Here is a 57,671-nt window from a genome sequence, read left to right on the forward strand (position 1 = left end):
CAGAGGCAGGCGGTACGCGAACAATATCTGCCCAAGCCCGATGTTCCGGTATTCCGGCCTCGGTTTTTTTGTGGCTTCTGCCATGCTAGACCCCTACTATGTAGTAACACTAATTCGCAATTTTAGCGCCTTTTTATATCGCGCTGCAGCGAAATCCACGACGGGGACGGCTGGTGCACGCGCAAGCAAAGGCACATGGGGAAGGACGCCGCGTCGTTCGCGCGGCCGCCCGTCAACTCAAATCATTCTGATAGTAGTACCCGGTTGTGACATACCATCCACGACGCACTTCGACGGGCCGGTCTCCATAGGTATAGGACACGCGCTCGACGGATAGCAATGGAAAACCTGCGGGCACCTTGAGAAGATCGGCCACCGTGGGCTCGGCGGCCACGGCGCGGATCTTCTCGGTCGCGCGGATCATGCGCGTGCCGAACTCCGTCTCGAACATCGCGTAGAGCGGACCCTTGTACTCGGCAAGGCGCTCGCTCGTAAGGCCGCGGAAAATGCCGCCGGGCAGCCAGATCTCGTCGAGCACGGTGCTCTCGCCGTCGAACTGAAGCAGACGCCGGATCAACACCACCGGGTCGGAGGGCTTCAGGTCGAGCTGGCGCGCGATCTCGGCCGAGGCGCGCAGGCGGCGGCATTCGAGCAGCCGGCTCACGTGCGGGTGTTCAGCGCCGTCATCGGCGAGTAATCTCAGAAAGCGAAACTGGGCGCGCTCTTCGTTGTGCGTTGCAACAAAAGTGCCCTTACCCTGGCGGCGCACCAGCAGGTTGTCGGCAGCCAGTTCGTCGATCGCCTTGCGTACGGTCCCCTGGCTCACCTTGTAACGGGCGGCCAGTTCGACTTCGCTGGGGATGATTTCACCGGGCTTCCATTCGCCGGACTCGAGGCTCTGCGTAATGAGCCCCTTGATCTGCTGGTACAGCGGACTGAATGTCGGGGATGGCGGAACCGCGGGCGCAGACGCCTGAACGCCGCTCTCGGGAGCGGGAGGATTCGCGTTACTGGCCGGGTTTGCACTCATGGCGCGCATTTCAACATAAAGCCCCCCACGCATCAAGCATTTTGGCTGTAATAGATATGTCTTATATAAGACATAAGATACTGTTGACTTTGACCCTGACGGCTCCTACACTCCCGTTCGAGCAAGGGTTTGCGGGCGGGTTGCCGGCCGGTTTCAGGACTTGAAACCGGCGCGATGCAGGGGCTTCGCCGGTTGCCGGCGGTTGCATCCACCCCGTGGCGCACGCGTCGCAGTCCGCCTTGCGCCATGCTGTTCCCTTACGCAGTAAACGCAGTAGTGGTTTCGATCCGCCCGGCCAGCGCGCCAGATGCAGCCTGACTGCATGCCATGCGCGCCGCGCATCTGTGGACCAGCCCGAGCGAGCTGTTGCAGGAGTCGGCACACGCGAAGCGGCCAGCGTCAGGCGCCCCTCGAAGGGCGACCCGTTCACCTCTTGCCTTGTTGCACAGGTTACCGGCACGGCGGTCCGCGCCGGCGGCTCGCATCACCGCCCGGCAGTCCATGATGTCCGGGCAAGGCGCGCACGCCAGCAAGAAGGATCGCCTGTTTCACCTACGCTTCGTGTATCGCGCATATAGAATGGCGTTTTACCCTGGCGTCTAACGCATCTTCCTGGAGATTTTCAATGGCTAAGCCCGCAAAGCGCGTTGCCGTCACCGGCGCCGCAGGTCAGATCGCTTACTCCCTGCTGTTCCGCATTGCGAACGGCGACCTGCTCGGCAAGGATCAGCCCGTCATCCTGCAACTGCTCGACCTGCCGCAAGCGCAAGCCGCCGTCAAAGGCGTCGTGATGGAACTGGACGACTGCGCATTCCCGCTGCTCGCGGGCGTGGTCATCACCGACGACCCGAAGGTCGCGTTCAAGGACGCCGACGTCGCCCTGCTGGTTGGCGCACGTCCGCGCTCGAAGGGCATGGAGCGTAAGGACCTGCTCTCGGCAAACGCCGAAATCTTCACGGTTCAGGGCAAGGCGCTGAACGACGTCGCCAGCCGCGACGTGAAGGTGCTGGTCGTCGGCAACCCGGCCAACACGAACGCTTACATCGCCATGAAGTCGGCTCCGGACCTGCCGAAGAAGAACTTCACGGCCATGCTGCGTCTGGACCACAACCGCGCGCTCTCGCAACTGGCCGCCAAGTCGGGCAAGCCGGTTGCTTCGATCGAGAAGCTGGCCGTGTGGGGCAACCACTCGCCGACGATGTACCCCGACTTCCGCGTCGCAACGGCCGAAGGCCAGTCGCTGACCGCGCTGATCAACGACGACGAATGGAACCGCAACACGTTCATCCCGACCGTGGGCAAGCGCGGCGCAGCGATCATCGAAGCGCGCGGCCTCTCGTCGGCGGCATCGGCGGCCAACGCGGCAATCGACCACGTGCGTGACTGGGTCCTCGGCACGAACGGCAAGTGGGTCACGATGGGCATTCCGTCGGACGGCTCGTACGGCATCCCCGAAGACATCATCTACGGCGTGCCGGTGACCTGCGAAAACGGCGAATACAAGCGCGTTGAAGGCCTCGAAATCGACGCTTTCTCGCGTGAGAAGATGGACGGCACGCTGAACGAACTGCTCGAAGAGCGCGAAGGCGTGGCTCACCTGCTCGGCAAGTAAGCGGGCAGTACGAACGGAACGCGCTTCATGCGCGTGCGGCCCCGCCAGCGGGGCCGCGCCACGGGCCGCCAGGCGAAACTCGCCCAGCGCGGCCCGATCCGCATGCGCCTTGCCAGACGCCTTCCGGCGGCAGGACGCATTCGAATCCGGTTTCCCCTCCAACACTCGACCGACCGCCGACGCCGAAGATGCGCGCCATCACACCCGCCGAAGTGCTGTTTGACGGCGAAGCGCCGCCCGCCATCCTGCCCGCATGCGATCACTACGCGGGCAGCGAGAAGCTGATGCTGAAGTCGCTTGCGCTCCAGCAACAGCTCGGTCCGGTATTCGACATCACCCTCGACTGCGAAGACGGCGCCCAGGTGGGCCGCGAGGCCGAGCACGCCGAACTCGCGGCGTCGTTCATCGGCGGCGAGCACGACCGCTTCGGTCGCGTGGGCGTGCGCGTCCACGACTTCCATCACCCGCACTGGCGCGACGACGTGCGCCTGATCCTGCGCGCCGCAAAGCGCGCGCCGGCCTTCATCATGCTGCCGAAGATCCGCGCCGTGGGCGACGCCGCCGAAATGACGGCGTTCATCGAAGCCACGCGCGTCGAACTCGGCATCGAGAAGCCCATTCCCGTGCAGCTACTGGTCGAAACGCATGGCGCGCTCGCGCGCGTGTTCGACCTCGCCGCGCTGCGCGGCGTGGAGTCGCTGAGCTTCGGCCTGATGGACTTCGTTTCCGCGCACGACGGCGCGATTCCCGACACGGCAATGCGCTCGCCGGGCCAGTTCGATCACCCGCTCGTGCGCCGCGCGAAGCTCGAAATCGCGGCGGCTTGCCACGCGTTCGGCCGCGTGCCCTCGCACAACGTGAGCACGGAAGTGCGCGACATGGACGTGGTGGCGAACGACGCGCGCCGCGCGCGCAATGAGTTCGGCTACACGCGCATGTGGAGCATCCACCCCGCGCAGATTCCCGCGATCGTGGCCGCATTCGCCCCGCGCGACGAAGAGATCACCCTCGCCACCGACATCCTGCTGGCCGCGCAGCATGCGCAATGGGGTCCGACGCGCCATGGCGACACGCTGCACGACCGCGCGAGCTACCGCTACTACTGGTCGGTGCTGCGCCGCGCCCGCTCGACGGGCCGCGCCGTGCCGGCCGAGGCGGCGCCGCTGTTCGGCGCGGGCGGCGACACGGCGGGCGCGCCGGTGAGGGAGCGGGCCTGATGCGCATGCGGCGCGTGGCCGCGGAAAACGTTTTCAACGTACTCCGCGACGACCGCAAAACGGGCCTCGCGCCGCGTCGCGCAGCAATGACGGACAAGGGGTGTTACAGGCAGTTACTTGCGAACCATGGCGCAAACAACACCGGGCCGGAGAAATTGCGGTCCGTGGCGATAAATAGGTGAAAATAGCGTCCGCTGCGTGCTTTCGGGGCGCGCGCAGTGCAACCGGCGGCCGCAATCCGCAGCCGCGCACTGATCAACCGATTTAGAGAGATAAAGGTTTGACTTCCATGAAGAAACTGCTGATCGCCGCTGTTATCGGCACCCTGTCCTCGACGATGATGCTGGCCGCTACCGACGCCGCCGCGCAAGGCACGACGACCACGGCCAAGAAGCCGGCTCCGAAGCACAAGATCATCAAGCGCAAGGCCAACCCGGCCAAGGAAGCGAAGGTCGATCCGGTCCCGGCGGGCTCGGAGCACTGGAGCTGTGCCGAAGGCATGCAATTCGACCTGAAGGGCGACATGGCGCGTGACCAGATCGTCACCGTTCACTGGGCGAACAAGAACTACAACCTGCCGCGCCAGACCACGACCACGGGCGCCGACCGCTTCCACGACGCCGCGACCGGTCTTGACCTCGTCGTGATCCCGACCAAGGCCATGCTGTTCTCCGACAAGGACAGCTCGCGTCTCGCCGACGAGTGCAAGACGGTTGCCATGCAGCAAGGCGCAATGGCGCCGACGCAGGCAAACGCCCTGAACCCGGCCAACCGCGCGGCTGAAGGCGCAAGCGGCGCAGCGGGTCAGTAAGGACCACGGGAACGCCCCGATGTCCGCTCCGATCTCCAACGTCAGGCCGCAGCCGGATCAGGTACTGGTCGATATCGTCGACTACGTGCTGAACGGGGTTGGCAGCGCGCTCGCGCTGACCACGGCCCGGCATTGCCTGATCGATACCCTCGGCTGCGGACTCGAGGCGCTCTCCTACCCCGCCTGCACCAAGCTGCTCGGACCGATCGTGCCGGGCACGATCGTCCCGCACGGCGCGAAGGTGCCGGGCACCCAGTTTCAGCTCGACCCGGTTCAGGCTGCGTTCAACATTGGCGCGATGATCCGCTGGCTCGACTTCAACGACACGTGGCTCGCCGCCGAATGGGGCCATCCGTCGGACAACCTGGGCGGCATTCTCGCGACCGCCGACTGGCTCTCGCGCACCGCCGTCGCCCAGGGCAAGCCGCCGCTCACCATGAAGCATGTGCTTGAAGGCATGGTGAAGGCGCACGAGATCCAGGGCTGCATTGCGCTGGAAAACTCGTTCAACAAGGTCGGTCTCGACCATGTACTGCTCGTGAAGCTCGCCTCGACCGCCGTGGTCGGGCAAATGCTCGGGCTCACGCGCGACGAACTCATCAACGCCGTGTCGCTCGCGATGGTCGACGGCCAGTCGCTGCGCACCTACCGGCACGCGCCCAATACCGGCTCGCGCAAGTCGTGGGCCGCCGGCGACGCCACCTCGCGCGCCGTGCGCCTCGCGCTCATGGCGAAAACGGGCGAAATGGGCTATCCCTCGGCGCTCACGGCGAAAACTTGGGGCTTTTACGACGTCTCGTTCAAAGGACAGCCGTTCCGGTTCCAGCGCCCCTACGGCACGTACGTGATGGAAAACGTGCTGTTCAAGATTTCGTTCCCCGCCGAATTCCACGCGCAGACCGCGGCCGAAGCCGCGATGACGCTGCACGGCGTGCTCGCGCAACGCGGCTTGACGGACGGGGACATCAAACGCATCACCATCCGCACGCACGAAGCGGCAATCCGTATCATCGACAAAAGCGGACCGCTCGCGAACCCGGCCGACCGCGACCACTGCATCCAGTATATGGTCGCCGTGCCGCTGATCTTCGGGCGCCTGACGGCCGCCGATTACGAGGACGACGTGGCGCATGACCCGCGCATCGACGCGCTGCGTGCGAAAACAGTGTGCGTGGAAGACCCGCAGTTCACGAAGGATTATCACGACCCCGCGAAGCGCTCGATCGCAAACGCGTTGACCGTCGAACTGAACGACGGCACGATGCTTGACGAGGTCGTAGTGGAGTACCCGATCGGCCACAAGCGACGCCGCGATGAAGGCATCCCGCTGTTGATCGAGAAGTTCCGCACCAACCTCGCGCGCCGCTTCCCCGCGAAGCAGCAGCAGGCGATTCTCGATGTCTCGCTGGACGAGGCGCGGCTGTGCGCCTTGCCCGTCAACGAGTACGTCGACTTGTACGTCATCTGAGCAGCAAACAGACAGGTATCAGTCACAGCAGCAACCGTGCAGTAAGCGTTATTTCCGCGATTAAACGAAGGAAAACACCATGGCCCACAACCTCCACAAAACGCTAAAGGAATTCGACAGCGGCTCCGGCAAAGGCAAGTTCTACTCGCTGCCGCAACTCGGCAAGCAGCTCGGCGTGAAGATCAATCGCCTGCCGGTCTCGATCCGTCTCGTGCTCGAGTCTGTGCTGCGTAACTACGACGGCAAGAAGATCGCGGAAGAGCACATCGAGCAACTCGCGAACTGGAAGCCGAGCGCCACGCGCGTCGACGAAATCCCGTTCGTCGTCGCCCGCGTCGTGCTGCAAGACTTCACCGGCGTGCCGCTGCTCGCCGACATCGCCGCCATGCGCGGCGTGGCCAAGCAGGTCGGCAAGGACCCGAAGGTCATCGAGCCGCTCGTGCCGGTGGACCTGGTGGTCGACCACTCGGTGCAGATCGACTACTTCCGCCAGAAGGACGCGCTCGACCTGAACATGAAACTGGAATTCCAGCGCAACAACGAGCGCTATCAGTTCATGAAGTGGGGCATGCAGGCGTTCGACACGTTCAAGGTCGTGCCGCCGGGCATCGGCATCGTCCACCAGGTGAACCTGGAATACCTCGCGCGCGGCGTGCACAAGAAGGCTGAAGGCGGCGACACCGTCTACTACCCGGACACGCTCGTGGGCACCGACTCGCACACCACGATGATCAACGGCATCGGCGTGGTGGGCTGGGGCGTGGGCGGCATCGAAGCTGAAGCCGGCATGCTCGGCCAGCCGGTGTACTTCCTCACGCCGGACGTGGTGGGCGTCGAGCTCAAGGGCAAGCTGCGCGAAGGCTGCACGGCAACCGACCTCGTGCTGACCATCACCGAAATGCTGCGCAAGGAGAAGGTCGTCGGCAAGTTCGTCGAGTTCTTCGGCGAAGGCACGGCGTCGATCGGCGTGCCCGACCGCGCGACCATCGGCAACATGGCGCCGGAATACGGCGCAACGATGGGCTTCTTCCCGGTCGACGAAAAGACGATCGACTACTTCAAGGGCACGGGCCGCACGCAAGCCGAGATCGACGCCTTCGCGAACTACTTCAAGGCGCAGGAACTCTTCGGCGTGCCGAAGGCCGGCGATATCGACTACACCAAGACGCTCACGCTCGACCTCAGCACGGTTGCGCCGTCGCTGGCCGGTCCGAAACGCCCGCAAGACCGCATCGAAATCGGCAACGTGAAGTCGACCTTCACGGACCTGTTCTCGAAGCCGGTCGCGGAAAACGGCTTCAACAAGAAGGCCGCCGACCTCTCCGCCGAGTACACCGCGGGCGAAAAGGTCAAGCTGCACAACGGCGACGTGCTGATCGCCGCGATCACGTCGTGCACGAACACGTCGAACCCGAGCGTGCTGCTGGCCGCCGGTCTGCTCGCGAAGAAGGCCGTGGAAGCCGGCCTGACGGTCGCGCCGCACATCAAGACGTCGCTCGCTCCGGGCTCGCGTATCGTCACGGAATACCTGACGAAAACGGGCCTGCTGCCGTACCTCTCGAAGCTCGGCTTCGAACTCGCGGCCTATGGCTGCACGACCTGTATCGGCAACGCGGGCGACCTCACGCCGGAACTGAACGATTCGATCGTCAAGAACGACGTCGTCGCGGCTGCGGTGCTCTCGGGCAACCGTAACTTCGAAGCGCGTATTCACCCGAACATCCGCGCGAACTTCCTGGCCTCGCCGCCGCTGGTCGTCGCTTACGCGATCGCGGGCAACATCACGCGCGACCTGATGACGGAACCGGTCGGCAAGGGCCGTGGCGGCCGCGACATCTACCTCGGCGACATCTGGCCGACGAGCGACGAAGTCAACGCGCTGCTCAAGTACGCGCTCGACCCGGACGCGTTCCAGAAGAACTACAGCCAGCTCACGAAGAAGGGCGACCTGTGGAGCAAGATCGAAGGCGAGGAAGGTCAGGTCTACGACTGGCCGAAGTCGACCTACATCGCCGAGCCGCCGTTCTTCGGCAGCCACTTCTCGATGACGCCGTCGTCGGAAGTCGCCGAGGTCAAGGGCGCGCGCGCACTGGGCATCTTCGGTGACTCGGTCACGACCGACCACATCAGCCCGGCAGGCTCGATCAAGGAAGACTCGCCCGCAGGCCGTTGGCTGAAGGAAAACGGCGTGCAGAAGGCCGACTTCAACAGCTACGGCTCGCGTCGCGGCAACCACGACGTGATGATGCGCGGCACCTTCGCGAACGTGCGGATCAAGAACCTGATGATCCCGGCGAAGGCCGACGGCACGCGCGTGGAAGGCGGCCTGACGATTCACCAGCCGAGCGGCGAACAACTGTCGATTTACGACGCCGCCATGAAGTACATCGACGCCGGCACGCCGACCATGGTGTTCGCGGGTGAAGAGTACGGCACGGGTTCGTCGCGCGACTGGGCAGCCAAGGGCACGCAACTGTTGGGCGTGAAGGCCGTGGTCGCACGCAGCTTCGAGCGTATCCACCGCTCGAACCTGGTCGGCATGGGCGTTCTGCCGTTGCAGTTCAAGGGCTCGGACAGCGTTCAGTCGCTCGGCCTGACCGGCGAGGAAACGTTCGACATCGAAGGCCTGACGGACGACTTCAAGCCGCAACAGGACCTGACGCTGGTGATCCGCCGCAAGGATGGCAAGGAAGAGCGCGTCCAGGTGCTGTTGCGTATCGACACGCCGATCGAAGTCGACTACTACAAGCACGGCGGTATTCTGCCGTTCGTGCTGCGTTCGCTGCTGGCTGCTTAACTGGCAGCGCAAGCAGACAGTTTTTGCAGGTGCCGCGCCCGGCAACGGGTGCGGTCACACTTGGAGCCCGACGAAAGTCGGGCTTTTTTTTCGCCTGTGCCTGGGATCGGGTTACTCGATCAGCTTGTTCAATGTCGCGAACTCGATCAGCGCGGCGAGCGACGACACGCCGAGCTTGTCGAGCACGCGGGTCTTGTATGTGCTGACAGTTTTATCTGAAAGCCCGAGTCGCGCCGCGATGCCCTTGTTGCTCATGCCACGCGCCAGGTACTGCAACACTTCGACTTCGCGCGGCGAGAGCCCGTTGAGCGCCACGTCGCGGCCGCCACCGCAACTGCCCACCGGAAAGCAGTCGTAACCGAGCAGCACCGCCTTGACGACGCCGCACAGCTCCTCGACACCGCGGTTCTTGTTCACATAGCCGTTCGCGCCCGCCACGCGCGTGTGATTGGCCATGACCAGCTCGGGCTTGGCCGAGAGCACGAGAATGCGCGCGTCGGGCTGCTTCGCGCGGATCCCGCGGATGACGGAAAGGCCGTCGAGCCGGGGCAGTTCGAGGTCGAGAATCACGAGGTCGGGTTGCAACTCCTGCACGAGGCGCAGGCCCTCTTCGCCGTCGCCGCACTCGCCCACCAGTTCGTACTCCGTGTTCAGCACGTTGGCGAGCATCTTCAGAACGATCGGATGGTCATCGATTACAACGATGCGTTTCATTTTTTGTTCCATGGCGGAGTTTGGATGTTTGACCCTTCAGCGGGAATCTCACAGCCTGAATGACACGCCATCGTTTTTGTATAGGAAAGTTCTGAAACGACCCCGCTAAGACTCTGCTCAGACCCCGTCAGTACCGCTTCAGGGTTAACCCAAAGCTCGCGCCGTTTGAATTTAACTAACGCGTGAATTAAAGTTGAGCCATGGTCACGCGCCCCTCCCCACCCTCCGCTCCTGTCGCTTCCTCTCCCCGCCCGCGCGGACGACGCCGCGCCGACGCCGACCTCGACATGCGCGAGCGGTTGCTTGCCTGCGCCACCCAACTGTTCGGCGAACAGGGCATCGCAGCCACCACCATGGCGCAGATCGCCGCGGCTGCGGGTGTGACGTCGGCGATGGTCCACTACTACTTCACGAATCGCGAAAAGCTGCTGGACGCCGTGGTCGAAGAGCGCATCGCCCGCTCGATCGCCTTCGTGTGGGAAAGCGTGGAGGGCGACGCCGCGCACGACCCGCATGCGCTCGTAGAAGAACTCGTCACGCGTCTGTTCGACGTCACCGCGCGCATGCCCTGGTTGCCGCCGCTCTGGCTGCGCGAAATCGTCAACGAAGGTGGCCTGCTGCGCGAGCGCATGATCAAGCGTTTGCCCATCGAACAACTGCAACGCTTTGCAGCACGCATCGGCGAGGCGCAGCACGACGGCCGCGTCAACGCCGAACTCGAAGCGCCGCTGCTCTTCATCTCGATCCTCGCGCTCGTCATGCTGCCGCTCGCGACTTCGAAGCTCTGGCAAAGCGCGCGCGGCTTTCCGAGGATCGAACGCGAAGCGCTGCACCGCCACGTGAGCGCACTGTTGCGCGCGGCATTGCGGCCCGCTGCGCAGGAAAAGCGCGGGCGCCGCGCGACGACCGCCAAAGGGGAAACGTCATGAAACGCCGGACGATGCGGGCGTACGCCTTCGTGTTCGCGCTCGCGTTCGTGCTCACCGCGTGTTCGCGCAACGAAAACGCGCGCTGGCAAGGCTATGCCGAAGGCGAGTATGTGTATCTCGCGTCGTCGCAGTCGGGCACGCTCACGGACCTCGCGGTCAAGCGCGGCCAAACCGTGGCCGCCAATGTGCCCGTCTTCGGACTCGACGCGGTCGAGGAAACGGCCGCGCGCGACGAAGCACAGCATCGCGTCACGGCCGCGCAGCAACAGCTCGCCGACCTGGAAACCGGCAAGCGCCCGCCCGAAGTGCGCGTGACCGAGGCACAACTCGCGCAGGCCGAGGCCAACGCGCGCAAGGCCTCCCTTCAGCTCACGCGCGACGAGGCGCAACTGCGCGCGGGCGGCATCGCGCAGGCGCAGCTCGACGACTCGCGCGCCCAGGCCGCCTCCACCGCCGCGCAGGTACGCGAGTTGCAAAACCAGGTGCGCGTGGCGAACCTGCCGGGCCGCACCGCACAAATCGCCGCGCAAGCCGCCGAGGCCGAAGCCGCGCGCGCCTCGCTCGCGCAGGCGCAATGGCGGCTCGACCAGAAGCGCGTGAGTGCGCCGAGCGGCGGCCTTGTCTACGACACGCTGTTTCGCGTGGGCGAGTGGGTGCAGGCGGGCAGCCCCGTCGTGCAGATGCTGCCGCCGCAAAACGTGAAAGTGCGCTTCTTCGTGCCCGAGACGATAGTCGGCTCGCTCGCCCCCGGCCGCAAGGTGAACGTGCGTTGCGACGGCTGCGCCGCCGACGTGCCCGCCACGATCACGTGGATTTCGAACGCCGCCGAATACACCCCGCCCGTCATCTACAGCAACGAGAATCGCGCGAAGCTGATTTTCATGATCGAGGCGCGGCCCTCGGAACAAGACGCCGTGAAACTGCATCCGGGCCAACCGGTCGAGGTGACGCTGCAATGAGTGCACCTGGCGCGGGCAACGGCGACTACGCCATCGACGTACGCAATCTCAACAAGCGTTTCGGCAGCAAGCACGTCGTGAACGATGTCACGCTGCGCGTGGCGCGCGGCGAGATATTCGGCTTTCTCGGGCCGAACGGCAGCGGCAAGACCACGTCGATCCGCCTCATGTGCGGCCTGCTCACGCCCGACTCGGGATCGGGCACCTGCCTCGGCTACGACATCCTGCGCGAGAGCGCGCAGATCAAACGTCATGTCGGCTATATGACGCAGCGCTTCTCGTACTGGGAAGACCTGACGATCCGCGAGAATCTCGACTTCGTCGCGCGCATCTACCAGATGCCGAACCGCCGCGAAGCCGTCGATCACGCGCTCGAATCACTCGGCCTCGCGAGCCGCGCAAACCAGCTCACGGGCGCGCTTTCGGGTGGCTGGAAGCAGCGGCTCGCGCTCGCGGCCTGCATGCTGCACGAGCCCGAGCTTCTGCTGCTCGACGAACCGACCGCGGGCGTCGACCCCACCGCGCGGCGCGACTTCTGGGAAGAGTTGCACCGGCTCGCCGCGCGCGGCATCTCGGTGCTCGTGAGCACGCACTACATGGATGAGGCCGAGCGCTGCCACAAGCTCGCGTATATCGCCTACGGCAAGCTGCTCACACAGGGCACGGCCTCCGAGGTCATTGCCGAGCAGAATCTCAATACCTGGGCGATCCATGGCGAGCGGCTTTCGGCGCTCGCGGCGCAATTGCGCGAAGCGCCCGGCGTCGAGCAAACCGTCGTGTTCGGCTCCGCGCTGCACGCGAGCGGGCGCGACCATGCGGCGCTCGCCGCAGCGATCGCACGCGCCGTCGAAGGTCAGCCGCTGCGCGCCGAACGCATCGACACCGGCCTGGAAGATGTCTTCATCTATCTGATGAGCCATGTTCAGGATAACTATGCAGACAAAAGCGGAGTGACGCCGTGAAGCTGTCATTCCCGTTTTCCATGGCGCGCTGGTGGAGCATCGTGCTCAAGGAGTTCTTGCAGCTCAAGCGCGACCGCATCACGTTTGCGATGATCGTGGGCCTGCCCATCATCCAGCTCACGCTGTTCGGCTACGCCATCAACACCGACCCGAAGCATCTGCCCACGGCCATCGTCGTGGGCGAAGACAGCGTATTCGCGCGCAGCTTCGTTGCGGGCATGCGTAATTCGGCCTATTTCGACGTGGTCGAAACGATGCCTGACGAAGCCACGGCGCGCCAGGCGCTCGCACGCGGCACGGTGCAGTTCGTGCTGAGCATTCCCACCGACTTTTCGCGGCGCCTCTTGCGCGGCGAGCGGCCTTCGCTGCTCGTCGAGGCCGACGCGAGCGACCCCACCGCCATCACCACCGCGCTCGCCGCGCTGCCCGGCCTCGTCGGCCCCGTGGCGGCGAAAGACCTGACCGGGCCGCTTGCGCACCTGAACGGCGCGCCAGCCGCCTTCGACGTGCAGGTGCACCGGCTCTACAACCCCGAAGGCATCACGCAGTACAACGTGGTGCCGGGCCTGATGGGCGTGATCCTCACGATGACGATGGTGATGATGACGGGCCTCGCCATCACGCGCGAACGCGAACGCGGCACGATGGAGAATCTGCTCGCCACGCCCGTGCTGCCCATCGAGGTGATGACGGGCAAGATCGTCCCCTATGTGGCGATCGGGCTGATCCAGGCGACCATCATCGTGCTCGCCGCGCGCTACGTCTTCCATGTGCCGTTCGCGGGCAGTCTCATCGCGCTCTACCTCTCGGCGCTGCTTTTCATCGCGGCCAACCTCACCGTGGGCATCACGCTCTCGTCGCTCGCGCAAAACCAGTTGCAGGCGATGCAGTTGACGATGTTCTACTTCCTGCCGAGCCTGCTGCTCTCGGGCTTCATGTTTCCGTTCGGCGGCATGCCGCGCTGGGCGCAGTGGATCGGCAACCTGCTGCCGCTCACGTACTTCAACCGGCTCGTGCGCGGCATTCTGCTCAAGGGCAACGGCTGGATCGACCTGTGGCCCGCAGTGTGGCCGCTCGCCGTATTCACGGTAGCGGTGATGGCGATTGCCTTGCGCTTCTACCGGCGCACGCTCGACTAGCGCGAGATCCTCCACCATGAAGCGCTACGCACCCACCCCCTTCGTGCTGCTAATGATGCTCGCAGGCTGCACCATGGGCCCCGACTTCCACACGCCCGCCGCGCCCGACGCCACCGGCTGGACGCGCGAAGGCGTGCCGCCGGCAACCGCCGCCGCGCCCGGTCCCGGCGGCGGCGCGCAGACCTTTGCCGCCGCGGAACACGCGCCGCACGCATGGTGGACGCAGTTCGGCAGCGCCGCGCTCGACGATCTCGTCGATCAGGCCTTGCGCGCGAGCCCCACGCTCGACGCCGCGCGCGCGAAGCTCGTGGAAGCGCGCGAGAACTACAACGCCCAGGCGGGCGCGACGAATTTCCCCTCGGTCGACTTGAAGCTCTCGGGCACGCGCCAGAAGGTCGATCTCGCCGCGTTCGGCATCACCCAGGTGCCGAACCCGCCGCCGTTCACGCTCTACAACGCCTCGGTCAGCGTGTCGTATGTGTTCGACGTGTTCGGCGCGAACCGCCGCGCACTCGAAGCCACGCTGGCCCAGGTCGATTATCAGGCGTACGAACTGGAAGCCGCGCGTCTTTCGGTGGCCGCCAACGTGGTGTCCACGGCGATACGCTACGCGTCGCTGCAACAGCAGATCGCGCTCACGCGGCAACTGGCCGACACGCAGGCGCGCCAGCTCGCCATCATGCAAGCGCGTCTCGCCGCCGGCGGCGTGGCGCAAATCGACGTGCGCAGCCAGCGCACGCTGCTCGCGCAAACGCGCGCCTCGCTGCCGCCGCTCGAAACGCAGCACGACGCCGCGGACCACCAGCTCGCGATCCTGCTGGGCGTGGCGCCGTCGAACACGCAGTTCGCGGCGCCGCTCACCGCGCTTTCGCTCGACACGCTGCATCTGCCCGACACGGTCTCGCTCACCGTGCCCTCCACGCTGGCACGCGAGCGGCCCGACATACGCGCGAGCGAAGCGCTGCTGCATCAGGCCGGCGCGAACGTCGGCGTGGCGACCGCGAACCTCTTTCCGCAGATATCGATCTCGGCCGGCATAGGCTCGGAGCGCACGCATATCGAAGACATCGTGAGCGGGCTGAACATCTGGAACGTGGGTCTCGGCCTCACGCAACCGCTCTTTCACGGCGGCGAGTTGCGCGCGAAGAAACGTGCGGCGCAGGCCGCTTATGAGGCGGCTTTCGCCGACTATCGGCAAACCGTGCTGCAAGCGTTGCAGCAGGTCGCCGACTCGCTTCAGGCGCTGCAAAACGATGCCGTCGAATTGCAGGCGCGCGACGACGCCGCGCGCGAGGCGCAGGCCAATGCGGCGATTGCGCAGTCGCGCTACCAGGCCGGAGGCGTGAGCGAATTCTCGCTGATCGACACACAACGCCAGGCACTCCAGACGATGCTGGACCGCACGCGCGCCCACGCCGACCGACTCACCGACACGGCCGCGCTCTATCAGTCCCTGGGCGGCGCCACGCTGCCCGGCGAGGCGGACCGGATGGACGGACCAGACCAGAGGAACTAGAGGAACCAGGGAAACCAGGCGGCAACCAGCGCACCCCGGCGGCAACCGCTCGTTTCCTTTCGCTTGCGGCGCGGCTGGGCGACAATGATCCTCCCCCCTGCTCCATCCGCAAACAAGAGACACGTATGAATCAGGCATCGCCGTCCCCCGCCCGCCCGTCGCCCAACGATCTCGTGATGGCCGACGCACTCCAGCTTTCGGATTGGATACGCCTGCGCAAGGTGTCCTGCCGCGAAGTGATGAGCGCGTTTCTCGACCATATCGAGCGCGTGAACACCCCCGCCAACGCCATCGTCTCGCTACGCGAACGCGCCACGCTGCTGGCCGAGGCCGACGAACGCGACGCCCAGCTCGCGCGCGGCGAGTATCTCGGCTGGATGCACGGCATGCCGCAAGCGCCGAAGGATCTCGTCGCGGCGGCCGGTATCCCCTACACGCAAGGCTCGCCGTTGTTCCGCAACGAGGTGCCGAAGGAAGACTCACTGGTCGCCGCGCGCATGCGTGCGCAAGGCGCGATCTTCATCGGCAAAACCAACACGCCGGAATTCGGCCTTGGCTCCCACACCTACAACACGGTGTTCGGCACGACGCTCAATGCGTACGACTCCACGCGCAGCGCGGGCGGCAGCAGCGGCGGCACGGCCGTGGCGCTCGCGCTGCGCATGTTGCCCGTGGCCGACGGCAGCGACATGATGGGGTCGCTGCGCAACCCCGCGGGCTGGAACAACGTGTTCGGCTTTCGTCCGTCGCAAGGGCGTGTGCCCTCGGTGCCCGCGCATGACCTGTTCTTCAGCCAGCTTGGCTACGCAGGACCGATGGGCCGCAGCGTGCGCGACCTGGCCATGCTGCTTTCCACCCAGGCGGGCTACGACGCGCGTGCGCCGCTCTCCATCGCCGAAGACCCGGCGCAGTTCGCGGGCTCGCTGGAACGCGACTTCGGCGGCGCGCGCATCGGCTGGCTCGGCGACTACGACGGCTATCTGCCGATGGAAGACGGCGTGCTCGCGCTCTGCGAAACCGCGCTCAACGACTTCGGGTCGATTGGTTGCAAGGTCGAAGCCACGCGCCCCGACTTCGCGATGGAAAACCTGTGGCAGACCTGGCTCACGCTGCGTCACTTCTCGTGCGCGGGCACGCTCGGCGCGCTCTACCGCGACCCGGAAAAGCGCGCGCTGCTCAAGCCCGAGGCGCAATGGGAGGTGGAAGGCGGCCTGAAGCTTTCGGGCGAAGATGTCTGGAACGCCACGCTCACGCGCAGCCAGTGGTACAACGCGCTGCTCGCGCTCTTCGAGCACTACGACTACCTCGTGCTGCCCAGCGCGCAGATCTTCCCGTTCGACGCGCGCGAGCCTTGGCCGAAGTCGATCGCGGGCCGCACGATGGACACCTATCATCGCTGGATGGAGGTCGTGATCGGCGGCAGTCTCGCGGGCCTGCCCGTGGCGTGCGTGCCTGCGGGCTTCAATGCGCAAGGGCTGCCCATGGGGCTACAGGTAATCGGCAAGCCGAACGCGGATCTTTCGGTGCTGCAACTCGCCCACGCCTACGATCAGGCGACACAGTGGGTCACGCGCCGCCTGCCGACGCTCCTCGAAGCGTAACGCGCAAAAGCAGAAAGGCAGCGCCGCGGCGCTGCCTTTTTTCACATCACGCCTTCACGGCGCGCGCCGCATTCCTGCCGCGCAGCCATTCGAGCGCCAGCAGCAGGCAGGTGGAGAACACAATCAGGATCGTTGCGAGCGCAGCGATTGTCGGGCTGATGTTCTCGCGTATGCCCGTGAACATCTGGCGCGGCAAGGTGGTCTGGTCGGCGCCCGCGAGGAACAGCGTCACGACCACTTCGTCGAACGACGTCGCGAACGCGAACAGCGCGCCCGAAATCACGCCCGGCGCAATCACGGGCAGCGTGATGCGGAAAAACGTCGTGACCGGATTCGCGCCGAGCGAAAGACTCGCACGTACGAGATTGTGGTTGAAGCCCTGAAGCGTGGCCGCCACCGTGGTCACGACGAACGGCACGCCAAGCGACGCGTGGGCGAGAATCAGGCCCAGGTAGGTATTGGCGAGACCGAGCGGTGCGAAGAACAGGTACATGCCCACGCCCACCACGACCACGGGTACGATCATCGGCGAGATGAGCACCGCCATGAGCACGGCCTTGCCGCGAAAGTCGGCCTTGGTGATGCCGATGGCCGCGAGCGTGCCGAGCACGGTTGCCACGAGCGTCGCGGCCGGCCCCACGATAAAGCTGTTTTTCGCGGCCATGCGCCATTCGTCGGACATGACGAGATTCTCATACCAGCGCAGCGACCAGCCCGGAATCGGATAAACGAGGAACGTGCTCGACGAAAACGAGAGCGGCACGATCGCGAGCACCGGCAGGATCAGATACAGCAACGTGAGCACGACGAGCGCGCGCAGCGTGAAGTACCAAACGCGTTCGACGGCCGAGGTATGCGGTGCAAAAAGAGGCTTGGCGAATTTCATGGTCGTGCCTCCCTTAGCCGAGGCTCAGTTGCGTGCGCGTGAGGCGCCCGTAGACGAAATACAGTACCGTGGTCGCGGCCAGCAGGAGCGCGCCGAGCGAACAGGCCATGCCCCAGTTGATCGATACGTTGGTGAAGTACGCCACGTAGTAGCTGACCATCTGGTCGGCCGGGCCGCCGAGCAGCGCCGGCGTGATGTAGTAGCCGATCGAGAGGATGAACACGAGCAGCACGCCCGCGCCCACGCCGGGATAGGTCTGCGGCACGTACACGCGCCAGAAGGCCGCGAACGGATGACTGCCGAGCGACACCGCCGCGCGCTGGTAGGTGGGCGGAATCGACTTCATCACGCTGTACAGCGGCAGCACCATGAAGGGCAGCAGGATGTGCGTCATCGAGATATACACGCCCACGCGGTTGAACAGCAGCGAGAGCGGATGCGAAATGAGGCCCGTGCCCATGAGCGCCTTGTTGACGAGACCCTCGCCCTGGAGTATGACGATCCACGCGGCCACGCGCACGAGAATCGACGTCCAGAACGGAATCAGCACGAGGATCATCACGAGATTCGCGCGGCGCTCGGAGAGCGTCGAGATCCAGTAGGCAAGCGGATAACCGAGCAGCAGCGCGAACACCGTGACGAACACGCTGATGACGAACGTACGGGCGAACACGTCGAGGTAGATCTGCTGTTCGGGGTCGGCGGCCACGATGCGGCCGAACGCGTCCTGGCGATGATCGAGCGAGGCGAGCAGATAGAACGGTGAGTAGCGCGAACTATTCTTCGCAATGGCCTGCCAGTAGGCAACGTCGCTCCAGCGGTCGTCGAGATCGACGATCTTCGCGCGCGTTTGCGCGGGCGTAAGCGTGAGCGGCTTGCCGTCGTCGTCCGCAAGCGGCATGGCGCGCGCGGTCTTGGCCACCAGCGAGCGAAAGCCCGCGATTTCCACGTTCAGGCGGCGCGCCAGCGCGCCCATTGCGTCGCCGTCCTGCACCACGGTGAGGTCCTGGGCGAGTGCGGCGTAGGCCACGTCGGGCGGCGCGCTCTTGCGGTCCCAGTCGCGCAGCGCCGCGATGGTATGCGGCAGCGCCGTCGCCACTTCGGGGTTCTGCACCGCGCGCGTGAGCAGCGCCGCAATCGGCACCACGAAAATCAGCAGCAAAAATATCGCGAGCGGCGCGATCAGCATGAGCGCCATCGTGCGCTTCTTCGCTTGCGCCACGCGCAGTTCGCGCTTCAGGCGCGCGGCTTCTTCGCGTGCCGCGCCGGCTACGTTGGTCACGGTCGTCATCGTGGTCACACCTGGTCTCCTGCCTCCAGGCCGCGTGTTGCGGCCAACCGCTCCGGCGCCTGCGCGCCGGAGCGTCTACATCACACTTACTTCGCGGCCCACGAAGCGAAACGCTGCTCCAGCTCGTCGCCGTGGTCGGTCCAGAACGTCAGGTTCTGCTGCACCGCGTTCTTGCCGTTGGCAGGCGAATTCGGCAGATTGGACAGCGTCTTCGCGTCGAGCGACTTGATCGCGTTCGAGTTCACCGGGCCGTAGGCGATATGCTGCGCGTAAGCCTGCTGCGGCTTCGGCGAGAGCGTATAGGCGATGTACTGCTCGGCCAGCGCCTTGTTCGGCGCGCCCTTCGGAATCGCCCAGTAGTCGAGGTCGTAGATGCTGCCGTTCCACACGACCTTGAGGTTCTTGCCCTCGCGCTGCGCGGCGTCGATACGGCCGTTGAACGCCGTGGACATCACCACGTCGCCCGCCACGAGGAACTGCGGCGGCTGCGCGCCCGCTTCCCACCACTGGATATAGGGCTTCAGTTCGTCGAGCTTCTTGAACGCGCGGTCCTGGCCGGCCTTGGTCGACAGCACCTTGTAGACGTCTTGCGGCGCCACGCCGTCGGCCATCAACGCGAATTCCATGTTGTACTGCGCGCCCTTGCGCATGCCGCGCTTGCCCGGGAATTTCTTCACGTCCCAGAAGTCGGCCCAGCTCGTGGGCGCGGTCTTGAGCTTGTCGGCGTTATAGGCAAGCGCCGTGGACCACACGAAGAAGCCCGCGCCGCAGGGCTGCTGCGCGGCCTTCATGAAATCGCCCTTGTTGCCGAGCTTGGCCCAGTCGAGCTTTTCATAGAGACCTTCGTCGCAGCCGCGCGCGATGTCGCCGGTTTCGACTTCGACCACGTCCCAGTCAACGTGCTTCGCGTCGACCATGGCCTTCACCTTCGCCTGCTCGCCGTTGTACTCGACCGCGGTGATCTTGTTGCCCGTTTGCGTCTGGAACGGCTCGTTGAACGCCGCTTTCTGCGCGTTGCCATTGGCGCCGCCGAAGTTCACGACGGTCAGCTCCGCGGCATGCGCCGCGCCGAACGAGAGTGCGAGCGCGGCCGCGACCGCTGCAACGCGCATGTTGCCGATCTGCTTCATGGTGTAGTCCCTTCTCCTTGGTGGTTTGTCTTGCCGGGCCCTTCGACACGAGAGACGTGGCCCGATCGTCGAGACGCCTGCTTTGCGAAGCAACGGCGCAACCGTGCGCGCCGCGCCCGCACGCCTCATGCGAACACGCGCAGATGCTCCGGCGCGAACTCCAGCGCGACCGGCTGACCGGGCGCGAAGCCGTCGAGCGCCTCGGTGCCGAGCGGCACCTTCACGAAGCACTCGTCCTGATGGGGCAGGCCACAGCGCATGCGCACGTGGTCGCCGAAATAGATGAGGCCGCGCGCCTCGCCCGCCAGCGCGTTCGCGCCGTCACGCTTAAAGCCGTGCGCCGCGAGCTTCATGCGCTCGGGCCGGATGCAGGCAATCGCGCTCGCGCCGGTCTGCGCACCCGCCACGTTGCGCCCCTTGAGACGCGTGCCGTCGGCCAGATGCATTTCGCAGTACTCGCCATCCACGGCGGCGATGGTGCCGCGCAGCCGGTTGCTGTCGCCGATGAAGTTGGCCACGAACTCGTTGCACGGCGACTCATAGAGCCGGTCCACGCTGTCGAGCTGCTGCACGATGCCCTTGTCGAACACGGCCACGCGGTCCGACATGGTGAGCGCCTCGCCCTGGTCGTGCGTGACGTAGACGAACGTGACGCCGAGCTTCTCGTGCAGCGACTTCAGTTCGTACTGCATATGTTCGCGCAGTTGTTTGTCGAGCGCACCGAGCGGCTCGTCCATGAGCACGAGCTTGGGCTGGAACACGAGTGCGCGGGCGAGCGCGATACGCTGCTGCTGGCCGCCCGAAAGCTGCGCGGGATAGCGCTTCGCGAAGCCTTCCATGCGCACCATCTTGAGCGCGTCGTTCACGCGCGCGGCGCGCTCGGTGGTGGGCACCTTGCGCACGCCCAGCGGGTAAGCCACGTTTTGCTCGACCGTGAGATGCGGGAACAGCGCGTAGTTCTGGAACACCATGCCGATGTCGCGCTTGTGCGGCGGCACGTTGTTGAGCAGCTTGCCTTCCAGGCGAATCTCGCCGCCGGTGGGAAACTCGAAACCGGCGAGCATCATCAGGCAGGTGGTCTTGCCCGAACCGGACGGCCCGAGCAGCGTCAAGAACTCCCCTTGATAAATATCAAGGTCAAGTTGTTTGACGACCAGCGTTTCGCCGTCATAGGTCTTGCGCACGCCGCGAAAGCTGACGATCACGTCCGAACTCTTCATCGCCCTGTCTCCTTGCTCTTCCTTGCTCTTTTCCAGAGGTTTCGCGCCTGCCCGGCCCATGGCCGAAGCGCCTGCGCGTCACCCGTTCCCTTCCGTCACGATTAAATAAATTCTGACTGAGACATTAACCGCAACTGACGTGCGAATTACTATAGATGGTTACGGCTCTATTCAATGGAGCCATTTCATTATTCCTGATGGAACCACTTCAGCCATGGTCATCCTGTCCGAATGGCTTGCGGCGCAGCTCGACAAAGCGAGCGCCGAACCCGCCTACCGCCAGCTTTTGCAGCTCATGCAGCAGGCCATCCTGACCGGCCGGCTCGCGCCCGGCAGCAAGCTGCCCAGTTCGCGCACGCTCGCGGGGGACCTGGGCGTGGCGCGCAACACCGTGCTGCACGTGTACGACCAGTTGAGCGCCGAGGGCTACGTGATCTCCACCACGGGCAGCGGCACCTACGTGGCCGACACGCGCCCGGACACGGCCGCCGTGAGCAGGGCGTCGCCCGAGAGCGCGAACGCCGCGGGCGAAGACAGCGCGGACAGCGGCAATAACGAAGAAGGCACCGTCTGCCCGCGCGGCGACATGTCGACGCGCGGCCAGCGGCTCATCGACGAAGCGGGCGTATCGGCCAAGCAGTGGGGGGCGTTCATGCCGGGCGTGCCGGACGTGGCTGAATTTCCCGCGCGCACATGGAGCCGCTTGCAGGCGCGGCTATGGAAGTCGGCCAATCATGGTTTGCTGACCTACGCGCCCGGCGGCGGCTACCGGCCGCTGCGCCGCGCGCTTTCCGACTATCTGCGCGTGGCGCGTTCGGTGCGCTGCACGCCCGACCAGATCATCATCACGACCGGCATCCACCAGTCCATCGATCTCGCCGTGCGCCTGCTCGCCGACGTGGGCGACCGCGCATGGGTGGAAGAACCCTGCTACTGGGGCGCGCGCAGTGTGTTGCAGTCCTCAGGATTGAAGCTCGCGCCCATTCCCGTGGATGACGAAGGGCTCAATCCGCGCGAACAGGACCTGCGCGACCCGCCGCGCATCGCGCTCGTGACGCCTTCGCACCAGTATCCGCTCGGCATGGTGATGAGCCTCGCGCGCCGCCGCACGCTGCTCGAATACGCGCGCCAGCACAAGGTGTGGATCGTCGAGGACGACTACGACAGCGAGTTCCGCTACGGCAGCCGCCCGCTCGCCTCGCTGCAAGGGCTCGACGACTCCGACCGCGTGATCTATGTGGGGAGCCTCGGCAAGCTGCTGTTTCCGGGCCTGCGCATCGGCTACATGGTCGTGCCCGAGCGGCTCGCGGCCACCTTCCGCACCGGCGTGGCGGAGCTGTATCGCGAAGGCCAGCTCATGCAGCAGGCCGTGCTGGCCGAATTCATCATGGACGGCTACCTCACCTCGCACGTGCGCCGCATGCGCACGCTGTACGGCGAGCGCCGCCAGTTGCTGATCGACGCGGTCACGCGCCATTTCGGCGACGCGCTGCCGGTCATGGGCGACGAAGCGGGCCTGCACTTCGTGCTCGGGCTGCCCGACAGCGCGGACGACCGCGCTGTCACCGCCGCCGCGTACGACGCGGGCGTGATCGTGCGGCCGCTTGCGGCTTACTATAGCGGGCGCCAGGATCGCAAAGGATTGCTAACGGGTTACGCATGCGTGCCGCATGAGCAGATCGAGCCGGCGTTTGCGACGCTCGCCCAGGTGATCGAAGAACACGCGTTTGCCAGCCCGCAAAAACTGCGGCGCGCCGGTTGAACCGTAGCGCGCCGCCAGGGAGTCGAGCCGTGAAATCGCCGCTTATTTCAGGCCGAAATCCACCCGCGTGGTCGCGCCCTTGTCGTCGATGCCCTTCGCGTCCAGCTTCGGCGCGACGACGAACACGCGGCTCGGATCGACCTTGCCTTCGAAATACTGCTGCACCGCTTGCGCGCGTTCTTGCGCGAGATTGCGCAAGGTGGCGTCGTCAACGGGCGCGTGCTCGGCCAGCGCCTGCTTCATGTCGTCCACAGGCAGTGTCTTCGTGAAGCCGATCATGTTGTGCGGCTTCTTGAAGTCCGCATCCTTATAGGCCTTGGTGAGATATTTCGCGTATTCCTTGTCGTCCACCTTGACCTGCGAGGTATCCACGCTTTCGCCGTTGCCCACGGTGTCCTTCACCTTCGCCAGACGCACGAGGCGGTCCACGTAGCGCTCGCGCAGCGCGGGCGTGTCCACGGCCGGATCGACGCGGCCGATCAGGTCGATCTTGATCGAAGGCTTGTCGTCGAGCGCCTTGGCAATGGTGTCGAGCTTCTTGTTGTCCGCGTCGCTCAGCGTGGCCGTGCCGGGCGCGAACTCCACGTAGCCCAGTTCCTCGCCGCCGCCGCCGAACGCGTTGGCGAGCAGTGTGAACGGCGCGGTCACCGCCTTCGCGATGAGATTCAGCACGGCCTTCCAGATCAGACCGCCCAGGCTGAACTCGGGGTTCGAGAGCGAGCCCGACACCGGAATGTTCACGTCGATCTCACCCTTGCGATTCTTGAGCAGCGAGATGGCGAGCCGCACCGGCAGCTTCGTGGCCGTGTCGTTCTGCACATGGTCGCCGAACGTGAGCTGGTCGATGAAGATATGGTTGTTCGCCGTGAGCTGGTCGTTGGCGAGCTGGTAGTGCAGATCGACGTTGAGCTTGCCCTTCGTGATCGGATAGCCCGCGTACTTGGCCGAGTACGGCGTGAGGTTCGTGAGCTCGACGTCGTGCGCGCTCGCCGTGAGGTCGAGCGAGGGCTTCTCGATGAGCGGGTTCACCGTGCCCTTGATCGAGAGCGGCCCGTTCGCCGCGAGCTTGGCCGACACATCCACGGGCGCGGGCGTGGTCGACTCGGTGCCGAACGCCCCGACCGTGCCATGGATCTGCACGAGGTCGGCGGTGTAGTTCGGCTTGATGAAGTTGTCCGTGTAGTTCACGCGGCCGTCTTGCAGCACGAGTTCGCCGAAGTGCATGCGCACGGGGTTCTTCGGCGGCTGCGCGGCCTGCACCGTGGGCGGCGCGGATGCCGCCGCCGGTGCGGACGCCGTTTGCACGGGCGCGCTCGCCGCCTGCGGCGTGAGCGGCACGGGTTCGCGGCCGCCGTCCTTGCCGGCGTTCGCGTCCTGCGTGAGCGACTGCGCCGCGCCGGTTTGATGCGCGACCACGTCCTTGAGATTGAGCTTGCCCTGCGCATCGAGCAGCACGCGCCCGTAGAAGCCCGTGAAGGTCACGCGGCTCGCGTCCACGTCGGTGCCGCGCGCGTCGTCGTAGTTCGCCTTGAGGTTCGTGAGCGCGAGCGAGCGCCAGCCCGCGAACGGGCCCGAGGTCGCCTTGTCGAGCATGCGCACGTCCACGAGCGCCGCGTCGCCGCGGTAGTTCGCCTTGAGCGCCTTGCCCTGCTCCACCGCCAGTTGCCCTTTCATGTTGAGCAGCGCGCTCGCGATCACCGCGTTGAGCTGATTGCCGAAATACGGCTCGAACGCGGCGGCGTCGAGGCGGTTCGCGTCGATCTTCAGTTGTGCCTTGAGCGGCGTCGGATTCACGTTGCCGCTCAGCGCGAGCGTGCCCTTGCGGTTGACGGTCGCCTTCAGCTCGATCGGCAGCGGGTGTTTCAGGTCGTCGCTGATCTGCTGGATCTTCAGGTCGAACGGCGTGACGGCGAGCTTCACCTGCCGCTGCGTCGAGTTGTCCGTGAAGTTGATCGTGCCGTTGCTCAGCGTGAACGCGTCGATCGTGTAGCGCCACTCGGGGCCTTCCTGCACCGACTTCTGCGCCGCGCGAATGGCGGTGCGCTCGGGCGCGGCCTGGCGCGTGGCGGCAAGCTGCGCGAGGTCGATCTTGCCGTCCTTCTGGCGCTGCGCGTTCAGCATGAGGCCGGTCAGGTCCACGGAGGCGATCTGCGCCTTGCGCGCGGCGAGGTCGACGCCGCTCACCTGCACCGTGCCCTGAGCGAGCGTGATGGCGGGCGCCTTCGCGCCGCGCGGCGCGAGCTTGAGCGATTCGAGGCCGAGCGTGCTCTCGCCGACCTGCACGGCGGCGGGCTGCTGCGCCCAGTCGGCCTTGAGCGTGGACGTGAGGTTCAGCTTGCCGTCCAGGATCTGCGCGCCGCTCAGGTTGTCGATATACGGTTGCGCCTGTGGCAGGTTCACGGACTGAAGCGCGATATTGGCCTGGGCGTTCTTGCCGGCGAGGCTGAGCGTGCCCGACGCCTTCGCCGTGCCGCCGTCGCCCGCGTTGGTCGCAAACGTGAATGGCGCACCGGCTTTCGCGGTGGTCGAGAAGTTCGTGAGCGTGGTGGAAAGCTGGCTGAATTCGAAGTTCACCGGCCGCGCGGGAAGATCGTCGCGCACGTGCACCGTGCCGTTCGTGAGCGCGAACTGGCGAATCGAGAGATCGAGCGGCGCGGGCTTCTCTTCGGCCGGCGCGGCCTGCGCGGCGGCGGCCCCCGATGCGCCGGAAGCGGCCACGGCAGCGGCCGCTTCCTTTTGCGCCGCCGGCGTGCCCATCAGCTTTTCGACGCTCAGCACACCTTGCTTGTCGCGCGCGACCCAGACGGTCGGCGCGTCGAGCCGGATCTCGTCGAAACGATAGACGTTGCCAAACGGTTCGAGCGAAGCCGCCGCCACGTGCAGACTGTGCGCGCCGAAAAACGGCGCGTTGGCGTTGTCGGCGGTGTCGATGTCGTCGAGGTCGGTGGTGCCCGACACACGCAACGTCGGCTTCTCGCCCGACATCACGAAGTCGAGCTTGAGGTTGGTCGAGAGCTTGCCGCTCTTCACCGTCACGGGCAGCTTCGTGGGCGCGTAGGTGAGCAGTTTCGGCACGTCGAGGTCGCTCAGGCGCAGCTCGACCTCCGACTCGCGCGTGGCCGAGAACGGCTTGGTCCTGCCGTCGATGGCGAGCGTGCTCGCGCCGTCGATGCGCGCGCGCAGCATCGGCTGGACGAAGATGTCGGTCTTGGACGGCAGCGTGGCGATGAACGGAATGCCGAGCGACCAGCGGTCGATCACGTGCTTTTCGTTGAGCAGGCGATCGTCGAAGGTGATCTGCCCGTTCTCGACGCGGATGTTGGAGACCGAGAACGGCGTGGGCTTGCTGTTCGGCTTCGAGGGCGTCGAGAACTTCTCGATGAGGTCGGAGAAGTTGAAGTGCTGCGCGTCGAGCCGCACGATCGTCGCGCGCGGCGAGTCGAGCCGCAGTTCGTCCACGATGGGCGCGGCGCGGAAGATCGACGACCACGAGGCCTGCACGACGGCGCGCGAGACATCGAAGAACTCGCCGTTGCCGCCGCGCTCGCCGATATGCAGGCGATCCGCTTCCAGCCGCAGCGTGTACGGATTGAGCGAAATGCTGCCGATCGTGACGGGCCGGTCGAGCTGCTTGCTCAACTGCTGCTCGGCGACGTGCCGGATGATGGGTGGCGCGGCGAAGAAGCCGAGCAACCCGAACACGATGAGAAAGATCACGACGCCCGTGAGGATGCGCCGGGTGCGGGGCGCGCGCGCGACGGCGCGCACCGATTGCAAGGAAGAGTTCAGCGACGCTTTGTTCAGGCTTGCCATGCTTGCTTGCGGATGATGCGGCAACAGGCCCGCCGCGGGATGTGGGTCTGAGCTCAGGAATACGGGTGTGCCGGCAAGAGGGTGTGCCGACAGCCGGAAGTATAGGTCCGATAGAAGATCGGACGGCGGTAAAACGCCGCTTTAGGGGGCGCTATTGCGCAACAAGAAGTAACGACGCGCGTGAACGTTGCGCGCTGCATAAACGCGCGGGCGGCGGGACGCTCGATGCGTCCGCGCCGCCCGCGTTGCTGCCTGCGGTTACTGCCGCTCGACGGCGGGCGGCTGCCAGCTGCCGTCGGTCGCCTGCGGCTTCGCGGCGTAGAGGCGCAGCACGAGGCGGAAGTCGCCATGCGGCGCCGGCACCCAGTTCGCCCCGCCGCGCGGACGCTCGGCGCTCACGTGCACGTCGAGCGAGCCGTCGCGGTTGCGCCGCGCGCCGCTGCGGTCGCCGAACGCCACGCGCACGGGCGCGTCGGCATCGAGCGCGCCGTCGGCCGTGTAGGCCGTGATCGACCAGAAGCCGCGCACCGGCGGCATCTGCTTCGCCGTGAAGTGGAGGGTGTAGCGGTTCGCGCCGCTGAGCGGATGACCGTCGCTGTCCTGGCTCACGCGCGCGCGCACTTCGTCGCGGCTCGTCGGCAGGCCGGGCGAGGTGTAGGCGGCGTAGGCGCGCAGCGCGTAGTCGGGGCCGTAGTTGCCCGCGTCGTCGCCCACCCACAGCCAGCCGTTGCCCGCCAGCAGATTGGGCGGCGGCGTCGCGACGCGCGTGCGGCCGTCGGCGAGACCCGCCGTCACGACCGCGGCGTCCTTCGCGCCCGATGGCAGTTGCGCCGGGTCGCCCGCGCGCACGCCGATGTCGTCGAGAATCTTGAGCGCGTGCGAGTCGTCCGATGCGGGCGGGTTGTCTTCCAGCGCCTGGGCAAGCCGGTCGAAGAAGCCGCCCGCGTCGAGCGCCGCCACCTGGGCGAACGGCGTGCCCGACGCGACCGGATCGCCGCTTTGCGTGGCGCCGCCCGGCTCGTTGCCGCGCGCGCCCCGGGCCCCGCGGCTCGCGCGATCGTCCCAGGCGGAAAGCGGCGTTGCCTGCAAGCCGCGCTGCATCTTGCGCACGGCCGCGAGGTCGCCGCCGCCGCGCGTCTGGATGCGCGCGAGGAACCAGACATAGCGCGTGGTCACTTCCACGCGTTTCACCCGCGCGGGCAGCGTGCCCTTCCAGCCGACCGGAATGAACGCAATCGTTTGCGCTTTCAGACCGCTGACATGCTCGCCGGCGGGCGCGGCGCCCGTCGACCAGACCACGTTCGTCCACATGTCGAGCGCGCGCGCGTCCATGTAGCGGCCGTGCGTGTCGGGCAGCGTGACGAGCACGGGTTCGCGCGAAACGTCGAGCCAGCCGCTGGAAGCCAGCGTGTCCAGATTGGGTTCGGGCGGGCTCGATGCGCCGACCGGCGGCAGCGTTTGCGCATGGCGCAGCGTGTTAGGCGCGGCCTGGCCGGGGCCGCTGCCGGTCGCGGCGTCGCGCGACACGTCCATCAGCACGAGCGGATAGCCGAATACGTAGGAGTCGGAGACTTCGTCCTTCACCCAGCCATTGTTCTTCTGCGCCACACCGCCCGGCGCCGAGGCGCATCCGGCGATCAGGGCAACGCAGGCCAGCGCGCAGCCGCGGCGGTACCAAGAGAACTCTCGATGTATTGTTGTCATTTGTTGGTTGTATGTGATGCAGGCGGTCCATGAAGTGACGTCGACCAGCATCCAACGCGACGCGCGGGCCCCCCCAGGGCCGTGGTGAAATGCGCGCAGCATGGAGCCAATGCCGCCGGGTGGTATCGTAGCGCTCGCGCCTGGGCATGAAAAGACCGCAGTGTGGAATATTCCTTTCTGGTCGCCTGACATAAAAGCCCCTACGCGCCAGGGGACAGATTGCCGCGCCCCTTGACCTTCCCATGATGGGAACGTAGATACTGCTTAATACCGATTACAGCAGGTATTCGTATAACCATCATGAACGAACCCCTCGTAGCAGAGCGCACCGAAACCGGCGTGGCCGAACTCGAAATTCACGGCATGACGTGCGCCTCGTGCGCCATGCGTGTCGAGAAGGCGCTGGCGAAGGTGCCGGGCGTCACGCGCGCCTCGGTCAATCTCGCCACCGAAAAGGCCACCGTCGAAGCCGACAGCGGCCTCGCCCCCGCCGCCCTCGTCGCCGCCGTCGAAAAAGCCGGCTACGAAGCCGTGCCCGTCGCCACCGAAACCGCCTCGCTCGCCATTGGCGGCATGACCTGCGCCTCGTGCGCGAACCGCGTCGAGAAAGCGCTCGCGCGCGTGCCCGGCGTGGCCGGCGTGAGCGTGAATCTCGCCACCGAGCAAGCCACCGTCAACCTGCGCGCGCCGCTCACGGGCGCATTGCAGGACCAGCTCGTCGCCGCCGTGAAGAAGGCCGGTTACGAAGCGACGCCGCTCGCCGCCGAAGAAGATGCCGCCGCCCCCGCGAAAAACGCCGCCGCCGGCAACGAGGCGCGCCGCGAATGGCACGCCGTGCTGATCTCGGCCGTGCTCACCGCGCCGCTCGTCTTGCCGATGTTCGGCCACTGGCTCGGCTTCGACTGGATGCTGCCCGCCCCGGCGCAGCTCGCACTCGCCGCCGTCGTGCAGTTCGTGTTCGGCGCGCGTTTCTATCGCGCGGCCTGGAAGGCCGTGCGGGCGGGCGCGGGCAACATGGACCTGCTGGTCGCGCTCGGCACGTCGGCCGCGTTCGGCGTGAGCGTCTACGCGATGCTTGCCCACCCCGGCGACATGGCGCATCTGTACTTCGAAGCGTCGGCCGTCGTCATCACGCTCGTGCGCTTCGGCAAGTGGCTCGAAGCACGCGCCAAGCGCCAGACCACCGACGCGATCCGCGCCCTCAACGCGCTGCGCCCGGACCGCGCGCGTATCCGCATTGACGGAGTAAATGGCGCTAATGCAGAGGAGCGCGAAGTGCCGCTTGCGCAGGTGCGCGTGGGCACCGTCGTGGTCGTGCGCCCCGGCGAGCGCCTGCCCGTGGACGGCGTGGTGCTGGAAGGCCGCAGCCACGTGGACGAATCGCTCATTACGGGCGAAAGCCTGCCGGTGCCCAAGGCGCCCGACGATCCCGTCACGGCCGGCTCGATCAACGGCGAAGGCGCGATCGCGGTGCGCACCACGGCCATCGGCGCGGAAACCACGCTCGCGCGCATCATCCGTCTCGTGGAAAGCGCGCAGGCCGAAAAGGCGCCGATCCAGCGTCTCGTGGACCGCGTGAGCGCCGTGTTCGTCCCCGCGATTCTCGTGATCGCCGCCGTCACGCTGGGCGGCTGGCTCCTTGCGGGCGCGAGCGCCGAAACGGCGATTCTCAACGCCGTGGCCGTACTCGTGATTGCCTGTCCGTGCGCGCTCGGCCTCGCCACGCCCGCCGCCATCATGGCGGGCACCGGCGTGGCGGCGCGCCACGGCGTACTCATCAAGGACGCCGAAGCGTTGGAGACGGCGCACAACGTGAGCGTGGTCGCCTTCGACAAGACCGGCACGCTCACGCTCGGCCAGCCCTCGCTCACCGCGTTCGAAGCGGCCGAAGGCCTCGCGCGCGGCGAAGCGCTCGCGCTCGCTGCCGCCGTGCAGCGGCAAAGCGATCACCCGCTCGCGAAGGCCGTGGTGCAGGCCTATGAGGCTCAGGCGCAAGGGGCCGCGCTGCCCCTCGCCGCGCATGCCCGCGCGGTGCCGGGGCGCGGCGTGGAGGCCGAGGTGAACGGCCGGCTCCTCGCGATCGGCAGCGGCCGCTGGCTCGACGAACTGGCGCTCGCGGTGCCGCCCGCACTCGCGGCGCGCGCGCAGCAACTCGAAGCGGCGGGCAACACGGTGTCCTGGCTCTTCGCCGCGCATGGCGACGGCGTGCTCGCACTGCTCGCGTTCGGCGACACGGTGAAGCCCACGGCGCGCGAAGCGATCGCGAGCCTGAAGGCCTTGGGCATCCGCAGCGTGCTCGTGACCGGCGACAACGCGGGCAGCGCGGCGGCCGTGGCCGCGCAGCTCGGCATCGACGAGGTTCACGCGCAGGTGCTGCCCGACGACAAGGCGTGCACCATTCGCGATCTGAAGATGAAAAGCGGCGGCATCGTCGCGATGGCCGGCGACGGCATCAACGACGCCCCCGCGCTCGCCGCCGCCGACATCGGCATCGCCATGGCCACGGGCACCGACGTCGCCATGCACGCCGCCGGCATCACGCTCATGCGCGGCGACCCGTCGCTCGTCGCGGCCGCCGTCGATATCTCACGGCGCACCTGGCGCAAGATCCAGCAGAACCTGTTCTGGGCGTTCATCTACAACCTGATCGGAATTCCGCTCGCCGCGTTCGGCCTGCTCAACCCGATGCTCGCGGGCGCGGCCATGGCGTTCTCGAGCGTGAGCGTCGTGACCAACGCCCTGCTGCTCAGAACCTGGCGCGCACGGCGCTAAAGACACAAAACGCGCGCGAAATCTCGCCTCACGCGCGACGCCACCCCAGGGCGCAAACCGGTTTCCGGTTTGCGCCCTTTTTCATTTTCCTGGGACGCCGAAGCATCCCGCACTGTGCGAACTCCGGCGGACCTGCCGCTACGCCCCGCATGCGCCATTGCGGGCGTTTTCGCGTGCGTCCCTAAAGGATCGTCCGCGCGCGCCGTAATGCGTCATGCCAGCGCCGCGAAGGCGCAGGTTCCTCTTTCCGTTTTCATCTGGAACCGATTTCATGCTTTCACGCTTTTCAGGCCGCACGAGTGTCGGCGTACGTCTCGCTTTGCTCTCGTGCGTGCTCGTCGCGGCCATCTTCGCGGTCTTCACCCTGGCGCTCACGCACTCGGCCGCCACGCAGGTCGGCGACCAGGTGCGCGCGCGCATCGCCGAGAAAGACCGCTCGGTCGCCTCGTCGATCTCGCTCATCGACGGCGCGCTCGACGCCGAAGTGGACCGCGCGATGACGCTCTTCGCGAGCTTCCTGCCCGGCGACTTCACGCTCGACCCTGCGCAAACGGTCGATATCGCGGGCAAGGCCACGCCGACCTTCAAGTCCGGCGACCACGTGCTGAACCTGGACTTCTCGATTCCCGACCAGTTCCTTGCGCGCAGCGGCGCGATCGCCACGGTGTTCGCGCGCAGCGGCGACGACTTCGTGCGCGTGACCACCTCGCTCAAGAAGCAGGACGGCTCGCGCGCGATCGGCACGCTGCTCGACCGCAAGGGCCCCGCCTACGGGCCCGTTCTCGCCAATCGCACCTATACCGGCCTCGCCCAGTTGTTCGGCAAGCAGTACATCACGCAGTACAAGCCGATTCTCGACGCGAGCGGCCACGTGATCGGCGCACTGTTCGTGGGCGTGGACGTGGGCGCACAAATCGACGCGCTCAAGAGCGAGATCGCCAGGCTCAAGATCGGCGAGAGCGGCTATTACTTCGTGCTGGACGCCTCGGACGGTCCCTCGCGCGGCACCTTCGTCGTCCACCCCGGCGCCGCGGGCCAGCACTACGACGACGCCAACGCGCCCTGGTCGCGCATGCTCGAAGCGCGCGAAGGCACGCTCGACTACACCTCGGCCGACGCGACGCTCGGCGAGCACGACGTGCGCGCGAAGTTCGTCTCGTTCGTGAGCGTGCCGCAATGGCAATGGCTCGTGGGCGGGGTTGCGGTGCGCGACGAGATCATGGCCGACGTGAGCGCCACGCGCGACCGCTTCGCCGCGATCGGGCTCGCGCTGGTCGCGGTGTTTGCGGCGCTCTCCATCTACGCGGCGCGGCGCCTCGTGAGCCGGCCGCTCGACGCCGCCGCGCAGGCCGCCGGCCGGCTCGCCGGGGGCGATCTGACGGTGCGCATCGGCAAGGACGATGGCGGCGGCAACGCCGCTCAAGCTCACGACGCGGCAGGCGCCGACGAGATTGGCCGCCTCACGCACGCGATCGACGGCATTGGCGTCGGGCTCGCGCAGATCGTCGCGCAGGTGCGCGCCGCGACCGCGCAGATGAGCGACGACACTTCGCGCATCGCCCGGGGCAGCGGCGAGATCGCCTCGCGCATCGCGAGCCAGGCGAGCAGCCTGGAGGAAACGGCAGCGAGCATGGAGCAGCTCACTTCCACGGTCCAGCAGAACGCCGACCACGCCTCGCGCGCCAACACCGTGGTGACGAGCGCCGCCGACGCCGCGCTCGACGGCGGGCGCGCGGTGGGCCGCGTGGTGGAAACGATGAACGACATCAGCCGCGCATCGCACAAGATCGCTGAAATTACCGGCGTGATCGACGGCATTGCATTCCAGACCAACATCCTCGCGCTCAACGCCGCCGTGGAAGCGGCGCGCGCGGGCGAGCACGGCAAGGGTTTCGCGGTGGTGGCGAGCGAAGTGCGCGCACTCGCGCAGCGCAGCGCGGCGGCGGCCAAGGAAATCTCGGCGCTGATTGCGGAGTCGTCGGCGACGGTGGAAACGGGCTATCGCATCGCCGGAGAGGCGAGCACGACCATGCACGGCATCGTCGCGCGCGTGGAGGAGGTGCGCTCGATCATCGGCGAGATCAGCGTGGCCTCGCGCGAGCAGTCGGGCGGCATCGAACAGGTGAACATCGCCGTTTCGCAGATCGGCGCGGCCACGCAGCAGAGCGCCGCGCTCGTGGGCGACGCCGAGCGCGCGGCCGCGACGCTCAGCGACCACGCGGCGGCGCTCGCCGAACTGGTTTCGGTGTTCAAGGTGCGCGGCCAGCACTGAGCGGGCCGCGCGGCGCTCACTCGACGATCGTCGCGGTGCGCGCCAATTCGGCCATGCGCTGCCCAAGCGCGGCCTGCATGCCCTCGTCCTGGAGCTGATGGCGAATGTCGTCCTTCGCCGCATTGAACGCGGGCACCTGCATCGGGCGCTTGCCTTCGAGACGCACGACCAGCCAGCCGTCGCCCGCATTGATCGGCTGCGGCGCGGTTTCGCCCGCCTGCAAGGTCGTGATGACCTTCGCGAGCGGCATCGGCACGCCGTGCGTGTTGCCTTCGGTGAGCGGCAGCTTGAAGCTCACCCAGGGCATCTCCCCGCCATTCGCCCTGGTCGGGCCCACGCCGTACTGCTGCGCGAGCGCGGCGGCCGGCTGGCCGGCCTTCAGCGCCTGGATCACCGAGTTCGCGCTGGCCTCGTCGGCCACGGCGATGATCTGCGGCTTGTACTCTTCCTTGCCGAACGTCGCGACCACGGCGTCGTAGCGTGCCTTGACCGCGCTTTCCGTGACTTCCGGCGCGCGCACGTTGTCGACGATCCACGAGCGGATCGCGATGTCGGTCTTCTGGTCGGCGGGTGCCTGGCCGACCTCGGGGCGCTGGTCGTAGTGGGCGCTCACCGCCTGCTGACGCAGCAGCTCGCGGCCGATCAGGTCGTCCTTTATCGCCGCGCGCAGTTGCGGCGTGTCGGCCGTGCCGGTGCGGCTCACGACGTTGCGCACGGCCTCGTTGAGCGTCGATTCGGAGATGACCTGGCCGTTGACGAGCGCGACGGCGCCCGCCGGCAACGCGGCGGACTTCGGCGCGGCGTCAGCCGCGTGCGCGAGCATGGGCAGCAGCGTGCTCGCCGCGACCGAGGTGAAGGAAATCAGGCACAGCCTGCGGATCCATTGAGACATGGGGGACATGGCGGACATTTCGATTGACTCCAGCGTGTTCGGAAAACTGACGCCGAGACACTGGTGGAGGCAATCGGCGAGAGTTGACCGGCGAATCTAGCCGATGTCCGAGTGCAATGCTGTCATGAAATGTCAAGAATCACAGGGTCGCACAGGGAGCTTGCGGCAGGTCAACCGCAAGCCCGGTGTGCACCGCGCCGCCGCGATGAGAACGGCGCGGCGACGGTCATTGCCCCTGTTGCGGCTGCGCCACGGGCGGCGTGTAAGTGGCGTTCGCGCCCGAGGTGTCGGGCTCCGCCACGTCGGGCGTCGGGGTCGGCGCGAGCGCCGGTTCCTGCGCCGGATAGGCGGGCTGCTGCGGGACTTGCGGCGGCGGCGTACCCGACGGCCCGATGATCGGCGGCACGCCCAGCTCGCGCGCGCTCGACGCCGCGCCAGGCGCCGACGCCTCACCCACCCCCGAAGCCGCTGCTCCGCCCGCCACCGAAGCCTCCGACGCCGCCGAAGCCGGCAACGGTGCGGGCGTCACGGCCGGCGCCGTCACACGCGGCGGTGCACGCCGCACCGGCGCGGCCGGCGGCGGCGTCTCGCGCGCGCCAAACAGCTTGTCCATCCACGCGCGCAGCTTCTCGCGGAAGGTCTCGAACGCGCCCGGCGTCACCTCGGTGTCGAAGCGCGCGCGCGAATCGACCAGACGCGCGCGCAACGCACGCTGGTAGAAGTCGCCGACGATCGGCAACGCGCTGCGTGCGCCCTGCCCCCAGTAGTCGTCGAGCGTCACGCGACCGTCGTCGAAACCCACCCAGGCGCCCGCCACAAGCTGCGGCCCCATCAGGATGAACCAGCCGTCGGTGTTGCCCTGGGTCGTGCCGGTCTTGCCCGCCACGTCGGCGCGGATGCCAAAACGCGAGCGGATGGCCGCCCCCGTGCCGCGATTCACCACGTCGCGCATGGTGTCGAGCAGCGTGCGGTCGGCGGCTTCGGAAAGCGCGCGCTCGGGCGAGGCGTCGGCGAATTGCGCGAGCACGTTGCCCTTGCGGTCCTCGATGGTCGTGACCATGCGCGGTTCGAGGTACGCGCCGTCGTTGGCGATCGTGCTGTACGCCGACACCATCTCCTTGAGCGTGACCGGGCTCGTGCCGAGCGCGAGCGACGGCACCGGGTCGAGCTGGCTGTCGCGCACGCCCATCGCGCGCGCGAGGCGCGCAACCTTGTCCGGGCCCACGGTCTGCATGAGCTGCGCCGTGATGCGGTTGCGCGAGTACGCAATCGCGTCGCGCAGCGTCATCGGGCGGTTGCTCGGCGGCACGTCGTCGGTGGGCTTCCAGATTTCGCCGCCCGCGAGCGGAATTTCCACGGGCTGGTCGATGAAGGTGTCGGTCGGCTTCGCGCCCGCCGCATAGGCCGCGCCGTATACGAACGGCTTGAACGTCGAGCCCGGCTGCCGGCGCGCCTGCTGCACGTGGTCGAACGGCTCGTCGGTGAAGTCGCGGCTGCCCACCCATGCCCGGATCTGGCCGTCGCGCGGATCGATCGCGAGGAAGCCCGCCTGCACGTCGGTCTTGTCCTTGCACAGGTTGCGCATGAAGTTGCGGTCGGCGGCGAGATGCTTGAGCGCGTCGGCGTCGTTCGCGCCCGCGTCGCGCGCGCTCTTGTAATCCTGCGTCTCGCGCATGAACGTCGCGAACAGATCGTTGCCGGCCGTGCAGCCGCTGCGCCCGCTCCACGCGCCGTTCGTGATGCCCTGCAACTGGTTCGCGTGCTGGCGCAGCGCGGCGGTCGCCATCTGCTGGAGACGCGAATCGATCGTGGTGCGCACCACGAGGCCATCTGAATAGATGTTGTAGTCGTTGCGGTCGGCCCACGCGATCAGCCACTTGCGCAGTTGCAGCGCGAAATGCGGCGCGGGGCCGGGCGGCTCGGTCTGACGCTCGAAGTCGAGGCGCAGCGGCTTTTTCGAGAGCGTGGCGTACTGCGCGTCGCTCAGCTTGCCGTACTTCACCATCTGGCCGAGCACGGTGTTGCGCCGCGCGAGCGCGCGCTCGGGGTTGATCACCGGGTTGTAATAGGCGTTGCCCTTCAACATGCCGGTGAGCGTAGCCGCTTGCAGGATGTCGAGCTGATCGGCCGACACGCCGAAGTAGGTGCGCGCCGCCATCTCGATGCCGTAGGCGTTGTAGAGGAACGGCACCGTGTTCAGATAGGTTTCGAGAATCTGCTGCTTGCTATACACCGCCTCGATCTTGAACGCCGTGATCGCTTCCTTGATCTTGCGCGTGAGCGTGGGCGCGCGGCCGATCTCGTCGGGATAGAGGTTGCGCGCGAGCTGCTGCGTGATGGTCGAGCCGCCCTGGCGCGCACCCGAGAACGTGTGCAGCGCCGCGCCCGCCGTGCGCTTGAAGTCGATGCCGTGGTGCTCGTAGAAGCGGTGGTCCTCGGTGGCGATCAGCGCGTCGACCATGTGCGGCGAGATCTGCGCGAGCGGCACCCACTCGCGGTTCGAGGGCTTGAACTCGGCGAGCACCTTGCCGTCGGCGGAAAGGATCTGCGCGGGTTCGTCCACGCGCGCCTTGCGGATGTCGCCAATGCCCGGCGTGAACGGAATCAGCACGAGCACGTAGAGCACGACGATCACGGGCAGCGCCGCGGCCGTCATCAGCACGCCGCGCCGCGTGGGATGCCGCAAGTGATGAAGGCCGCGCGCGACGTAGGGGCGGGCGAATTCGCCAAGCCGCGTGGCGGCGGGCTTCAGGCGGGAAAAGAGCTTCGCGATTCGATCGCGGATCAACGGCACGTAACGCTTCACGCGGGCAGGTAGGGTCGGCTGGCAAAGCGTGCATCGTACCAAACTCGCCGGACCGCGCCGCCGTGCCGGCAGCGCAAGCCCGCGTCGGCTCGCGCCGGTTGATAACCGGCCTGGGCGCTCGATGAGCGCGTTACAGCACGAGCGAGAGTGCGATCGACACCCACACCGCCGCCGCGCCGCAAAGAAAGGCGCGGCGCGCCATCAGGAAACGCGATTCGTCGTTGGGCTTCGCGGGCGAGGTGGCAAGCCAGGGCACGCTGCCAAGGCAGGCAAAGCCCGCGAGCGCGATGCCGACAACCACGCGGTCGCCGATGCGCCAGGCCGACGGCTCGTGCAGCCCCCAGTACCCCAAGGCGATCAAGCCGATCGAAAACATCGTCGAGGCGGCCGAACTGAGCGCCACCACCGATCCCGTTGGAGATTGCATGATTGCCTCCCTCGCGCGGTCGGGCCAAGCTGTGGGCCCACACCGTCGGGCCATTATCGGTGCGCGCCCCGCACGCGGCAACGCCGCGCCGGGCCGGGCCGGGCTCGGGCACTCAAGCGCCTGGGCGCACCATCTGGAACATCTCGCCGATCTGCGCGTAGTCGGCGCGATAGCCCGCGCGCATCACGGGCTGGGCGGCGTGCGTGTCGAACAGGCCTTCTTTGAGGAACTCCTCGCGGATATGCACGCCCACCACCTGGCCCAGCGCGAGCCAGTTGTCCATGGGCGTGCCGTCGAGCGCATTGAGCCGCACGATCTGGAGCAGCTTGCATTCGAGCGCCGCGGGCGACTCGGCCACGTGCGGCACCGCGACGCTGCGGCCCGGCGCGGCCGTGAGGCCCGCGAGCGCGAATTCGTCCACGTCGGCGGCGACGGGCGCGGACGTGCGGTTCATCTGCGCGGCCAGCGCCTTCGACGTGAGGTTCCAGACGAATTCGCCGGTCTCCTCGATATTGCCGATGCTGTCCTTGCGGCCCTCGCTACAGAACCCGATGATCGGCGGAAACGTGGCGAATGCGCCAAAAAAGCTGTAGGGCGCGAGATTGAGGACGCCGCCCTTCGAGCGACTCGAAATCCAGCCGATCATGCGCGGCGCGACGATCGCCTTGAACGGGTCGTGCGGCAGGCCGTGGCCGCGGGCCGGGTCGTAGAAGTAGGTATCGGACATGTCGTGAAGCGTTGCGTTGCGGGGTCGCGCGCGTGCCATGCCGGTGTCATGGGGGCAGCGCGTCGATGCGGGCATCACTATGACACGAGCCGCGCGAGCTTGCCGGCGTGCCCGGCGCGGGGCGGCCTCAAACGCAACAAGGCCGGCTCTCTTTCGAGAGCCGGCCTTGTAGACGAAATCAGGCGGTCCGACCGGAGAAGCGCGTTGGGCGGCTCATGCTACCCGAAGCGCTTCAGCTTCGATCAGTCACGCGGCATGCCGAACGGCATGTAGTGCGAACGGCGAACACGTTCCGCTTCGCGGTGACGCGCTTCGTACGAATACTCTGCATCCATCGGCAGATACGGCGACGCGAAGAGGTCGCTCACCTTTTGAAACAGTGCGAGGATAAAGCTCATGGCGACTCCCAGATTGGCTGCGTTCAGGGTTTTCCCTAGGACAGAAACGATTATAGGGTTTTCCCTAGTCAGACGCTAGTGCGACGCAGCAAAAAAACTGCGGCGCGCCGTCGCATAAGGACGAGCGGAAACGATGCGTTGCAGCAAAACAACGCATCGAGTTTCCAGATACGGGGGTGGATTACAGCGCGGGTCGCCTGGTGAGCGGCCCGGTGGACCACTTAGCGAGGCGCCTTCTGGCCCGTTTTTTGGGTGGCTTTTGCGGTGTGGTGAGCCGGAGCAGCGCGGGAGGAACGCGCCGCTGTGTGACGCGCGGGTGCAGGCGTGGCAACCGCTGCGCGGGCCGGAGCCGGAGTTTCCACGGCAACGGCCGGTGTAGCCGCCAGTGTGGCGAGCCGCTGCGAGATGTCATCGAGCGACGACTGCTGCTTCAGGATGAATTGCTCCAGGCGAGCCTGCTCGGCGCGGGACTCGTTTGCGAGGCTGTCGAACCGCACCGATTGCGCGATCCCGAATCCCACCGAAGCCAGCACGGCCGCCGAAGCGGCAACGAGCACCCATTTGAGCCGGCGCGAAGACGCGGCGGCCATGCGGCGCTGGTCGGCAAGCGCCGACTGGAGGGCATCCAGGCGAGTCTCCACTGCGGACGCGGGCGCTTCGGCGCTCGCGTCATCCGCAGCGTGGAACGACGGCTCGGAGAGCGCTGCGGCTGGCAGCGCGACGTCCGCGTCGCCCGTCGCCAGGGTCGGCTCCGCGTCGGCCACGGACGGTGCAGCCGCTCGCTTTGTCCGCGCGGCGCGGCGCGTAGCCGTTGCAGCGGAGGCGTCATCGGCGGACGCCGGTTCGGCTTGCCCGGTCTCGGGCGTTTCGAAACCGCTCAGCGTGGCCTGACGCACGGCTACGCCCTCCACCTCGGCGGCTACGGGCGCACTCGCGGCGTCGTGCTGCTCTTGCTGCGCGTGCGGATCAAGAGAAGGCTCGGCGCCGGGCGCCTGCGCGTTGACAGTGTCGTCGCCGGCGGGCAACCCGGAAGGATCGAACGAAGGGGACGACGGAGACGAAGGGGACGATGCGCGACGCTTCGACGGCGCGCTGCGCTCGGGGCGCGAGGAGCTCAATGATGCGGTATCTGCGTAATCAGCCATGGGTCAACGATGCGGTTCGCGTCGCGCGCCAGCCGGTCACGGCCCCTGCGCGACGTCCTCGTGTTCTGGTTCGAGCGCCCATTGTCGCATGCCGAACCACACCGACAGAGGCTCTCGTCTGACTTATCCGGCATGCATCATCGGGAACCCGCCCGCCCCATCCACAATGCCTTGCGCAAGATCAATCATGAGACTGACGATGACCGCCGCAAGACCGTCCGCCGCCGATCCCCGGCGCCCCCGAATGGCCCGCGCATTTTGCGAATGCGTACAATCGCCGACATCGCTTCTTCCCTGTGACGCGGCCGCCGCGTGCTTGCCCCATGAACACACTCCCGAGCGCAGCGAGCCTGCGTGAGCATTTCGACCGCATCGTCCTGCCGCTGTGGCTCGGGCCCGGCTTCAACGCCGCGCTGCGCCTGCCCTACGAGGCAATCGACGCGGCCGGCGTGCAGCCGCTGCCCGTCACGCGCTACCGGGCGATGGCGTGCGCGCGGCAGCTTTTCGTGTTCTCCCAGGCAAGCGACGCCGCCCAGGCGGCCCACGCCCACACGCTCTTCGAAACATTGCGCCACACCTTCCAGGACCGGGCGCACGGTGGATGGTTCTATAGCGTCGACGCCACGGGCGCACCGCTCGACACCACCAAGGACCTCTACACGCACGCCTTCGTGGTGTTCGCGAGCGCCGCCTACGGCCAGCGCTTTGGCGAATCCGCGGCGCTCGACCTCGCGCGCGAGACCTCGTCGCTGATCGTCGATCGCTTCGCTGCCCGCGACGGCCTGCTGAACGCGGCGCTCGACGCGTCCTTCGCGAGCGTCACCGGCGCGCCGCTGCAAAATCCGCTGATGCACCTCACCGAAGCCTGGCTCGCCGCAAGCGACGCCACCGGCGACGCCGCGTTCGACACGGCCGTCACGCGCCTCGCCGAGGCGCTCGCGCGCGCATTCCTGCACGAGCCCACGGGCTGCATCGCCGAATTGCCGATTGGCGCGGCGGACAACCGGCTCGAACCGGGCCACCAGTTCGAATGGTTCTGGCTGGCGTCACGCGCGGGCGCGCGGCTGGGCGACTCGGGCCTCGATGAAGCGCTCGCGCGCGCCTTCGCTTTCGCGCAAAAGCACGGCGTGGAAGCCGAGCGTGGAACCGTGGCGGCGGCGCTCGACGAACAAGGCCGCGTGATCGATGCGACGCAGCGCATCTGGGCGCAGACGGAATACTTGCGCGCGCTCGCCACGCATGGCGACGCAGGCGTGCGCGCGACGCTCGCGCCGCAGATCGCGCGCTTCGCGCCGCGCTTTCTCACGCCGCAAGGCTGGGTGGAATGCCGCGCGGCCGACGGCGAGGTGGCGCGCGCCGACATGCCGTCGACCACGCCTTACCACCTTCTCACCGCCTACCAGAGCATGAGCGCCCAAGCTCGCCAGGCGGATTAAGGCAGCCTGGGCGCTCAGCCCGCCGCCAGCACCGCCGGCGAAATCTCGAACGCCGCCACGGCCTCTGAAAGCTGGCGCGTTTGCTGATGGAGCGAAGCCGCCGCAGCCGCGGCCTCCTCCACGAGCGCCGCGTTCTGCTGGGTCATCTGGTCCATCTGCGAGACGGCCTGATTGACCTGGTCGATGCCGGCGCTCTGCTCCAGCGACGACGCGCTGATGCCCGCCATCATCTGCGTCGCCCGCGAGATCGAGTTCGACACCTCGCGCATCGCGTCGCCCGCGCGCTCCACGAGTTCCGAGCCGCCGCGAATCTGCGCAACCGACTCGCTGATGAGCGTCTTGATCTCCTTGGCCGACTGCGCGCTGCGCTGCGCGAGCCCGCGCACCTCGCCCGCCACGACCGCGAAGCCCCGGCCCTGCTCGCCCGCCCGCGCGGCTTCCACCGCCGCGTTCAACGCGAGAATATTGGTCTGGAAGGCAATGCCGTCGATCACACCGATGATCTCCGCGATCTTGTCCGAGCTTTGCGCGATGCCGCGCATGCGCTCGACCACCTCGCCCACCACCGCGCCGCCGCGCCCGGTCGCGTCGAGCGCCGCCTCGGCCAGCGTGTTCGCTTCGCGCGCGTTCTCCGCCGTATTGCGCACCGTGCCCGTGAGTTCCTCCATGCTCGCCGCCGTTTGCTCGAGCGAAGCCGCCTGCGATTCGGTGCGCGCCGACAAGTCGGCGTTGCCCGTGGCGATCTCGTCGGCGCCCACGTGGATCGAGCCCGCCGTCTCGCGCACCGTGTGCACCGTGCGCGCGAGACTCGACTGCATCAGCGCGAGGCCCTGGAACAGCCGGCCGATCTCGTTGTCGCCGCGCGCCGCCACGCGCTCGTCGAGCCGCCCGCGCGCGATGCGCTCGAAATGGCGGCCCGCTTCCTCCAGCGGCGCCACCACGCCGCGCCGCAGCGCGATGTGCACGCCCGTCGCGAGCGCGATCAGCACGACGAGGATGAAGAGGCCCACGCCCTGGAACAGCGCGAGACGCGAATCGATCGAATCGAGCGAGGCCCGGCTCGCCGCGCCGCTGAACTGCGTAAAGGCGTGCAGCTCGGCGAGATAAGCGTCCTGATACGACTGCGTGGGCTGGTCGAGAAACGCCTGGAGATTGTTGCCGTTGAGGTCGTCGCCGAGTTCGCCGAGCGCCTTGCGCAGCACCTGGTAGCGCTGCGCGAGCGCGGCGATGCGCGCGCGGTCCTCGTCGCTGATCGGCGGCACGGCCATGAGCGTCTCGAACGCGTGGTCGGCGGCGCTCAGTTGCTCGCGCGCGTGGTCGACGATATCGGTGGGAACGGTGCCGCCACGCACCATGCGCGTGCCCGCGCGCGAGAGATTGATGCGGGCGTCCATCAGATGCTGGGTGGTTTCGTTGGCGGCGCTCGCCTGGCGCAATGCCACTTTGGAGAGGTCGGCCACGTCGTCATGCGTGCGCGTGAGCGACCAGTAACCGAGTCCTGCGGTGACGAGCTGCAATACGCAGAACGCAACGAGAACGCATAACAGGCCGGATGCGACCTTGATCTTGCTGAACAATTGGACACCTGGGATAGCAGTGAATGAGCGGCGCGCAAGCATGTGATCGCTCGCGCCCGCTCTGCGTTTACGGCCGCGAAAACGTTGTTTTGAGCCCTGAACCGTGAATAAACCGTGAAAAACAGCCCCAAAATGCGCAATGAGTTATTTCAGAAACGATCCATTTGGCATTTCACGCATTTCTCGCAACAATGCGCGCGGGGTTTCATTCGATTCACCTTGACTAGGCCGTGGAGCGCTTCCTACAGTGGTTAGGAAACCACGCGGGGGTAGACCCAGGGAACGCGACGATGACAGACCTTTTGGATCGTGCACGCGGCGCGCTGCACGCGCAGCCGTTCAGCGTGCTGCTCGGCACCGAACTCATGCACGTGGGGGCCGACGAACTGACCCTGCGCCTGCCCGTACGCGAAGACCTCAGGCAACAACACGGTTTCGTGCACGGCGGGGTGATCAGTTATCTCGCCGACAATGCGCTGACCTTCTCCGGCGCGCTCGCACTCGGGCCGCGGGTGGTGACGGCGGAATTCAAGATCAACTATCTGCGCCCGGTGCTCAAGGGCACGCTCATGGCGCGGGCCCGCGTGGTGCACTCGGCGCGCTACCAGGCCACCTGCCAGTGCAGCGTGTACGTGATGGAAAACGGCGACGAACGGTTGGTGGCGATCGCGCAGGGAACAGTCAACCGTATGTCGGAAGCGGGCGCGCCGGAAGAGAGACCGCAGACGGGCTGAAAGACACGCTCGCAAGCACTGCGCACAAATCAGGCAAAATTGCGAAACAAGGATAAATGCAGGGAAAGACCGCATATTTCAAAATCATTACGCTTGATTTCGATTTGTAACGAATCTACGCTGCGGCCGTTTACTCGACGAGAACGCCGCAGTGTCGCCCTCCAGCAAGACCACGATCGCCGTCGCAACCCTGGCTCTGTACAGCCTGCCCTCGTTCGCGCAAAGCGAAGGCCTCGTCGTCGACGCTTTGCCGGGCGCCGACACTCAGCGCTTGCAGCAACAGCGCATCGAAGCCACGTCGACCAACGGCGCGCTCGCCAATGCGCTCGATCAAGATGCGTCGAGCAAGGGTGCGGGCGCGGCGGATCTCGCGCATCTGCCCGCCGAAACGCCGTGCTTCGCGATCGGCAAAGTCGAACTTGCCAATAATCCGTTTCGCTCACTGGAGCGCGTGGTCGCGCCTGTCGTGGGCCAATGCGTCGGTGTGGACGGTCTCAAGGTCGTGCAGGATACGGCCGCCAATGCGCTGATCGCCGACGGCTACGTGACTTCGCGCGTGACCGTGCCCGCGCAATCGCTCGCCTCCGGCACGCTCAGGCTCGACGTGATGGCCGGGCGCGTTGGCGAAGTCCGCGATGCGACGGATACGGCGAGCGACGCGGAAAACGACACGCGCAACGGCAAGCATAACGAAGCGATCGGCACGCTGGCGCGCGCGTTGCCGCTGCGCGGGGGCGACCTGCTCGATCAGCACGGCATCGACCAGGGGCTGGAGAACATTCGGCGGCTCTCGTCCCAGGCCGACGCACGTTTCGACATTCTGCCCGGCGCCGACCCCGGCGAGTCGGACATCGTCCTCGTTCCCGGCGATGGAAAGCGCTGGCACGCGGCGCTCGGCTACGACAATGCCGGCCAGATCGCAACCGGCAGGAATGAAATATATGGAATCCTTACCATCGACTCGCCGCTGCATCAGTACGATCAGTTGCAGGTCTCCGGTCTCACGAACGCCAACCGCGGAGCGCCGGGCTTGGGGGCCACCCAGGCCAGCGCTTCGTACAGCGTGCCGCTCGGTTATACGATGCTTTCGCTCGACGCGTACCGCACGAGCTATCTCCAGACACGCTCGTTCACGTTCGGCGACGTACAGTACACGGGCGAGCAAAAAGGCGCGGGCGTGAAGCTTTCACGCATGGTGCAACGCGGCGCGAAGTCGCGCACCGAATTGAGCGCACGCCTGTATCGCGCGATCAATCACAACTACGTGCAGGACACGCTGGTCGACGTGCAGGACCGCGACGTCTACGGCTATGAACTGGGCGTCTCGCACCGCCACTACTTCGGCCGCGTGCAGGTGGACGCCGCGCTCGGCTGGCGCGCGACGCTGCCCGGCGTCTCGCGCCAGCCCGGCTATGTGCTCAACGACGACGGCTTCAATGGCCGCGAGCAGATCGAAACCGCTTCGGTTTCCGTGCTCGCGCCGTTTCGCGTGGCCAATCAGCCGTTCTCGTATCAATTCACGTGGACGAGGCAAAACGCGCGCACACGCGTCACCTCGCCCGACTTCTTCACGATCGGCACCCGCTATGCCGTGCGCGGCTTCGACCAGCAAACGACGCTCGCAGCGGAAAACGGCTGGACCGTATCGAACGAACTCGACTGGTACGCGCCTACGTCCATCGGCGTGCAGGCGTTGTATGTGGGCCTCGACGCCGGCCGCGTGAGCGGACCGACCGCGCCGTACCTGACGGGTGACACCCTGGTGGGAACCGTGGTGGGCGTGCGAGGCACGCTTGCGCCGAAGAACCGCCTCTCGGCCGGCGTCAACTATGACGTCTCGCTCGGTTGGCCGCTCTACAAGCCCAACGCGTTTCCAAACCGCACGCCCACCCTGCTCGTTCAGGTCACCGCAGTCGTCTGAACGACTCCGCCTTTATCCATGCTGCGTTATGTAAAGGAAATAATAAGTATGACAAAGCAATATCGCAACAACGCCCAACACGCCGGCAGCACCCTCTGGTTCGCGGCTCGCGCGAGCGCCTTCGCCGCGCTGTGCGCGTTCGGCATGCAGCCGCTCGTGGCCAGCGCGCAAGCCACGCTGCCCATTACCGTGGACACGGGCGCAGCCGTGCGCCCCTCGCTCGGCACATCGGGCAACGGCACCCAGGTCGTCAACATCGTCGCGGCAAATGCGGCCGGCGTCTCGAACAACCGCTTCGCGCAGTATAACGTCGGCACCGGCGGCGTGATCCTGAACAACGCCACGAAGGCCGCGCAAACGCAGACGGGCGGCGCCGTGCAGGCCAACGCCGCACTCGGCGGACGCAGCGCGAACCTCGTGCTCATGCAGGTCACCGGCGGCCAGGCGTCGCAACTGCTCGGCACCACGGAAGTCGCGGGCCAGGGCGCCAACGTCGTGCTCGCCAATCCGGCCGGCATCACGTGCTCGGGCTGCGGCTTCCTGAACGCGCCGCGCGTCACGCTCGCCACCGGCACGCCCACGCTCAACGCGGACGGCTCGCTGGGCGCCATCGACGTCAAGCAAGGCACGATCTCGGTGGCAGGCAACGGCCTGAACGGCTCGTCGAGCGCCGTGGACCTGATCGCGCGTGCGATCACCGTCAACGCGCAGGTGCGCGGCAAGTCGATCGATGCGATGGCGGGCGCGAACCGTGTCGACTACGCGTCGAAGACTGCGACCGCGCAGGCGGGCACGGGCGCGAAGCCGGAAGTGGCGATCGACGTGCAGTCGCTCGGCAGCATGTACGGCGACGGCGCGGTGCGCATGGTCGGCACCGAAGCGGGCGTTGGCGTGCGCGACAACGGCGCGCTCACGTCGCTCACGGGCAACCTGAGCATCGCTTCGAACGGCGACGTGACGATCGGCTCGCCCGCACGCGTGAAAGCCGGTGACAGCGTGAATATCAGCGGCGCGAACGTGCGCAACGACGGCGCGATTTCGGCGCAAGGCGTGGGCATCAACGCGCAAAGCTCGCTGACCAGCGCGGGTTCAGTGGAGGGCACGCGCGAAGCCATGCTGGGCGGCAACCAGTTGACGCTCTCGGGCGGCAGCGTCAAGGGCGGCGCGGTCACGCTTCAGGGCGCGAACGTGAGCAACCAGGGCGCAACCGTCAGCGCCGCCCGGCAGCTGAACGTGACCGGCAACCGCGTCAACAACGCGGGCACGCTGAACTCGACCGGCGATATGCGTATCAATGTCAGCGACACCTTCTCCAACGCCAAGGGCACGGTCCTCGCACAGAACAGCGTGCTGTTCAGCGGCGGCACGCTCGACAACAGCAACGGCAAGATCGCTGCGACCACGGGCACCGTGGCGGCGCAGACGGCGCGTGTCGTCAACGCGAATGGCACGATGCGCGCGGGCGACATGCTGTCGATCGACGCGCAAAACGTGGACAACACGAAGGGCACGCTCGCGTCGGCGGGCAACGCGACGATCGGCGCAGGCTCTGGCCTCAACAACACGGACGGCGTGATCGACGTCGCCAAAAGCGCGAGCGTTCGCACGTCGGGCACGCTGCTGAACACGCGTGGCAGCCTGAAGGCTGGCGACCTGGCCGCGCTGGAAGCACGCAGTCTCGACAACCGTAACGGCACGCTGTCGACCACGCGCGGTTCCGCGCAGATCAACGCGCAAGAGATCCTGAACGGCAACGGCCACATCACGACGGCCGACCGCCTGAGCGTGAACGCGAGTTCGCTCGACAACACGGCCGGCACGATCGCTATGCAGGGCCCGTCCACCATCGACGTGAACGGCAAGCTCGTCAACGACCGTGGCTCGATCGTTTCGAAGACGTTCGTCACGGGCACGGTGGGCTCGCTGTCGAACGCGGGCGGCACGATCTCCGGCGACATCCGCGTACGCTCCGGCAACGGCAACATCGTGCCGCCGGTGCCGCAACCGGACGCCAACCCGAGCGCATTCGATCCGGGCCCGGGCTACCTGCGCGTCGCGATGAAGGACTACGACCCGAACAAGTATCAGTCCGGCTTCTTCGGCCCGGACGGCTATTTCTACGCTAAGGTCGGCACGACCCTGCAAGCCATGCGCTAAGCGCCGCGTCCGCGCCACACACGCGGACATGACCGCCTGACGCAAACGGGCCCCGGCACGCATGACCGCGTGCCGGGGCCCGTTACGTTCCACCCGGTGCGCGCTTACTCGGCGGCGCGGGTTTTCTGCTGCTGCTCGCCAAGGCCTTCAATGCCAAGGCGCACCGTCTGCCCCGGCTTCAGAAACACGGGGTTCGGCTTCACGCCCATGCCTACGCCCGGCGGCGTGCCGGTGGAAATCACATCGCCCGGTTGCAGGCTCATGCACTGCGACAGATACGAAACGAGCTTCGCGACCGAGAAGATCATCGTGCGCGTGCTGCCGTTCTGGTAGCGGTGGCCGTCCACTTCGAGCCACATGGAGAGATTCTGCGGATCGGCTACTTCATCGCGCGTGACGAGCCACGGGCCGGTCGGGCCGAAGGTGTCGAAGCCCTTGCCCTTGTCCCACTGGCCGCCGCGCTCGATCTGCCATTCGCGCTCCGAAACGTCGTTGATCACGCAATAGCCCGCCACGTAGTTCAGCGCATCGGCCTCGCTCACGTTCTTCGCGTGCTTGCCGATCACCACGCCCAGTTCCACTTCCCAGTCGGTCTTCTTCGAGCCGCGCGGAATGTCGATGTCGTCGTTCGGGCCGACAATGGCGCTCGTCCACTTGTTGAAGACGACCGGCTCGCTCGGCACCGGCATGCCCGACTCGGCCGCGTGGTCGGCATAGTTCAGGCCGATACACACCATCTTGCCGATGTGGCCCACGCAAGGCCCGATGCGCGGATTGCCCTCGACGAGCGGCAGCGTTTCCGGATCGATCGTGCGCAGTTGCGCGAGACCGGCATCGGAAAGCACGTCGCCCGCAATGTCGGCCACGTTGCCCGAGAGCGCGCGAATGTGGCCTTCGGCGTCGAGCAGGCCCGGTTTTTCGTGGCCCTTCGGGCCATAGCGAAGCAGTTTCATCGTCTGTGTTCCTTGAGTGTCTGAGTGCTATGCAGTCGGTCAGAATTCCTGGGGCGAAGTTTGCGGTCTATCGCGGTCTAACTAGTTAGACCACCCGCCGTCGATCACATGCGCCTGGCCGGTCGTGAAACCCGATTCGTCGGAGGCCAGGTAAAGCGCGAGCGCCGCGATTTCCTCGGGCTTGCCCACGCGCCCCATCGGCTGGCGCGCGACGAATGCGGCGCGCGCCGCGTCAACGCTCGTGCCCTGCGCCGCCGCCTGGCTTGCGATGCGCTCCTCCAGCGAGGGCGAGGCCACCGTGCCGGGGCAAATCGCGTTGCAGCGGATGCCGCGCGTCACGAAGTCCGCGGCCACCGCCTTCGTCAACCCTATCACAGCCGCCTTCGAAGCGCCGTACACGAAGCGGTTGGGCACGCCCTTCACGCTCGACGCCGCCGACGACATGTTGATGATCGACCCGCCGCCCGCCTCCAGCATGCCCGGCAGGAAGGCGCGGATGGTCCGGTACATCGCCTTCGCATTGAGGTTGAACGCGAAGTCCCAGTCCTCTTCACTCGCTTCCAGTATCGAGCCCGCGTGCACGAAGCCCGCGCAGTTGAACAGCACGTCGACCGTGCCCACTTCCTTTGCCAGCGCCGCGATGGCCGCGCCGTCGAGCACGTCGAGCTTGCGCGCCTCGACCGGCAGCGCCGCAAGCGCGTCGATACGGATGTCCGTGGCGATCACGCGCGCGCCTTCGCGCGCGAACAGTTCGGCGGCCGCGTAGCCAATGCCCTGGCCCGCCGCGGTGATCAAGGCCGTCTTGCCGGCCAGTCTTTGTACCATCTGCCACTCCGGTTGGAAGCGCGGCACGGCGATACCCGGTATTGCAGTAGACGCACCATGCCGCGATCGAGCGATGAAATCGCGGGAAGAAGTCGGGATGACGCAAAGGGCCATTATGGCGACGCAGGCGCGCCTCGTGGCGTTCGACGAACGTTTTCTAACCGGCTGGATCGGCCCCAAGCCGATAGAAAGCCGCCGCGTTGCCGCCGAACACGGCCGCGCGCTCGTCAGAGGAAAGCGCCTTCGTGAACCGCTGGGCGCTGGCGTGCCAGCGCTCGTAGTCGCCGTTGAGGTTCAGCACGGGCCAGTCGCTGCCCCACATGAGGCGTTGCGGGCCGAACGTCGCGAGCAGATGCGCAACCCACGGCGCAAGCGTAGCGTCGTCCCAGCCGGGCGCCGCCTCGGTGGCGAGCCCCGAAAGCTTGCAATGCACTTGCGGGAACTGCGCGAAGCGCGCGATGGCCCGCGCCCACGCCGCATAGCCGCGCTCGCCGCCCGCCGCGATGGGCGGCTTCGCGCCATGATCGATCACCACGCGCAGCGCGGGATGTCGCGCGAGGAACGTGGCGAGCGCCGCCTCGTGGCGCGTGAAAACCAGCGCATCGAAGGCGAGGTCGTGCGCGATGAGCGCGTCCACGGCACGCGCGGTGTCGGCCTTCGCGATCCAGTCGTCGTCGGGCAAGTCCTGGAGCATGGGCCGCACGCCGCGCAGCTTCGGCTCGCGCGCGAGTTCGGCGATCAAGGCGGCCGCGTGCGGGTCGTCGAGCGGCACCCAGCCCACCACGCCCGCAATCGATGGCTCGTCGCGCGCGAGATCGAGCAGCCAGCGCGTTTCCTCGACCGTGGGCGCGGCCTGCACGACCACCGTGCGCGCTACGCCGCACGACGCGCGCAATGGCGCGAGATCGGCCGGAACGAACACGCGATAGAGCGCGCTCAGCGAAGGCGTGAGCCAGCCGTAATCGCCGCGCGCGGGGTCCCAGTAGTGCTGGTGGGCGTCGATGAGGTCGGACATGGCTCAGGCCTGCGGCAACGGCGCGCGCGGATCGACGAGGCCCTTGTCGCGCAGCGCGAGCCACAACTCACGGGGCAACGGCGTTTCGAACGAGGCAACGTTCTCGCGCACCTCCTGCGGGCTGCGCGCGCCGTTGAGCACCGTCGCCACGGCCGGGTGCGCGTAAGGAAACTGGAGCGCGGCCGCCGCGAGCGGCGCGTCGTAGGTCCGGCAAATCGTATCGAGCCGTGCAACGCGCTCGATCACCTCTTGAGGCGCATCGCCGTAGTTGAACTTGAGTTCGCCAAGCAGCCCGTGCGCGAGAATGCCCGAGTTGAATGCGCCGCCCAGCAGGATGCTTACGCCCTTCTTTTCGCACTCCGGCAGCAAGTCGTCGAGCGGCGCCTGTTCGAGCAACGTATAACGGCCCGCCAGCAGCGCGCAGTCGATGTCGAATTCGCGCATCGCCTCGCGTATCACTTCGCGTTCGTTCACGCCAAAGCCGATCGCCTTCACGACGCCCGCCGAGCGCAGTTCGTCGAGCGCCTTGAAGCCGCTTTCGCTCAGTTGCCGCCAGTAAAGTTCGTTACGCTCGCCGTGCGTATATCGCCCGATATCGTGCACGAGCAGGATGTCGATATCGACGAGGCCAAGCCGCTGCTGGCTGTCCTCGAACGACCGCAGGATGCCGTCGCGCGTGTAGTCGAAGATCGCCTCGAAGGGCAACGGGTTTTGCCAGCCTTCGCTGCCGTCGTAGGCGTGCGTGCGCGGCACGAAATGGCGGCCCACCTTGGTCGAAAGCACGTACTCGTTGCGCGCATAGCGCCGCAGCGCCGCGCCAAGGCGATGCTCGGCCTTGGTGTGGCCGTAGTGCGGCGCGGTGTCGAAGAAACGCACGCCCGCTTGCCACGCGGCATCGACGGTGGCCTGCGCCTCCTCCTCGGTAAGGTCGCGATACAGGCCGCCGAGCGGCGCGGTGCCGAGACCCAATGCGCTGACTTCGAGCGCCGTGCGGCCGATGCGGCGCCGGTGCGCCACCTTGGGATGTTGCTCCTGCGCCATCGCGTGAAATCTCCCGTATCCGGTTGCACGCGCAACCATTTCGTTCAGTGCGGCGTCATGTCGACAATCGGTACTCGCGCGCTCGCGGGCAGGCACGCCGGCCCGACCGGCTCGAAAGTCTTGTACGTGAGGATGAATTCCTGGTGGCCGAGATCCTCCGACCGTGAGCGCTCGCCGCCCGCAACCGCCAGCGTGCGCTCGAATACTTCACGGCCCACTTCGTCGAGCGTAGCGTGGCCTTCCAGAATGCGTCCGGCGTCCACGTCCATGTCGCCGGAAAGATTGCGGTACGTGAGCGGGTTCGCGCACACCTTGATGACGGGCGACAGCGCCGATCCCACCACCGATCCGCGCCCGGTCGTGAAGAGGATCACGTGCGCGCCGCAGGCGATCAGTTCCGCAATCTCGGCGTTGTCGCTGATGTTCGGAAAGCCGAAACGCGGCTCGCCGTCGGGCACCACGTCGAGCAGATAGAGCCCGCCCGTCGGCGGCACGTCGCCCGGCTTCACGATGCCGACGATGGGAGACGCGCCGCTTTTCGCATAGGCACCAAGCGATTTTTCTTCCTGCGTGGTGAGCCCGCCGTCGGCATTGCCCACGGCGAATGAGCCGTGGCCGAGAATCGAGTAATAGCGTGCCGCCTTGGCCACGCACGCCACGATCTCCGCGCCCAGTTCGGGCCGCGCCGCACGGCTTTCCATGTGGAATTCGCAGCCCACCAGCTCGCCGGTTTCCTCGAAGATGCAGGCCGCGCCCGCCGAGATCAACTGGTCGAACGCGCGGCCCACGGCCGGGTTCGCGGTGATGCCGCTGGTGCCGTCCGAGCCGCCGCAGATCGTGCCGACAACCAGTTCGTCCAGGCGCATCGGCACCTTCTTTTGCGCCGCGAGCTGCGCGCGCGCCGCGCGCACCCAGTCCAAGCCGTACTGGATCGTGCTGCGCGTGCCGCCCTTTTCCTGAATCGTCAGGACTTCTACGGGACGGCCGCTCGCGCGCACCTGCTCCACGAGGTAGTGCTTGTTCATGCTCTCGCAGCCGAGCGAGACGAACAGCACCGCGCCGACGTTCGGATGCGTGGTGAGCTGCTTCAGCATCTTCTCGGCATAGCTGTTCGGAAAGCAGCCCGGAAAGCCGATCAGGTGAACGGGCGGTGCTTTCGGCTGGCTTGCCCCATCCGGGTCGTCGAAGGCGTCGAACGGTTCGCGGAACTGCGCGACGATCTCGCGCGCCACGTGATGCGCGCACTCGACCAGATAGGCCACCGCAACCACATTGCGGATACCCTTGCGGCCGTCGCTGCGCGGCCAGCCTTCCAGCACAAGCTCGGCAGCGCGTGTAGGGGTGACGTTGGGTTCGCTCATATCGTGAATCCTGCTCGCGGCAAGCGCCGCATCTAGTGCTGGTGCGGGACGAACTCATGCCCCGCGTCATGCGTGTAGGTCGGCAAATAATCGCTTTCGAGGTTATGCGTGTGCAGATGCTCGCCGCGCGCGACCGGGACGCTCACGTGGCCAATGCGCGCGCCGTAGCGCAGCACTTTTTCCTGCGCGGCGAGTGCGCGCCGCGCCACCTTGTGGCCCAGTTCGATCGTCTTTGCCAGCGTCACGCGCTCCCCCTCTATCTCCACGGTCTCGCCCTGCGGCAGACGCGCCGCCGCGATCAGGCAGTTGTCTTCGGGAGCGAGCAGAATGAGGCGCGCGTCGGTATGGAGTGCGTTGCCGTTCACAGAAAGTCCTCCGCTGGCCTTAGTTCTGGGCCTCGCCGCCCGCGAGCCGCGCCACCATCAGCGAGCCGAGGATGATCGCGCCGTAAATCGCCTGAATCCAGAACGACGGCACCTGGGCGAGCGTGAGCAGGTTCTGCACCACACCGAGCAACAGCACACCCGACAGCGCGCCGAACATCGTGCCCTTGCCGCCGTCCAGTGAAATGCCGCCGATCACGGCTGCCGCGAACACGGTGAAGATCATGCCGTTGCCCTGGTTCGCATTGATCGCGCCCACGTAGCCGGTGACGATCAGACCGCCCAATGCCGCGAGCACGCTGCCGAGCACGAACACGCCCCATGTGATGCGCTCCACGCGAATGCCGGCCGCGCGCGCCGCGTCGGGATTGCCGCCGATCGCGTAGAGCGCGCGCCCCACGCGGTGATAACGCAGCATGAACGCGGCGATGGCGAACGCGGCGGCGGCGAGCCACACGGAAAGCGGCAGGCCGAGCACGATGGTCGTCGCGAGCGTGAAGAACGATGGCGGCATATCGAACAACGTGCCGCCCTTGGTGGCGCCCACCAGCATGCCGCGCAGCACGATCAGCATGGCCAGCGTCACGATGAAGGCGTTCAGGCGCAGCCGCACCACGAGAAAGCCGTTGATGAAGCCAATCAGCGCGCCCACCACCACGATGGCCGCGAGCCCCGCGAACGCGGGCCATTGCAGACCGAACCCCGCCGAGGCCGCGGGCATGACGAGCATCGCGCCGACCGCCGGCGCAATGCCCACGGTGGATTCGAGCGAGAGATCGAACTTGCCGGTGAGCACGATGAGCGATTCGGCGAGCACCACGAGCGCGAGCGCAGCCGATGCACCAAGCACGCTGATGAGATTCGCGCGCGTGAGAAAGCTCGGGCTCACGAAGCCGCCGATCACGATCAGCAGCAAGAGCGCAGGCAAGAGCGCGAAATCGCGCAGGCGCGCCAGCTCGATGCGCGGCCGCGCGCGGCGCCCGGCCGTTGCCGCGTCGCCCTGCGCCGCCGCGAATGCGGGCGTCGAAACACTATTCTTCATGAAGATCGACTCCTTCAATCGATGCAATCAGTTCGTGGTCCTGCCAGCCCGCCGCCATCTGCGCGACCACCTCGCCGCGAAACATCACGAGCACGCGGTCACAGGTACGCAGATCGTCGAGTTCGCTCGACACCACGAGCACGGCCTTGCCTTCCTCGCGCACGCGGTCCACGACCGAGAGCAGCGCTTCCTTCGATTTCACGTCCACGCCCGCCGTGGGATCGATCAGCACGAGAACGTCAGGATTGCTTGCCAATGCGCGCGCCATCACGACCTTCTGCTGATTGCCGCCCGAGAGCCCGGACACCACATGCTCCGGCCCCTGCGCGACGATGCCGAGGGTCTCGATCATGCGCTTGCCCACCTGATGCTTCTTCGCGGGCGGCGCGAAGCCGAAGCGGCCGAGCAGGCCCGCAATCGTCATCGACGCGTTCTCGGCCACCGACTGCGTGAGCACGAGCCCCTCGTGATGGCGATCCTTCGGCACGCAGCCCACGCCGCTCGCGAGCGCCGCGGGCACGTCGCCGGGCGTGAGCCGCGCGCCTTTCACGCGAATCTCGCCCGCCTGCTGCGCCGCGAGTCCGGCGATCGCCTCGCCCACGCTCGTGCGGCCGCTGCTCGTCGCGCCCGTGAGTCCCACCACCTCGCCGCGCTTCAACGCGAACGACACGTCGTGGTAGTCGTGGCCCGAGAGTCCGCGCACTTCCAGCGCGAGCGGCGCATCGGCGGGCAGCGGCTCGCGCGCGGCGGCGTCCGCGACATTCAGCCCGCCGCGCTCGCCCGTCATCGCCTCGATCAACCGTTCGCGCGGCAATTCGGCCACGCTCGCGCTCACGATATGGCGCGCGTCGCGCAGCACCGTCACGGTCTGGCAGATCTCGTACACCTCTTGCAGATGGTGCGAGATGAAGAGAAAGGTCACGCCTTCGCGCTGCAATTCGTCGATGCGCCGAAAGAGGCGCTTGATTTCCTCGCCGTCGAGCTGCGCGGTGGGCTCGTCGAGGATGATGAAGCGCGCGCCGTACGACAGCGCCCGCGCGATTTCCACGAGCTGGCGCGCCTCTACCGTCAGGTCGCCCGCGCGCGCGTCCTCGCGCACGTCGATGCGCCAGTGGTCGAGCAGCGCGCGCGCGTCGCGGCGCATGGTTTGCCAGTCGATCACGCCGCGCCGCTTCGGCTGACGATTGATGAACAGATTCTCCGCGACCGTGAGGTCGCGGATGATCGTGGAATGCTGGTACACGCAGGCCACGCGCTCGCGCCATGCATCGCGATCGGCGAGCGCGGGCGCGGCCTCGCCGTTAAAGCGCACGCTGCCCTCGTCGGGCTTGCGCAGGCCGGTGAGGATCGACACAAGCGTGGACTTGCCCGCGCCGTTGCGGCCCACGAGCGCGTGCGACTCGCCCGCCATCACGCGCAGGCTCACGTTGGCGAGCGCCGCCGTGGAGCCGAAGCGTTTCGTCACGCCGCTCGCCTCCACGACCGGCGGCAACGCCCGCGCGGCCGCCTCGCGGCTGCCCGTGAATACCGCGCCGCCGGGCGGCGGCGCGTTGCCCACTGCGGCCCGATCGCCCGATCGATCGCTCGTGTGGCGGCTCATGTGACCGCTCATTTGACCGTATTACCCCACAGGTTCTTGTCGTCGACGTTCTGCTTCGTCACGAGCGGCGCCGGCAACTGGTCTTCGAGAATGCCGGGCTGCAACTGGACGATATTGCTGTCGTGATCGGTCTTGCCCGGCTTGAACGTCTTGCCTTCCAGCGCGGCCTTGATGTAATAGAGGCCGTATTTCGCGTAGAGATCGGCAGGTTGTGAAACGGTCGCGTCGATCTCGCCCTTGCGGATAGCTTCGTACTCCTGCGGAATGCCGTCATTGGAGACGATCACGATATGCTTGGGGTCTCCCACGGGAACGAGCAACTGCTTGCGGCGCAGCGTTTGCAACGTGGGCGAGAGATACACGCCGCCCGCCTGCATGTAGATGCCCTTCACGTCCGGGTTCGCGGTCAGCAGGCTGTCCAGCGCGCTCGCCGCCACGTCGCCCTTCCAGCCGGCCGGAATCTCCAGCAGCGACAGATTCGGATAGTTCTTCAGGCAAGCGCGGAACGCTTCCGAACGGTCGCGCCCGTTCACCGAGGCGAGGTCGCCCATGATCTGCACGACCTTGCCCGACTTCACATGCTCGCCGATGTATTTGCAGGCCTTCTCGCCATACGCGCGGTTGTCGGCGCGCACGACCATCGCCACGGCGCCCTGCGTGGGCGCGACGTCCACGGCCACGACTTTCACGTTCTTCTGTGCGGCGTTGTCGAGCGCGCGGCTGATCGCCGCCGAATCGATCGGGCCGACCACAATGCCCTTCGCGCCCAGATTGATCATGTTGTTCATGTCCGTGATCTGCTGGGCGGGATCGTTGTTCGAGTTCACGGGCGCGAGCACGTCGATGCCGTCCTGCTTCGCGTACACGCCGAGATAGTTGTTGTACGACTGCCAGAACGGCGAGGTGAGGAGCGGCAGGCCGAGGCCCACCTTGCCGACCTCGGCCGCGCTGGCTGCGGCCGGTGCGCCGAACGCGGCAGCGCACGCCGCGGCGACACAAAGGGTTTTCGTGGCCGCACGGGCCAGCGCCGCGCGCGCCTGGCGGGTTTCGGTGGAGCGGCGGGCCAGCACGAGCCCGGATGCGAACGCCATGTCTGTCTCCTGGTCGGCCGCACGGGGCGCTTCGGCGCCCATGCGACCGCATCTGTCGTTGTTGAATTCCATGTGCTCGCCGCGCCCCGCGAGGAATGCACGAAGCGCCGGCGACCCGTTGCAACTGCCACTTCCCTTTCCAGACGACGCTGGTGTATGTTCACCAGTGAACCTATTATTCATATACGCACCGCACAAGGTCAAGGAATGTGCAGCGCAGCATGGGTCCGTGATTTCCCTGGGAACGATCGAATGGAAAACAACGCGAAAAAACGCCCGATGGACAACGCGCCCGACGAAGCCGACGAGAAAGACGACGGCGACCGCTATCGCGCGCCCGCGCTGGACAAGGGGCTCGACATCCTGGAGCTGCTCGCGGAGCAGCGCGGCGGCCTCACGCGCGCGGAGATCACGAAGGCGCTGGGGCGCAACGCGAGCGAGATCTACCGCATGCTGGAGCGCCTCGTGGCGCGCCAATATGTGATGCGTTCGGAAGCGGGCGACCGCTACGCGCTCAGCCTGAAACTGTTCGCGC

43 protein-coding genes and 1 pseudogene (1 of these 44 running past the window's edge) are annotated in these 57,671 nt (G+C 66.8%); 19 read left to right on the forward strand and 25 right to left on the reverse strand.

The features are described 5' to 3' along the window. Window positions 1–84, reverse strand: a pseudogene (locus C7402_RS47890) (succinate dehydrogenase, cytochrome b556 subunit); the annotation flags it as partial. Window positions 85–232: 148 nt separating this feature from the next. Continuing rightward, window positions 233–1,039 carry a GntR family transcriptional regulator gene (locus C7402_RS40945; protein ID WP_372460585.1) on the reverse strand — a complete coding sequence of 269 codons (807 nt, stop codon included), beginning with the start codon at window positions 1,037–1,039 and terminating at the stop codon, window positions 233–235. 616 nt (window positions 1,040–1,655) lie between these two features. Here C7402_RS40945 and C7402_RS40950 point away from each other — a divergent pair. The 5 genes from C7402_RS40950 (at window position 1,656) to acnA (ending at window position 8,935) form a co-directional block, all read left to right on the forward strand. Further along, window positions 1,656–2,642, forward strand: a complete 987-nt coding sequence (locus tag C7402_RS40950) for a malate dehydrogenase (RefSeq protein ID WP_112177343.1) — start codon at window positions 1,656–1,658, stop codon at window positions 2,640–2,642. Window positions 2,643–2,830: 188 nt separating this feature from the next. Next, window positions 2,831–3,859 (forward strand): HpcH/HpaI aldolase/citrate lyase family protein, encoded by a 1,029-nt coding sequence (locus tag C7402_RS40955; protein WP_116614617.1) that lies wholly within the window; start codon window positions 2,831–2,833, stop codon window positions 3,857–3,859. A gap of 289 nt (window positions 3,860–4,148) precedes the next feature. Beyond that, window positions 4,149–4,670, forward strand: a complete 522-nt coding sequence (locus C7402_RS40965) for a hypothetical protein (RefSeq protein WP_112177345.1) — start codon at window positions 4,149–4,151, stop codon at window positions 4,668–4,670. 19 nt (window positions 4,671–4,689) lie between these two features. Further along, on the forward strand, window positions 4,690–6,138 hold the full coding sequence (locus tag C7402_RS40970; protein WP_112177346.1) for a bifunctional 2-methylcitrate dehydratase/aconitate hydratase: 1,449 nt from the start codon (window positions 4,690–4,692) through the stop codon (window positions 6,136–6,138). A gap of 79 nt (window positions 6,139–6,217) precedes the next feature. After that, entirely contained in the window at window positions 6,218–8,935 is a 2,718-nt protein-coding gene (gene acnA, locus C7402_RS40975; RefSeq protein ID WP_116614619.1) for an aconitate hydratase AcnA, read from the forward strand. 111 nt (window positions 8,936–9,046) lie between these two features. On the opposite strand, the gene C7402_RS40980 is transcribed toward acnA, so the two are convergent. Beyond that, window positions 9,047–9,649 carry a response regulator transcription factor gene (locus tag C7402_RS40980; protein ID WP_112177348.1) on the reverse strand — a complete coding sequence of 201 codons (603 nt, stop codon included), beginning with the start codon at window positions 9,647–9,649 and terminating at the stop codon, window positions 9,047–9,049. A 287-nt stretch (window positions 9,650–9,936) separates the two neighbouring features. On the opposite strand from C7402_RS40980, the gene C7402_RS40985 reads away from it, so the two are divergent. The 6 genes from C7402_RS40985 (at window position 9,937) to C7402_RS41010 (ending at window position 16,755) form a co-directional block, all read left to right on the forward strand. Then, a complete protein-coding gene (locus C7402_RS40985; protein ID WP_116614620.1) occupies window positions 9,937–10,578 on the forward strand; it encodes a TetR/AcrR family transcriptional regulator in 642 nt (213 codons plus the stop codon). After that, window positions 10,575–11,537 (forward strand): HlyD family secretion protein, encoded by a 963-nt coding sequence (locus tag C7402_RS40990; protein WP_116614621.1) that lies wholly within the window; start codon window positions 10,575–10,577, stop codon window positions 11,535–11,537. The genes C7402_RS40985 and C7402_RS40990 overlap by 4 nt, the downstream gene beginning before the upstream one ends. Beyond that, a complete protein-coding gene (locus C7402_RS40995; RefSeq protein ID WP_112177351.1) occupies window positions 11,534–12,499 on the forward strand; it encodes an ABC transporter ATP-binding protein in 966 nt (321 codons plus the stop codon). Before C7402_RS40990 ends, C7402_RS40995 begins: the two co-directional genes overlap by 4 nt. Window positions 12,500–12,519: 20 nt before the next feature. Beyond that, the gene (locus C7402_RS41000) at window positions 12,520–13,638 is read left to right on the forward strand and encodes an ABC transporter permease (RefSeq protein ID WP_208949084.1); all 1,119 of its coding nucleotides are present in this window, start codon (window positions 12,520–12,522) and stop codon (window positions 13,636–13,638) included. 16 nt (window positions 13,639–13,654) lie between these two features. Next, window positions 13,655–15,154 (forward strand): efflux transporter outer membrane subunit, encoded by a 1,500-nt coding sequence (locus C7402_RS41005; protein ID WP_116614622.1) that lies wholly within the window; start codon window positions 13,655–13,657, stop codon window positions 15,152–15,154. A gap of 125 nt (window positions 15,155–15,279) precedes the next feature. Continuing rightward, entirely contained in the window at window positions 15,280–16,755 is a 1,476-nt protein-coding gene (locus tag C7402_RS41010; protein WP_116614623.1) for an amidase, read from the forward strand. Window positions 16,756–16,801: 46 nt separating this feature from the next. Here the strand turns inward: C7402_RS41010 and C7402_RS41015 are convergent, their stop codons facing one another. From C7402_RS41015 to C7402_RS41030, 4 genes are all read right to left on the reverse strand, one after another. Next, window positions 16,802–17,641: an ABC transporter permease gene (locus C7402_RS41015; protein ID WP_112177354.1), complete on the reverse strand. Its 840-nt coding sequence runs from the start codon at window positions 17,639–17,641 to the stop codon at window positions 16,802–16,804. A gap of 13 nt (window positions 17,642–17,654) precedes the next feature. Further along, window positions 17,655–18,932, reverse strand: coding sequence for an ABC transporter permease (locus C7402_RS41020; RefSeq protein ID WP_116614657.1), 1,278 nt, complete (start codon window positions 18,930–18,932; stop codon window positions 17,655–17,657). An 86-nt stretch (window positions 18,933–19,018) separates the two neighbouring features. Further along, window positions 19,019–20,062, reverse strand: a complete 1,044-nt coding sequence (locus C7402_RS41025) for an ABC transporter substrate-binding protein (RefSeq protein ID WP_224045504.1) — start codon at window positions 20,060–20,062, stop codon at window positions 19,019–19,021. A 125-nt stretch (window positions 20,063–20,187) separates the two neighbouring features. Next, entirely contained in the window at window positions 20,188–21,282 is a 1,095-nt protein-coding gene (locus C7402_RS41030; RefSeq protein ID WP_116614624.1) for an ABC transporter ATP-binding protein, read from the reverse strand. Window positions 21,283–21,577: 295 nt separating this feature from the next. Here C7402_RS41030 and pdxR point away from each other — a divergent pair, with 295 nt between their 5' ends. After that, window positions 21,578–23,044 (forward strand): MocR-like pyridoxine biosynthesis transcription factor PdxR, encoded by a 1,467-nt coding sequence (pdxR, locus tag C7402_RS41035; protein ID WP_482811997.1) that lies wholly within the window; start codon window positions 21,578–21,580, stop codon window positions 23,042–23,044. 42 nt (window positions 23,045–23,086) lie between these two features. On the opposite strand, the gene C7402_RS41040 is transcribed toward pdxR, so the two are convergent. Together C7402_RS41040 and C7402_RS41045 are read right to left on the reverse strand one after the other, a co-directional pair. Beyond that, window positions 23,087–26,857, reverse strand: a complete 3,771-nt coding sequence (locus C7402_RS41040; RefSeq protein WP_116614626.1) for a DUF748 domain-containing protein — start codon at window positions 26,855–26,857, stop codon at window positions 23,087–23,089. A gap of 258 nt (window positions 26,858–27,115) precedes the next feature. Next, window positions 27,116–28,561 carry a DUF1254 domain-containing protein gene (locus C7402_RS41045; RefSeq protein ID WP_116614658.1) on the reverse strand — a complete coding sequence of 482 codons (1,446 nt, stop codon included), beginning with the start codon at window positions 28,559–28,561 and terminating at the stop codon, window positions 27,116–27,118. Between the two features lie 300 nt (window positions 28,562–28,861). Between C7402_RS41045 and C7402_RS41050 the strand changes: the two genes are divergently transcribed. Both C7402_RS41050 and C7402_RS41055 read left to right on the forward strand, forming a co-directional pair. Next, window positions 28,862–31,333, forward strand: coding sequence for a heavy metal translocating P-type ATPase (locus C7402_RS41050; RefSeq protein ID WP_116614627.1), 2,472 nt, complete (start codon window positions 28,862–28,864; stop codon window positions 31,331–31,333). A gap of 271 nt (window positions 31,334–31,604) precedes the next feature. Further along, window positions 31,605–33,605: a methyl-accepting chemotaxis protein gene (locus C7402_RS41055; RefSeq protein ID WP_116614628.1), complete on the forward strand. Its 2,001-nt coding sequence runs from the start codon at window positions 31,605–31,607 to the stop codon at window positions 33,603–33,605. A 16-nt stretch (window positions 33,606–33,621) separates the two neighbouring features. Here C7402_RS41055 and C7402_RS41060 read toward each other — a convergent pair whose 3' ends face one another. The 6 genes from C7402_RS41060 to C7402_RS41080 all read right to left on the reverse strand — a co-directional run bounded on the left by C7402_RS41060 (window position 33,622) and on the right by C7402_RS41080 (window position 40,000). Then, a complete protein-coding gene (locus C7402_RS41060) occupies window positions 33,622–34,506 on the reverse strand; it encodes a peptidylprolyl isomerase (protein WP_165842110.1) in 885 nt (294 codons plus the stop codon). Window positions 34,507–34,723: 217 nt separating this feature from the next. Next, a complete protein-coding gene (locus tag C7402_RS41065; RefSeq protein WP_425273822.1) occupies window positions 34,724–37,249 on the reverse strand; it encodes a penicillin-binding protein 1A in 2,526 nt (841 codons plus the stop codon). Between the two features lie 184 nt (window positions 37,250–37,433). Then, a complete protein-coding gene (locus C7402_RS41070; RefSeq protein WP_028202877.1) occupies window positions 37,434–37,730 on the reverse strand; it encodes a hypothetical protein in 297 nt (98 codons plus the stop codon). A gap of 112 nt (window positions 37,731–37,842) precedes the next feature. Continuing rightward, the gene (locus C7402_RS41075; RefSeq protein ID WP_112177400.1) at window positions 37,843–38,457 is read right to left on the reverse strand and encodes a flavin reductase family protein; all 615 of its coding nucleotides are present in this window, start codon (window positions 38,455–38,457) and stop codon (window positions 37,843–37,845) included. Window positions 38,458–38,699: 242 nt separating this feature from the next. Further along, window positions 38,700–38,855 carry a hypothetical protein gene (locus C7402_RS47245; RefSeq protein WP_165842111.1) on the reverse strand — a complete coding sequence of 52 codons (156 nt, stop codon included), beginning with the start codon at window positions 38,853–38,855 and terminating at the stop codon, window positions 38,700–38,702. Between the two features lie 221 nt (window positions 38,856–39,076). After that, a complete protein-coding gene (locus C7402_RS41080) occupies window positions 39,077–40,000 on the reverse strand; it encodes a hypothetical protein (protein WP_133254639.1) in 924 nt (307 codons plus the stop codon). A 323-nt stretch (window positions 40,001–40,323) separates the two neighbouring features. Here C7402_RS41080 and C7402_RS41085 point away from each other — a divergent pair, with 323 nt between their 5' ends. Continuing rightward, window positions 40,324–41,436, forward strand: a complete 1,113-nt coding sequence (locus tag C7402_RS41085; RefSeq protein ID WP_116614631.1) for an AGE family epimerase/isomerase — start codon at window positions 40,324–40,326, stop codon at window positions 41,434–41,436. Window positions 41,437–41,450: 14 nt separating this feature from the next. Here the strand turns inward: C7402_RS41085 and C7402_RS41090 are convergent, their stop codons facing one another. Next, the gene (locus tag C7402_RS41090) at window positions 41,451–43,013 is read right to left on the reverse strand and encodes a methyl-accepting chemotaxis protein (protein WP_112177365.1); all 1,563 of its coding nucleotides are present in this window, start codon (window positions 43,011–43,013) and stop codon (window positions 41,451–41,453) included. A 290-nt stretch (window positions 43,014–43,303) separates the two neighbouring features. Between C7402_RS41090 and C7402_RS41095 the strand changes: the two genes are divergently transcribed. From C7402_RS41095 to C7402_RS41105, 3 genes are all read left to right on the forward strand, one after another. Next, window positions 43,304–43,747: a PaaI family thioesterase gene (locus C7402_RS41095; RefSeq protein ID WP_116614632.1), complete on the forward strand. Its 444-nt coding sequence runs from the start codon at window positions 43,304–43,306 to the stop codon at window positions 43,745–43,747. 151 nt (window positions 43,748–43,898) lie between these two features. Further along, a complete protein-coding gene (locus tag C7402_RS41100) occupies window positions 43,899–45,668 on the forward strand; it encodes a ShlB/FhaC/HecB family hemolysin secretion/activation protein (RefSeq protein WP_116614633.1) in 1,770 nt (589 codons plus the stop codon). Between the two features lie 48 nt (window positions 45,669–45,716). After that, window positions 45,717–47,825, forward strand: coding sequence for a two-partner secretion domain-containing protein (locus tag C7402_RS41105; RefSeq protein WP_165842112.1), 2,109 nt, complete (start codon window positions 45,717–45,719; stop codon window positions 47,823–47,825). Window positions 47,826–47,929: 104 nt separating this feature from the next. Here the strand turns inward: C7402_RS41105 and C7402_RS41110 are convergent, their stop codons facing one another. From C7402_RS41110 to C7402_RS41150, 9 genes are all read right to left on the reverse strand, one after another. Next, on the reverse strand, window positions 47,930–48,778 hold the full coding sequence (locus C7402_RS41110) for an ureidoglycolate lyase (protein ID WP_116614635.1): 849 nt from the start codon (window positions 48,776–48,778) through the stop codon (window positions 47,930–47,932). A gap of 81 nt (window positions 48,779–48,859) precedes the next feature. After that, entirely contained in the window at window positions 48,860–49,603 is a 744-nt protein-coding gene (locus C7402_RS41115) for an SDR family oxidoreductase (RefSeq protein ID WP_116614636.1), read from the reverse strand. 157 nt (window positions 49,604–49,760) lie between these two features. Continuing rightward, entirely contained in the window at window positions 49,761–50,618 is an 858-nt protein-coding gene (locus C7402_RS41120) for an amidohydrolase family protein (RefSeq protein ID WP_116614637.1), read from the reverse strand. 3 nt (window positions 50,619–50,621) lie between these two features. Then, window positions 50,622–51,659, reverse strand: a complete 1,038-nt coding sequence (locus C7402_RS41125) for an aldo/keto reductase (protein WP_116614638.1) — start codon at window positions 51,657–51,659, stop codon at window positions 50,622–50,624. A 44-nt stretch (window positions 51,660–51,703) separates the two neighbouring features. Further along, complete coding sequence (locus C7402_RS41130) at window positions 51,704–53,020, reverse strand: UxaA family hydrolase (RefSeq protein ID WP_116614639.1); 1,317 nt, start codon at window positions 53,018–53,020, stop codon at window positions 51,704–51,706. A gap of 32 nt (window positions 53,021–53,052) precedes the next feature. After that, window positions 53,053–53,385, reverse strand: coding sequence for a UxaA family hydrolase (locus C7402_RS41135; RefSeq protein WP_116614640.1), 333 nt, complete (start codon window positions 53,383–53,385; stop codon window positions 53,053–53,055). Between the two features lie 19 nt (window positions 53,386–53,404). Further along, on the reverse strand, window positions 53,405–54,445 hold the full coding sequence (locus C7402_RS41140; protein ID WP_112177375.1) for an ABC transporter permease: 1,041 nt from the start codon (window positions 54,443–54,445) through the stop codon (window positions 53,405–53,407). Next, window positions 54,435–56,045 carry a sugar ABC transporter ATP-binding protein gene (locus C7402_RS41145; RefSeq protein ID WP_112177401.1) on the reverse strand — a complete coding sequence of 537 codons (1,611 nt, stop codon included), beginning with the start codon at window positions 56,043–56,045 and terminating at the stop codon, window positions 54,435–54,437. Before C7402_RS41145 ends, C7402_RS41140 begins: the two co-directional genes overlap by 11 nt. Before the next feature lie 8 nt (window positions 56,046–56,053). After that, window positions 56,054–57,136, reverse strand: coding sequence for a sugar ABC transporter substrate-binding protein (locus C7402_RS41150; protein WP_116614660.1), 1,083 nt, complete (start codon window positions 57,134–57,136; stop codon window positions 56,054–56,056). Between the two features lie 279 nt (window positions 57,137–57,415). Here C7402_RS41150 and C7402_RS41155 point away from each other — a divergent pair, with 279 nt between their 5' ends. After that, window positions 57,416–57,671, forward strand: partial view of an IclR family transcriptional regulator gene (locus C7402_RS41155; RefSeq protein ID WP_116614661.1) — the 5' end (the start) only. 551 nt of this gene lie beyond the right edge of the window; only the first 256 of its 807 coding nucleotides appear in the window; it begins with the start codon at window positions 57,416–57,418; the stop codon falls past the right edge of the window.

This window comes from Paraburkholderia unamae, from assembly GCF_003096875.1.
GTDB classification, from domain to species: Bacteria; Pseudomonadota; Gammaproteobacteria; order Burkholderiales; family Burkholderiaceae; genus Paraburkholderia; species Paraburkholderia unamae.

What these genes read in the sequence shown, in the direction of transcription:
- C7402_RS40990 (WP_116614621.1), top strand. Translation starts at nt 10,575, where the DNA reads ATGAAACGCCGGACGATGCGGGCGTACGCCTTCGTGTTCGCGCTCGCG.
- C7402_RS40970 (WP_112177346.1), top strand. Translation starts at nt 4,690, where the DNA reads ATGTCCGCTCCGATCTCCAACGTCAGGCCGCAGCCGGATCAGGTACTG.
- C7402_RS40965 (WP_112177345.1), top strand. Translation starts at nt 4,149, where the DNA reads ATGAAGAAACTGCTGATCGCCGCTGTTATCGGCACCCTGTCCTCGACG.
- C7402_RS41085 (WP_116614631.1), top strand. Translation starts at nt 40,324, where the DNA reads ATGAACACACTCCCGAGCGCAGCGAGCCTGCGTGAGCATTTCGACCGC.
- C7402_RS41010 (WP_116614623.1), top strand. Translation starts at nt 15,280, where the DNA reads ATGAATCAGGCATCGCCGTCCCCCGCCCGCCCGTCGCCCAACGATCTC.
- C7402_RS40945 (WP_372460585.1), bottom strand. Translation starts at nt 1,039, where the DNA reads ATGCGCGCCATGAGTGCAAACCCGGCCAGTAACGCGAATCCTCCCGCT.
- C7402_RS40950 (WP_112177343.1), top strand. Translation starts at nt 1,656, where the DNA reads ATGGCTAAGCCCGCAAAGCGCGTTGCCGTCACCGGCGCCGCAGGTCAG.
- C7402_RS41070 (WP_028202877.1), bottom strand. Translation starts at nt 37,730, where the DNA reads ATGCAATCTCCAACGGGATCGGTGGTGGCGCTCAGTTCGGCCGCCTCG.
- C7402_RS41145 (WP_112177401.1), bottom strand. Translation starts at nt 56,045, where the DNA reads ATGAGCCGCCACACGAGCGATCGATCGGGCGATCGGGCCGCAGTGGGC.
- C7402_RS41000 (WP_208949084.1), top strand. Translation starts at nt 12,520, where the DNA reads ATGGCGCGCTGGTGGAGCATCGTGCTCAAGGAGTTCTTGCAGCTCAAG.
- C7402_RS41080 (WP_133254639.1), bottom strand. Translation starts at nt 40,000, where the DNA reads ATGGCTGATTACGCAGATACCGCATCATTGAGCTCCTCGCGCCCCGAG.
- C7402_RS41095 (WP_116614632.1), top strand. Translation starts at nt 43,304, where the DNA reads ATGACAGACCTTTTGGATCGTGCACGCGGCGCGCTGCACGCGCAGCCG.
- C7402_RS41125 (WP_116614638.1), bottom strand. Translation starts at nt 51,659, where the DNA reads ATGGCGCAGGAGCAACATCCCAAGGTGGCGCACCGGCGCCGCATCGGC.
- C7402_RS41030 (WP_116614624.1), bottom strand. Translation starts at nt 21,282, where the DNA reads ATGAAGAGTTCGGACGTGATCGTCAGCTTTCGCGGCGTGCGCAAGACC.
- C7402_RS41140 (WP_112177375.1), bottom strand. Translation starts at nt 54,445, where the DNA reads ATGAAGAATAGTGTTTCGACGCCCGCATTCGCGGCGGCGCAGGGCGAC.
- acnA (WP_116614619.1), top strand. Translation starts at nt 6,218, where the DNA reads ATGGCCCACAACCTCCACAAAACGCTAAAGGAATTCGACAGCGGCTCC.
- C7402_RS41110 (WP_116614635.1), bottom strand. Translation starts at nt 48,778, where the DNA reads ATGAAACTGCTTCGCTATGGCCCGAAGGGCCACGAAAAACCGGGCCTG.
- C7402_RS41015 (WP_112177354.1), bottom strand. Translation starts at nt 17,641, where the DNA reads ATGAAATTCGCCAAGCCTCTTTTTGCACCGCATACCTCGGCCGTCGAA.
- C7402_RS41050 (WP_116614627.1), top strand. Translation starts at nt 28,862, where the DNA reads ATGAACGAACCCCTCGTAGCAGAGCGCACCGAAACCGGCGTGGCCGAA.
- C7402_RS41020 (WP_116614657.1), bottom strand. Translation starts at nt 18,932, where the DNA reads ATGACGACCGTGACCAACGTAGCCGGCGCGGCACGCGAAGAAGCCGCG.
- C7402_RS41130 (WP_116614639.1), bottom strand. Translation starts at nt 53,020, where the DNA reads ATGAGCGAACCCAACGTCACCCCTACACGCGCTGCCGAGCTTGTGCTG.
- C7402_RS41150 (WP_116614660.1), bottom strand. Translation starts at nt 57,136, where the DNA reads ATGGCGTTCGCATCCGGGCTCGTGCTGGCCCGCCGCTCCACCGAAACC.
- pdxR (WP_482811997.1), top strand. Translation starts at nt 21,578, where the DNA reads ATGCAGCAGGCCATCCTGACCGGCCGGCTCGCGCCCGGCAGCAAGCTG.
- C7402_RS40995 (WP_112177351.1), top strand. Translation starts at nt 11,534, where the DNA reads ATGAGTGCACCTGGCGCGGGCAACGGCGACTACGCCATCGACGTACGC.
- C7402_RS40955 (WP_116614617.1), top strand. Translation starts at nt 2,831, where the DNA reads ATGCGCGCCATCACACCCGCCGAAGTGCTGTTTGACGGCGAAGCGCCG.
- C7402_RS41075 (WP_112177400.1), bottom strand. Translation starts at nt 38,457, where the DNA reads ATGTCCGATACCTACTTCTACGACCCGGCCCGCGGCCACGGCCTGCCG.
- C7402_RS41120 (WP_116614637.1), bottom strand. Translation starts at nt 50,618, where the DNA reads ATGTCCGACCTCATCGACGCCCACCAGCACTACTGGGACCCCGCGCGC.
- C7402_RS41055 (WP_116614628.1), top strand. Translation starts at nt 31,605, where the DNA reads ATGCTTTCACGCTTTTCAGGCCGCACGAGTGTCGGCGTACGTCTCGCT.
- C7402_RS41005 (WP_116614622.1), top strand. Translation starts at nt 13,655, where the DNA reads ATGAAGCGCTACGCACCCACCCCCTTCGTGCTGCTAATGATGCTCGCA.
- C7402_RS41115 (WP_116614636.1), bottom strand. Translation starts at nt 49,603, where the DNA reads ATGGTACAAAGACTGGCCGGCAAGACGGCCTTGATCACCGCGGCGGGC.
- C7402_RS41025 (WP_224045504.1), bottom strand. Translation starts at nt 20,062, where the DNA reads ATGAAGCAGATCGGCAACATGCGCGTTGCAGCGGTCGCGGCCGCGCTC.
- C7402_RS47245 (WP_165842111.1), bottom strand. Translation starts at nt 38,855, where the DNA reads ATGAGCTTTATCCTCGCACTGTTTCAAAAGGTGAGCGACCTCTTCGCG.
- C7402_RS41040 (WP_116614626.1), bottom strand. Translation starts at nt 26,857, where the DNA reads ATGGCAAGCCTGAACAAAGCGTCGCTGAACTCTTCCTTGCAATCGGTG.
- C7402_RS40980 (WP_112177348.1), bottom strand. Translation starts at nt 9,649, where the DNA reads ATGAAACGCATCGTTGTAATCGATGACCATCCGATCGTTCTGAAGATG.
- C7402_RS41045 (WP_116614658.1), bottom strand. Translation starts at nt 28,561, where the DNA reads ATGACAACAATACATCGAGAGTTCTCTTGGTACCGCCGCGGCTGCGCG.
- C7402_RS41060 (WP_165842110.1), bottom strand. Translation starts at nt 34,506, where the DNA reads ATGTCCCCCATGTCTCAATGGATCCGCAGGCTGTGCCTGATTTCCTTC.
- C7402_RS41105 (WP_165842112.1), top strand. Translation starts at nt 45,717, where the DNA reads ATGACAAAGCAATATCGCAACAACGCCCAACACGCCGGCAGCACCCTC.
- C7402_RS40985 (WP_116614620.1), top strand. Translation starts at nt 9,937, where the DNA reads ATGCGCGAGCGGTTGCTTGCCTGCGCCACCCAACTGTTCGGCGAACAG.